A 57671-nucleotide genomic window follows, 5' to 3' on the forward strand; every position below is an offset into this window, starting at 1 on the left:
TCTTAATTGATAGAGGACGTGATATTGATGAAAAAAGTGTGTTTTTAATTGAGAATGGCATATTTAAAGGCTTTGGTTTTTTTGATTTAAACCATCAGATAAACAATAAAGAGATTCTAGAATCACTAATAACCCCAATGCAAAATAATAGAGATACGCAGCATATTATACAAAGTTATATGCGTAGAAATAAACGTTTAAAAATTATTGATTTAAATCTGAAGCCTTAATTTTCGTACTTTTAAAACATGGAACCAGAGAATAAACACAATTGGAAAACCAAGCTTCATGAAATAATTTATGAGGCAGATACTCCTAGCGGAAAATTATTCGACGTAATTCTACTAATTACAATTATAGCTAGTATTATTTTAGTAATGTTAGAGAGCATTGCTAGTTTTGATGCTAAGTATCATAACTTTTTAAATATTTCTGAATGGCTAATTACTATTTTATTTACCGTTGAGTATATTTTAAGAATTATAACGGTAAAAAAACCTTTAAAATATATTACAAGTTTTTACGGAATCATAGATTTATTATCTACAATACCAAAATACTTATCATTGATATTTGTTGGTACTCATGCACTAGTCGCCTTAAGAGCATTGCGTTTGTTACGAGTATTTAGAATTTTAAAATTAGCTAGATATTCAGGAGCATCGAACAAACTAATTGTAGCACTTAAAGCAAGTAGAATTAAAATATCTGTTTTCTTATTTGCCGTTGTTATAATATCAATAATCTTAGGTACTATAATGTATTTGGTTGAAGGAGAAGAAAATGGGTTTACCAATATTCCAAAAAGTGTGTACTGGTGTATTGTAACATTAACAACCGTAGGTTATGGTGATATTACTCCACACACAGCTTTAGGTCAATTTATAGCAACTATAGTTATGATTTTAGGTTATGGTATTATTGCAGTACCTACAGGAATAGTTACTGCAGAAATGACTAAAACCCGAGACGAAAAACCTCAAATAAACACTCAATGTTGTTCTAACTGTTTAGCGCAGAAGCATCAAGATGATGCTGAGTTTTGTCATAAATGTGGTTGTAAATTGCATTATGACAAATAACAATACTCTTATCTCTATAGTTGGACCTACAGCTATTGGTAAAACGGCTTTAAGTATAAAGTTAGCTCAATATTTTAATACTGAAATCATTTCAGCTGATTCCCGACAGTTTTATAAAGAAATGAATATCGGTACAGCTGTTCCATCTGCAGAAGAGCTTAATGCTGCTCAACATCATTTTATTCAGCATAAGTCCATAAAAGAAAATTATAATGTTGGCGATTTTGAACGTGATGCCATTTCTAAATTAAAAATATTACATCAAAAAAAACCAATAGTTATTATGGTCGGTGGCTCTGGTTTATACGTTAAAGCTGTGAGTAAAGGTTTAGATTATTTTCCAGAAGTCGATACAACAATAAGAACAAAACTTAATGCACAACTTGAAGCGAAAGGCTTAAATCCACTACAAGAACAATTAAAAACTTTAGATCATAAAGCCTATAAAACCATTGCAATAGCAAATCCACAGCGCGTGATAAGAGCTTTAGAAATATGTATTGGTACCGGCAAACCGTATACATCGTTTTTAACAAACCCTGAAAAAAGTCGAAATTTTAAAACTATTTCCATTGGCCTAAATGCAGAACGCTCTATCATTTATGATAGAATTAACCAACGTGTAGATATTATGGTTAAAAATGGATTACTAAATGAAGTTGAAGCTTTAATACCTCACAAAGACTTAAATGCTTTAAATACAGTTGGCTACAAAGAATTATTTGAATATTTTGAAGGAAATTCAACTTTAGATTTTGCAATTTCTGAAATTAAAAAAAATACCAGACGATTTGCAAAACGTCAACTCACTTGGTTTAGAAAAGATGACTCAATAAAGTGGTTCGATTATAAAACTGAAGTTAAAACCATAATTGAATTTATAGAAAACTTTTGATAAAAAATAAGACCTTTCAGGTTTTAAAAATCCTGAAAGGTCTACTATATATCTGTATTTATTTGCTTACTGATTGTTTACTACCAATCTAAACCCTTCGCCATGAATGTTTAATATTTCAACGTTAGGATCTGGTTTTAAATATTTACGCAGTTTTGCAATATAAACATCCATACTACGAGATGTAAAATAATTATCATCTCTCCAGATTTTTGTTAACGCTAATTCTCTTGGCATTAAATCATTTTCATGCAGAGCTAACAAACGTAACAATTCATTTTCTTTTGGTGATAGCTTAGAAGGTTCACCACCATCAAATTTTAAAAAGCGAAGTTTTGAGTTAAGATCAAAACGACCAATTTTAAACTCAAACTGCTTACTATCTGCAACCGTATCCGTAGCTTTACGTTGCATAATGGCTTTTATTTTCATTAATAACACCTCACTATCAAAAGGTTTGTTGAGGTAATCGTCTGCACCTACTTTGTAACCTTTTAATACATCTTCCTTCATAGCTTTAGCTGTTAAGAAAATAATAGGTACATCTGTATTTTTTTCGCGAATCTCCTTAGCTAAAGTAAACCCGTCTTTATATGGCATCATTACATCCAAAATACAAAGATCGTAATCATCCTTTTTAAACTTTTCAAAACCTTCCATTCCATTTTTGGCATGGACTACTTCGTAATCGTTCATCATTAAATAATCTTTTAAAACAGTTCCAAAATTTGGATCGTCTTCAACCAAAAGAATTTTCTTGTTTTGTTCTTCCATAATTTGTTTTTATGATATTAATGGCATCTTTATAATAAAAGTACTGCCTTTTCCTTTTTCACTTTCTACTGATATATGACCTTGATGGTCATCTACTATTCTTTTTACATAAGCTAAACCTAACCCATGACCTTTTACATTATGTACATTACCTGTATGTTCTCTATAAAACTTCTCAAACACACGCTTAGCAACTTGTTTAGACATACCGTTACCTTGGTCAGTTATTTTTAATATAACATTGTTACCAACATTTTCAGTAAACACGTCTATTTTTGGTGCATTATCTGAATATTTTATAGCATTATCTAATATATTAACGATCACATTTGTAAAATGAGTTTCGTTAGCTAAAATTGATGACTTAACAGCGTTTAAATGCGTTTTAACATACCCTTTTCTATCTTCTACTATTAGCTCTACATGAGTTATCGCATCTTCAACTAGGTCGTGTAACTTTAAACGTTCCTTACTAATATTTAGTTCATTTTTCTCTAGTTTAGAGATTCGTAATACATTTTCTACTTGTGCATGCATACGCTTATTCTCTTCCTTTATCATTCCTAAGTATCGCTTTACCTTATCTTGGTCGCCAATTATTTTAGGATTCTTTATTGAGTCTAAAGCTAAATTTATAGTTGCTATTGGTGTTTTAAACTCGTGCGTCATATTATTAATAAAATCAGTCTTTATCTGTGATATTTGACGTTGCTTTATTAATTGATATATAGCACTAGCATAGGCAATGATTATAATCCCTGTAAATATTATTGATAAAACTATCATCCATAAAATTGAGGATACTAAATATTTTTCCCTATCCGGAAAATCTACCCAAAGCGTGTAACTACTTTCATTGTTATTATCTAAAAAAATAGGAACACCATGAAAAGCATTTTCTTTTTCAAAGTTTTCTGTTTGCACTTTAGTTGCTAAATCATCGTCGTAAATAGAAAACTCAAAGTCTAAATCGATTCCTTCACCTCTTAATTGTCTTCTTAATAAAGTTTCTACTTGTACGGCAGTAATACGTTTATAAATTGGAATATCCTTTAGTAAATCCTTAAATGTATCCTCCAACATTTGCTTATCTAAAGCTGGCATTGAAGAATACTGTATCAGCCTTTTATCTGGCGTAATACTTTTTTTACCATCTATATTCGTTTTATTATATATTTCTGTGACACGTTCATTAGACAACTTACTAATATTAAAACTGTCTGCATCAATTTCAAAGAACAAAGAAGGTACTTTAAAGCGCTCTTCTAAAACCGTATTACGATGTATTATGGTTTTATCATTTATATCGTCTTCTGAGGTTATAAAAAGTTGTCTAATTCCAGAAGAATCAGCTACTGCACCTTCAACTAAATAGGGCTGAATTTTAATTGCATAATTTCTCAGCTCCATCTCTGCTATGTCTCGCGACACATAAGTTAATGCATGTTTTACATTTAATGTAAAATTTTGATCTTCATTTTCTAAACTATCATTTATAAAAAATGATTGCACAAAAATAATACCAATGAGAGATAAACTCATTAACACCACCAATAAGACGAATAGCTTTTTACCCATCAGTCAAATTTAACATTTTAACATTTAGTATAAATTAGGTTTAACCATACATTAACAAAAGAATTGTTAATCTTAGCAATTTAATAGACGAAGTAATTGCTGATGAATGTCTTTGGCTTGCGCTTTGGCTGTTTCTAAATCGTTATTAACGATAACAAAATCAGATCTTTTAACCTTTTCATCATCAGATAATTGATTATTAATAATAGATTGAATTTTTTCTTTAGACGCATTGTCGCGTTGCATAACACGTTTAATTCTTAAATCTTTATCTGCAATAACGGTTATAATGTAATCGTATTGGTTTTCAAGGTTGTTTTCAAAAATAATTGCAGCTTCCTTAATAATATATGGAGCATCTTGTTTTTTAAGCCAACGCTTAAAGTGAGATGCCACTTTAGGGTGCACAATCGCATTCATTTTAGATAGCAAAGACTTATCATTAAATATTTTAGATGCCAAATAAGGTCTATTTAACTTATCGTGTTTATAAGCAGATTCACCAAATAACTGAATAAGTTTACGTTTAATCACCTTAGAACGGTTCATTAAAGCTTTAGCTTCATCATCTGCTATGTATACAGGTATATCAAAAGCTTTAAAACATTTTAAAATTGTTGTTTTGCCACTACCTATTCCACCTGTAAGTCCTACTACTTTCATCTTATAGCTTAATAAAATCTATCCGTTTTTGTTTTATACTTACGCGCTTTATAAATTTAGGTTTTTCAACAACTTTAGGCACAAAATAAGATTGATCATTTTTTATATCGCCATAATTACATTCTATTATAAAGTCTGAAGCTTTAATAGATTTATAATTTTCTAAATCTACATAATAAGATAATGTTACTGACTTAGGAAAATAATTAATTACAACGTCACTTGGTTTGTTGGTAATTGTAATGGGCACTTCAATTGTGCCTTCTGTAAACCGAGTTACCTCAGCTCTTACATCTACTGATTTAGGAAACACTTCAATGTTTTGATATTCTGAAATATCTATATCGATGTTTTCAGATATATTACTTTTAACATCTTTGAGGATTAATTCGTTTGTTGTTAATGTATTTATCTTATCAACTTCAGAGGCTGCACCTACAATTTTCACACTATCTACGTTAAAACCAAAATTCCCTTTAACATCATATCCAATAGCATAATTTATAGTCCCAGTAAAAGTTACTGGCACTAATTTGGAAGCCCTTTTAGAATAGGCAATATTAAGTGTATCTGGCAGAAGTGATAGAACCTTATAAGATTTTCCTAATTGTTCCTCAATAAGATACTTGTGCTTTTGCACATCGAAAATATATAAATTAGGTTTTGGTGTGACGTTAGTTTTGGCATCTAATACTATTTCCGTTGATTTATTAAATAAATATGGTAATAATGTAAACCCTTTAGCTTCAATGTACGCACTTACAAAATTTGCAGAATCGTTTTGTATTACAATCTCATCTTCAGTATTTCTAAGATTTACCTTTAGCTTTATAGCTTGCTTGTAGTCATTTGAAAGTTTAGAGAAAATAAGAAATATAAATGCTATAGCAAAGAATAAGCTAAAACGTTTTACGTTTTTCTTTTTTAAATAATCCGATAGACTTATTTTCTTTTTAGAATTCATACTTAACTAAAAAAATAAATTAGGGAATACTTCCTTAGGATTTCTTCTCAATACTGCAATGTTAACTACTGATTTTAAAAACCCATAGCCATATCCAAAAAACTGGACTAAAATAGCAATTAAAGCCTGAAAGGCAACTAAAAGGCTTTTACAAGAAATTAGTGCTAATATAAAGGCTATTATTAAATAGGATAGATAAAAATATATAGGCAACGTTATATTAAATATCATCAATACAACTGATACTATTAAACCAAGACTAAATAATGTTGGAAACCAGTACACAATACTTTTTGAATCTGGATGCCATTGATTTAAAATTGGTCTTACCATTCCAAACTTATTAACCTGCTTGTAGAATTTAGACCAAGAAATACGACGCTTATGATATACAAAAGCATCTTTTATAAGTGTCGTTTTAAAACCTAATTGATGTAATCGTAAAGATAAATCTGGATCTTCACCAGGATGAATTTTTCCAAAGCCACCAGAAGCTTCAAATGCTTTTTTAGATAAACCCATATTAAAACTTCTAGGTTGAAACTCCTCTACTTGTTTTTCACCACCTCTAATTCCGCCAGTTGTTATAAAGGAAGTCATAGCAAAATTAATTGCTTTTTGAAGGCTCGTAAACGAAGGGTGCGCTGCATCTGGACCTCCAAAACAATCGTAATATGATGTACTCAAAAACTTTTTTACTGCTGTTAAATAATTAGTCGGAAGAATAACATCAGAATCTAAAATGATAAAATAATTACCCTTCGCCTGTTGCATACCAAAATTTCTAGAATCTCCAGGACCAGAATTAGGTTTAAAGTAATAAGAAATATCTAGGCAATCTATGAAAGTTTTTACTACTATTTCTGAAGTTATACTAGAGCCATCTTCAATAATAACAATTTCATAAGGAAATTGACCATCGAGTTTTGAGAAACTTTCTAAAAGTTCTCTCACCTCATCTGGTCTATTATATACAGGAATAATAAATGAAAATAAAATATCCTTCATAAGATACAAAGGTAAATAAACAAAAAGCAAAAGCCACCAAATTGGTGGCTTTTGAATTTATTATTGAGTATTAATCTTATTGTTTAATAACTCTTATTGTTTTAGTAACATTTGCAATAGTAACTTTAACAAAGTAAGTCCCTGTTTGTAAGCTAGACATGTCTAACTCACTATCAATAGCATTAGGAGTAGCTCTTAATACTTCTTGACCTAACATATTATACATTGCAACTTGCTCTATTGTATTTTGAGCATTAAGGTTTAATGTATTTTTAACTGGGTTAGGATAGTATGTAAATGCTGATGGGCTATCTAAATCGTCAATACCTAAAGAAGCACTGAATGCAGAGATTGAAAAAGGTTCAACCTCGTTACCACCATATTCCCAAACTCTAACATAGATTGTTTCTCCACCAGTTAATCCCGTAAGTTCTAATTGAGAATAGTTATCGTCAAATCCAGGAACACCATCATCATCACAACCAAGAGAAACTAAAGCTCCACAAGTACCACTAAAAGCTTCAATTACAGAATCAAATCCTGTTCCTCCTAAAGAATCATCACCAGTTTGTATAGTAATATCTCCACTAGCTGGTACAACAATAGAATACCAAACTCCTGGACCATTACTACCACAAGATGCAGTTTCTGCATCCATAGTTGCTCCATATACAGTACCATCAACTGAGTTATCTGTATATACTCCGCCTGGAGTTAAAACTGATGCATTAATACAATCATCATTCATTGGTGGAGTTGCAGGAGTTGTGTAACTTATTAATATCCAACTACCAAATGTACCACCACAATCAGAACGTACGTAAAAATCATAATCCGTTTCTGGCGTTAAACCAGTAAAAGATGCTGCTGTTATCATGGTCGAAGTACCAGATGCAGGCTCTGTTGAAGGAGAAGGTAAATTAGCATACTCCCAAGTTGTTTCAGTTCCTCCGGCTGCCCAAGTAAACTCTGAAGTCGTATCTGATAATACCGTATTCATTACAGAAGCAGGATCTGGACAAGAAGGAATTGCGCGTACTTCAAATCTTCCAACATGAAAATCATAATCTTCACTATCATCCACTGCTCCATCAGTTGCATATATTGCAAACTGAACGCTTCCTGTTATTGCTGTAAGGTCTTCTACATAAGCTAAACCTTCTACAGGTGGTTCATTAGCAGCGTTCCAAGTTGCAAGATTTGTCCAAGATGTACCTCCATCTGTACTCATTAACAACTGTACTTCGTCATCACTTCCCATAGTGTCATCTACAGTACCATTATTCCAATTGGTTACAGCTACATTTAAATCTAACTGATATGGTCCACCAGTAGATAAATCGAAAGTCGGTGATAATAACCATTCTTGATCATTGTTAAAATAAAGGTTTATAGCATTACTTGGTCCATAAGCATAAGATGTACCTTGTCTCCAATCAGATGCTCCTAAATCAGCTGGACCTGATGTTGTATCACCTGAGCCTGCTTCATCCCAACAAGAATCTGGAACGTTCACAGACATATCAGCTGCATAATCTGGTGTTATTGCATCACATAAGGTAGTAAACGTAAAAGGTCCAACCCAAGCGCTTAAATCACCACCACAGTCCGCTTGAACATAAAATTCATAATCATTATTTGACATTAAACCAGAAGCCATATATGGATTTGCAACACCTGTTGCTGTCGCAGTACCAGTCACCGTTCCTCCAGCGGTAATATCTACTATTTCAATATTCCATAAAGTAGCTGAACCGTTTTCAGTCCAACTTAAATCTGCAGAATCAGTCATTATATTAGTTGCTGATAAACCAGAAGGGTCAAAACAAGAAGGTCCTTCTACAAAAGACACATCGTCAATTGCAATATCATTATAGAAATTTGAATTGGTTGCAGTATCTACAATAAACCTAGCTTGAACATCTCCTGTAATGGTTAGAGCTGATAAATCAATTATTATGTTCTCCCATACATCTAAATCACCATTACTATCTGTATAAACTGAATTCCATGCTGCACCATCCCATACCTCAACAGTTATAGTATTAGAGGCTGTTCCACTAGAAACATAATGATAAACATAAAAATTTAAAGCAGGAGCCGCAAGTCCACTAACATCAATACTTGGTGAAGTAAGAGTAGCATCCGTAGTAGTCACACCAGTAGATGCATCTACATATGCAAAATATCCAGAACCAGTAGTATTATCTACATAAGTATTTCCGAATGTAGGTGATGTATCAAAAGCCCATTCTCTTGATGTAGAAGAAGAACTCGACCAACAATCTGGTATAGCTCCTCCGTTTTCAAAGTCTTCTGTAAATGGTGCCGTTAAAGTTGCGCAATTTGTAGAAAATGCCACTGGACCAACCCAAATACTTTCACTACCACCACAATTAGCTCTTACATACACTTCATAATCATTATTTGCTGTTAAACCTGTTAAAGCAAAAGGATTATCAGTTGTACCAACTGTAGTTGGTGTACCTGTTGCTGAACCAGCTGCTGTGATATCAACCAATTCGATATCCCATGCTGTAGCCGTTCCATTTTCTGTCCAAGAAAAATCTGCACTCACGTCCGTAATATTGCTGATCATTTCAGCTGTTGGTTCTGCACAAGAAGGAATTGCACGCACTTCAAATCTACCTACATGAAAATCATAATCTTCAGTGTCATCCACTGCCCCATCAGTTGCATATATAGCAAACTGAACGCTTCCTGTTATTGCTGTAAGGTCTTCTACATAAGCTAAACCTTCTACAGGTGGTTCATTAGCAGCGTTCCAAGTTGCAAGATTTGTCCAAGATGTACCTCCATCTGTACTCATTAACAACTGTACTTCGTCATCACTTCCCATAGTGTCATCTACAGTACCATTATTCCAATTGGTTACAGCTACATTTAAATCTAACTGATATGGTCCACCAGTAGATAAATCGAAAGTCGGTGATAATAACCATTCTTGATCATTGTTAAAATAAAGGTTTATAGCATTACTTGGTCCATAAGCATAAGATGTACCTTGTCTCCAATCAGATGCTCCTAAATCAGCTGGACCTGATGTTGTATCACCTGAGCCTGCTTCATCCCAACAAGAATCTGGAACATTTATTGACATATCAGCTGCATAATCAGGTGTTATTGCATCACATAAAGTAGTAAATGAAAAAGGCCCAACCCATTGAGAAACACCATCCGTCATTCCACAATCTGCTTGAACATAAAATTCATAATCATTATTTGCCATTAAACCAGAAGCCATATATGGATTTGCAACACCTGTTGCTGTCGCAGTACCAGTTGCAGTACCTCCAGCAGTAACATCAACTAATTCAATGTTCCATAAGGTAGCAGTTCCGTTTTCTGTCCAACTAAAATCTGCAGAATCAGTCATTATATTAGTTGCCGCTAAATCTGAAGGATCAAAACATGAAGGTGGTGCATTAACAACACTATTCATAGTAAATGTAGTCGGTCCTTCAATAAAATCAGTCAAAATAATATAGTAAACCGTACCAGCTGTCAATTCTGGTGTAGTTAATGTTAAATCGGCCATACTAGTGCCGTTTGTATCTTGAGCCACACAAGTTGGAGTTGAATCTGGGCAATTATCAATTACAAAAACACCATACCAATTACTGGTAAGATCTGAAACAGTAATATCTAATGTCTCACCATCTGCTGTAGCCGTATATTGAAACCAATATTCAAGGTCATTATAATTAGTACTACAAGGGTTGACCTCTGGTAAAGTATTAGAATCTGAGAAACTTCCTGCTTGACCAGTAGTGTCACCTGCTTGAGGTGTACCTGGTGTTAACGCTAATGCTGTTGCACAATCCGCTTGAGAAAACCCAAACGAAATACAACAAAACATTAAAATAGTTAAGAGTAATTTTTTTTTCATAAAAATGGATTAATAAGTTAGTAATCCTTAAAAATATGTTAATTATTCATAATAAAAGGACAGAATTAATGCAAATCGACTAAGCACAAAAAAGAACGATTAAAAGTTATTTGAGGTAAAGGCAATAAAGGATTAAAGAATAAGACCTAACTACTGTTCTTAAAGAGATTATCGTGTAACTACGATCATTTTAGAAGCAGCATTTACTTTTAAAATATAAAGTCCTGAGGCAGTATTATTTAGATTTATTTTAGTAGTATTATTTTGGACATTGTATGATTTACTTGCATAATCCATAATTCTTCCTTTTACATCATATATCTCTATAGATTCTGTGCCATCTGTATTACTAACAAAGATTTCACTATTTGTAGCAGGGTTTGGATAGACACTAATAGGTATTTGGTAGTCTTCAATACCTAAAGCACCATGAAAATACGGTACTGCAAAATCAAAAGTATCCTCTGCTATGGTTTGTCCTATAAATCGACCCGGTATATCATCTGCTGGTGGATGTATACCTCCCCAAATTCTACTTAGACTCGTTTGGTCCGACGCATCTCTATACGTCGCCCACTGCAAGACCACATCAACTGAAGGTCCTTCCTCAAAAACCAAAAACTCATTGGCTTTAGCCGTAAATTCACCTAGTCCCCCAGGAAAAAATTCACTACCTGTCATCATAGTAATTAATTCTGCCGCTGCCCTTGAGTAAGTTGAATGCCCAGACACATAACCTGCAAATGGTGGTGTTACAAATGTAGGTCGTTGATAAGGATACCAATCTTTTGCTAAAATCCAACCAACTCCTGCTTGATCTGTTTGTGTATCACTAATATAATCATGACCTCTCCAAGTAAATAATTTTATTTTACCAACATGCTCATTATTAATGCCTGCCAAAGGATCACCCTCCTCAACCACTTCTATATAGTTACTAATTAATGGTATACCTCCAACATGATAATTTGCTAAGGTATTATCTGTACTCTGCCCACGTTCTGCCATTGAACGAATTGCTGATACAGGTCTTATATAATCATACCAACCTTTAACGCTCCATGCTGAAATTGCTGAATCGTGCATACCTCCTCCCAGAATAAAATATGCTTTAACATCCCATTCTAGCGGATCTAAGATATCACCTTCTCCTTCAAAACGCTTTTCAAATTGAGGATGGTCGTTTACGTAATTTAAAATTGTAAACCAATGTCCTGGTGGAGTTTCGGAATCTGGTCCATCAGCCCAAAACTCTGCCAATACTCGACTATAATCACCTCTTGGTACTATATTTATCTCGTAAGAGTTTCCAGTTATTGGATTAACAGAATGTCCATTACTGTTAGCACCTCCATTAAAAAAATCATAAAAATTTGAGTACTCTGAGTAATCCGTCGGAAATGTACTAATATCTACATTACCTATAGAGTTTGGAGATATATCCCACATTACTCCATCGGTTTGGTCTAGATGCGATTGCCAAACAGAAACCATCGAAAATCCCCATTTATAAGCATCACTACTAGCATTGTCTTCTGTTAAACTAATATAAGGTGGATTAGACGGGTTGTGAAAAACATTAAATTCATTTCCTTCTCTTTCAAAAGTGACTTTATCAGCCTCATCCAAAGCAAATGGTAATACATTTCCCCATTCTGGACTTAAAAAAGCTGGTGTATTTTCATCAATAATTTGACCGCTTTGGTCTATAAAAATCTCTAAAGCTAATGGCTGCCAACGATTAGGATCGTTAATTGGCGGATTAACACCTTCATTAGCATCTAATACATAAGGATCATTAACTGGTTCATAATAGGCGTTATCGTAACCTGTTACTTCTCTTGAGCCATCCTGCAATCCATAATTTATAATGGTCTGAGCTACAAAATTTCCAAATGCAGCAGCATCACCATCTTCATACATCAAAGAGGAATTATTTATATCGTATCCTAGTTTTTCCATTAGCATATCAAATCTGGCTTGAGTCTCATCTAAACCAGGAGAATTCTGAAAACGATGAGACAACAATCGATACATAGCGTAGCTAATAGATTTACTTAAAGAAGTTTCTATATCTTCGGTTGGAGTAAAGGTTGAAAGTGAGCTCGAGAATCCATGAACTGTATTACCTACTAAATAAGGCGATGCAATAGCATCATAAATCGCCCAAATATCGTACATAGCAATACTAGAATGAAATAAATTTCGTGCATGAACTGTTGGTCTGGCAAAATCATCTCTTATTGCCTCTAATAATGCTTCGTTCCATAACCTTGCAATAGAAATATTTTCTGGTAGATTATCAACACCTAACACCACATCAATAGATTCTTCCATGCTAGAACAGAGATTATCTGACTCTCTAACAGATACGCGACCATTAGCTTCTAAATGCCACCTAACCATTATGGTGTCTGTTCCTTGACCATTTAAAATTTCACCACCACTTACCTGCCAAACTATAGTAGAACTAGGTGCGATAGCATAAGTATAGGTTTCTGTATTTAAAAAAGAAGAACTTGTACTACCAATTATTTGATGTGAAGGTAAATAATTACATGATCCATCATTTAATACAGCATCTGAATCATAATTACAAGACAGTGGGTCTGTACAACCATTCACTTTTTGACTTGGCTGAATATTTAAGATTTCGTAACCATCACCTTCTATTGCCTTAATCGTTATATTAGAACTTAGATTGTTAAAAGTTTCTATTATACCAGAAGGCCATTTAATTTCTATTGATTCTATTGTGGTTGAATTTCCTAATCCAAAATGTACTGATTGTAAATTTTGACTTAAAAAGCCTACACCAGAATAATAACGTTTATAGGTTTCTGTATTAGTCACAACAGTTAGCGTAGTACCAATTGCATCACGATTAGAGACGGTACCTTCTAAATGAACTTTCAACCAATTTGAGGTTGTTACTTCATCATCAAAATTTAATAGTTTATTCTCGTAAAAAAAACATTCTCTGTTACTATTGGTAACTAACAAATCCATATCACCATCATTATCATAATCAAAATCATTTGCCTCTACACTTACACCTAACTCATTAAGACCTAATTGACTGGATTCATCTATAAAACCTGTTCCACTTTCTACAGCTGTATTCTTAAAATAAAAATTAGTTTCTTCGCCTCTATTATTAAAAACAAAACCATTTGCAATGAATACATCTTCGTCTCCATCTAAATCAAAATCAGAAAAACGTGTTCCCCAAGACCATAATGTATTACCTAATCCCATAGCATCAGCTATATCTGAAAATGTATTATCACCATTATTAGAAAACAAAAAATTATTGTCAGTTGCGGTTATAAATATGTCGAACTCCCCATCTAAATTAAAATCTGTTAAAATTAAAGCCTTATCGTCTCCTTGAGAGTTAAGATTATAATTAGATGCGTTTTCAACAAAATTGGAGTTATTTTGATTTACAAATAATTCATTTGAATTATTTAAATCATTAGTAACATATAAATCAAATAAGCCATCTGCATTAAAATCAAAAGGAAATCCAACAAAGCTAGCAAATATGTGCGCATTTGATATTCCTGTTGCTTGACTAACATCTGAAAAGGTTTCATCTCCATTATTAATATATAATGAGTTATTATTACATCTTCTCCAATCAGCAATAAAAAGATCTAATAGTCCATCGTTATTATAATCAAACCAGGTTGCTCCAGTATTACCACACCCATTAGTTCCAGTTATTCCAGATGCTTCAGTGACGTTGGCAAATGCCCCATTACCTAGATTTCTCCATAACTGTACGCTGTCTAGAAAAGTCATAAATAAATCTGGGTAACCATCATTATTATAATCTCCCCAAAACGCTCCATACTTATAGCCTGCTAAACCTGTAAAATCTTCTGGTTCATCTTCTTCGGAATATAAATCAGTAAAACCAGCTAATTCTGTTACATCGGTGAAAGTACCATTGTTATTGTTTCTAAATAAACGACTGAGAGATTTGGCACTATTTGGATTATCTTTTCCTTTAGCCACCACAAAAATATCAAGATCATTATCTCCGTCATAATCTGCGACGGCAACCCCGTTATTTTCTTCTAAAATCTCTAAACCAATAATATCTTCAACCCTTTCAAAATTTTGCCCTTCGGAAATATAAGCATGCAAAACAAAACATAACAGCGTAAAATATTTATACTCTGACTTTAAAATTTTATTCATATTCTGGTTTTTGAGCAAAACTGAGTGATTCTATACAAGTGTTGTTTGCAATATAAAAAAAAGCCGTTATACAACTTGTATAACGACTTTTAAATCATTTTTTAATCGATTATATTATTGGTTTTCTACAAAAGCATCCATTACGGCATCACTAACTCCCATATTACTAAAGCCACCATCGTTATAAAGATTTTGCAAGGTAACACGTTTTGTTAAATCACTAAATAATGATACTATATAGTTAGCACAATCCATAGCTGTTGCATTACCTAATGGCGACATTTTATCTGCATATGCAATAAAACCATCGAAACCCTTTACTCCACTACCAGCTGTAGTTGGTGTTGGTGACTGAGAAATTGTATTTACTCTTACTTTTTTATCTCTTCCGAAGAAATATCCGAAACTACGCGCAATACTTTCTAAGTAAGCTTTATTATCAGCCATGTCGTTATAATCTGGAAAAACACGTTGTGCAGCCATATAAGTTAAAGCTACGATACTTCCCCATTCGTTCATTGCGTCTGCTTTATACAAAGTTTGCATTGTTTTATGAAATGACATAGCAGAAACGTCTGTTCCTTTTTGTGTCCATGCATAATTTTGGTCTGTATAATGCTTTCCTTTTCTAACATTTATAGACATACCGATTGAGTGTAAAACAAAATCTATTTTACCACCTAAGATTTCCATTGATTTCTCAACTAGGTTTTGTAAATCTTCTTCGGAAGTGGCATCAGCAGGGATAATTTGAGAACCTGTTTTTTCAGCTAGTTCATTTATCTGTCCCATTCTCATAGCTACAGGTGCATTAGTTAAAACAAATGTTCCACCTTCTTCATGAACACGTTCTGCAGTTTTCCAGGCGATAGAATTTTCATCTAAGGCTCCAAAAATAATACCCTTCTTTCCTTTTAGTAAATTGTATGACATATTTTGGTTGTTAAGTTAATTATATTGTTGAATTTCAAATTTAGTTTAAGTTCTAAAATTTTAATTAAGCAGCTGTTTAGCATGAGCTAAAGCAGAATCAGTAACATTTACACCTCCGAGCATTTGAGCAATTTCAACAATACGCTCATCTTCATTTAATTTTTTAAGCTGTGTATGTGTTACATCTTCTATATCGGTTTTAAACACTTTAAAATGTGTATTCCCTTTAGCTGCAATTTGTGGTAAATGTGTAATGGTAAAAACTTGCATTTTACTACTCATTTGCTTCATAATTTCACCCATTTTATTAGAAATTTCACCAGAAACACCAGTGTCAATTTCATCAAACATTATCGATGGTAATTGAATATACTCTGCCAAAATAGATTTAATAGCTAACATAATACGAGATAATTCACCGCCTGAAGCAGACTTCTTAAGTTCATTAAAGCTTGAGCCTTTATTGGCCATAAACAAAAACTGTAAACTGTCTTTTCCGTTTAAAACAAAATAATCTAGTTGATTAAGTTCAATCTTAAATTTGGCATTTGGCATTCCTAAATCTGTAAGTATACTTTCTAATTTTGAAACAAATAAAGGAATAACTTTTGTTCTGTTTTTGTGAATTTTTAAGGCTATTTGGTTTAAACTATCCTTTAGCTTTGCAATCTCCTTTTCTTTATTAGCGATGGTATTATCTAGGCTTTCTGTATTATCAATCTTAGATTGTAGTTGATTTTTAATTTCAATTAATTCTTCAATTGTTAAAACGGAATGTTTTTGAAATAAGTTATTTATAGCCTGAAGCTGACCATTTACACGTTCTAATTCTTGTGGGTCTGTTGATAGATTATCTTCTAAATTATCTAATTCTATTAAGATATCATCTAACTCAATTTCTACACTAGCAATACGCTCTCTTAAAGTTTCATAAACTTTGCCAAAACTAGAAATTTTAGACAGTTCTTGTTTTACAGTATTAAGTTGATTTATGGCGCCTAAGTCTTCTGCATTTAAAATTGCCTTTGCATTACCTAGCTTCTCTCCTATTACTTCAACATTATTTAGCTCTTCGTATTGAGTTTCTAAATCTTCAAGATTAATTGTTTCTAAATTTATGTCACTTAACTCTTTGTGTAAAAACAGATTATAATCGTACTCTTTAATCATTTCTGCTTTAGAAGTGTTTAATTTTTCTAAAGATTTTTGAAGGGACTTAAAGACATTCAACTCTTTTGAAAACTTATCTAAGTATGTTCTATTCTCTGCCAAAGCATCAATCACCATAAACTGATAATTATCTTGTGTGAGCTGCTGTGTCTGGTGTTGTGAATGGATATCAATAAGATATTGGCTAAGAGCTGTTAAACTTTCTAAGTTAACAGGTGTATCATTAATGAAAGCTCTAGATTTACCTGATGGTAAGATTTCGCGCCTTATAATAGTATGTACATCGTAATCTATATCTAATGATTTAAATAATGCTTTTAAATCATAATTTGCAATATCGAAAACAGCTTCAATAATACATTTTTCGTTGGTGTGCTTTACTTGACTTAAATCTGCACGCTTTCCTAAAACGAGAGCTAAGCCGCCTAATAAGATAGATTTACCAGCACCAGTTTCTCCAGTAATAATAGTAAGACCATTATTAAACGTAACGTCTAACTCATCTATTAGCGCGTAATTTTTTATGTGTAAAGATGTAAGCAAAAATCTGTGATTAGTTTATACAAAAGTAAAGATTCAGGATTACTGAAACAAGTTCAGCACAAGCAAGTTCAGAATGAAAATAAATAAATTACCGATTAAATCTTAAAACTTAATTTTTCGCCACTTTTGAGAATGAAGTGGTGCAATTCTATTGAGAATATCAACGGCATTAGTAATATTTACACTTGGTCCACCAGATAATATATCTAAAACTTCATTTGCCTTAGCATCAAAAAAGATTCGCATTAAAAATGAGTTTGGACGCTTTCTATGTACTTTTTGTAACTCATCTAATGCTGAAATAATTTTAGCTTTACCGTTCTTAGGACTTTCGTGCATAAGATCTAAGCCTTCCATATGATATTTATACATAGCTGTTCTCATCTCCTTAAAGGTTGGAGACATATAATTATCTATTAGTGCAAACCGCGACTGCAAACCATCTTCTAATTTCCAGCCTTGTCCATTAAGTTGCTGAGAATAATTAGCTATAGTTTGCGCTTGCTTAAAATAATCATCACCTCCATTTAGTTTAAAAGAATCTGCATCCATAGCCAAAATCATGTAGACATGAAATGTTAGCACTGAGATTAAATTAGACTCAAACTGCTGAGGGTTATAGACTAAATTTTGAAATTCTAAATATTGAAAATTAAACTTCTTATCGTTAAAATTATATATAGGAGAACTGTATGTTGAATTAAAAACTGGACGTGTTGACGACACTTGTATTGATGCAGAAAACCTATCATTGTCATAACCACTTACATTGATTACCATGCTACAATTTATACGCTCTTGTTGCCCAAAGCTTTTATCTGTCCATTTTGTATTGTTTATAAACTCGCTTAATTGTTTCTCTAGTGTTTTAAAAACAACATTATTTTCGTTACCAGTTTGTTGTGCTACAACATTAACAGTGCAGTTTAACTCTTGAGAAAAAGCAAATGAGGTAAATAAAAAAGTGATTAAGACTAATACGTTACGCATCTAATTGTTTTAAAATTTGTTGCATTAAATCTTTAGCAACTTCTGCTTTAGATTTTAGCTTGTTTTCTATGACTTCGTTAGAAGATGTTATAAATGTAACTTTATTTGTGGATACACCAAAACCTGCACCCTTATCTTGTAAAGAGTTAAGAACTATTAGATCTAAATTTTTAGATACTAACTTACCCTTAGCGTGTTCTAACTCGTTATTTGTTTCGAGGGCAAAGCCCACTAAAAACTGTTTGGTTTTAATCTGTCCTAAAGATTTTAAAATATCTTTTGTTTTTTCTAACTCTATACTAAACGTTGTATCTTTCTTTTTTATTTTCTGATTGGCAACTGTTTTTGGTCTATAATCTGCAACAGCTGCAGAAAGTATAGCAATGTTTGAGGCCTTAAAGTGTTTATGCACTTCATTATACATATCTTCTGCACTAATTACAGGCTTTACTACTACCAAATTATGGTTAATCTTTTGATGAGTAGGCCCCGTAACTAAAACCACCTCAGCACCAAGATTTGCAGCAGCATTTGCAATTTCAAATCCCATTTTACCACTAGAATGATTTCCTATAAAACGTACAGGATCTAAAGCTTCATAAGTAGGACCTGCTGTAATTAATATTTTTTTGCCATTTAATGGCAACTGAATTAAAATATCTTTTTCAACAAAATCGATAATTTCTTCTGGCTCTGCCATACGACCTTCACCTACTAATCCGCTAGCTAATTCACCTGTTCCGGCAGGAATGAGCTTATTACCAAATGACGTTAATTTTTCGAACGAGGCTTTTGTGGATTGATGCTTATACATGTCTAAGTCCATTGCAGGTGCGAAATACACAGGACATTTTGCTGAAAGATATGTTGCTAAAAGAATATTATCACATACACCATTTGCCATTTTTGCCATGGTATTTGCTGTGGCTGGCGCAATTATAAAATAATCTGCCCATAGGCCTAAATCTACATGATTATTCCAAACTTCCCCTTCAATTTCTTCATCAACAAAAGAAGAATATACTGGGTTTTTAGATAAGGTAGAAAGTGTAAGTGGAGTAATAAAATCTTTAGAAGCAGGCGTCATAACAACTTTTACGTTAGCGCCTGCTTTAATGAATAATCGGACCAAACTAGCCGATTTATATGCGGCAATACCTGCAGTAATGCCCAATAAAATGTTTTTGTCCTTTAGAATAGACATCTAAGGTTTTGGAATTATTCCTGAGTATCCTCAGTATTTCTGTGATAAATCTTATCATCTAACCACTCTTTCACTGCTAAAGCATGTGGCTTTGGTAATTTTTCGTAAAACTTAGACACTTCAATTTGTTCTTTGTTTTCAAAAATTTCTTCTAAACTATCATTGTAAGTAGCAAACTCTTCAAGTTTGTCAATTAACTCACGTCTAATATCTGTATTAATTTGTTCTGCACGCTTAGCAATTACAGAAATTGCTTCATAGATATTATCGGTTGGAGCATCGATTTCGTTTCTATTATAAGTTATTGAACTTACTGGTGCGTCTGTCTTTTTTAAATCCATTGTTATAATGATTAACTTTTTGTGTTAACTATATTTTTTTGTTCTTCTTCTAATTTTTCTTTTAAAACTGTAGCGTCTCCTAATAATTCTGAATTTGGATATGCCTTTTTAAATGCCTCAAAATAACCTAAGGCCTGTTCTATACGTTCCTTTTTTAAATAATTTACACTATTGATTGCAAGGTTATAAGCAGCATCAAATCTATAGAACATGGCTTCTTTTCTTAGTGTAGCTCCAGGGAAATCAAATAAAAAGTTATTAAATGATTTAATAGAAGCTTTATAATCTCTAATTATATCGTATTGTTTAGCTATTTCAAAAGCTTTTTTCTCTAGTTTAAAATCTAATTCTTTTATAATAGCATTTGCCTCTTCTAAATATTGAGATTCTGGATGTGCATTTACAAATAATTGCATTTTCTCTATAGCATCGACAGTTTCTTTCTGTTCTTTAGAATACACAGGAGAATTGTAATAGTAACCCTTTGCAGCTAAAAAAGCGGCTTCTTCCATCTTTTCACTCTGTGGATATAAACCAACAAACTTATCAAAATGATAACTAGAAATATAATAGTCCTTCATTTTATAAGAACACATCGCATGTAAAAAAGTTAACTTTTCTGCCTGTGGCTTCCCTCTATACTTTGGAAGTATTTGTTCTAAAAGTCTATATGATTTACTCCATTTTTCAGCTTCAAAAAGTTCAGTAGCCATTGTATACTTAGCAGAAATATCTTCAGATTTTAAAGTTTTCTGAAAATCACTACAAGAAATAAATAGAATACTGATAAGTAGTATGTAAAGTCCTCGCTTCATAAATTTTAAACAGGATGCAAAAGTACGCATTATTAACGGATTTTAAAAACAAATATTATACGCTAAAATAAAGGTTGTTTTGTAGGCAAAAACTAATTTAGATTAAGTTTAACTTTTACCCAATAAATTTAACTCATTCTTAATAATATTTTTAAGCTTATCTGTTGCTTCTACAAGGGGTAAACGCACATGTGATTTAGAAATATTTAATCCTTCTAAAACTGCTTTTATCCCAGAAGGATTATTCTCAGAAAAAATCATGCCTGTTATTGGCATTAATTTATAGTGTATGTCGTAAGCTTCTTTGGCTTTTCCGGCAATACCTAAACGTATCATTTCAGAAAATTCTTTTGGTAAAGCCTGCCCGATTACCGAAATAACACCAGATCCACCAGCCAATGCTACACCAAGTGCTAAATCGTCATCACCAGATAATACTAGGAAATCTTTAGGTTTAGTTCTTAATAATTCTAAATACTGATGCACATTATTACCAGCTTCTTTAACCGCTACGATATTATCAAAATCTTTAGCTAATCTAAAAGTGGTTTCAGGAGACATATTAGAAGAAGTTCTTCCTGGTACATTGTACAAAATTATTGGCTTTGGAGCCACTTTTGCAATAGCCTTAAAATGCTGATAAATTCCTTCTTGCGTTGGTTTACTATAATATGGTGACACAGATAAAATTCCATCTATTTCTGAAAAATCTGTTGCCTTAATCTCAGCTATAATATTTGCCGTATTGTTACCTCCAATACCAACAACTATTGGTAATCTGCCTTTATTTATATTACAAATAAATTTAATTAACTGCTTCTTCTCTTCTGCAGTTACCGTAACACTTTCTCCGGTTGTGCCACTAATTACTAAGTAATCTGTACCGTTGGCAATGTTATATTCAACTAATTGCTCTAAAGCATTAAAATCGATGCTTAAATCTGCATTAAAAGGTGTTATTAAAGCCACACCTGTGCCAATAAATTTGGTCATTATAATTTATTTAAAATCGTTAAATATTTTTTTAATTCTTGTTTAAAAATGTTGATGTCTTTTAGATCCACATCGATTATTAAATCATATAACCGCTCATCGTTTTTAGATATGCCTACTTTTAGGTTAGCTTTTGAAGCCGCAGCAATAAGGTCTAATTGTAGTACTTCTTTTTTGTAATAGCAAATAAGCAAATCGTACGGCTCATTAATAAAAGACTCTAATTCTATATTTTTTATTTTTCCATTCCAGCCAAAATCTTTTGGACTATAATGGGTATTCCATTTATTATGTTCTAATTTATCATCAACTGTAAATGCTATAATATTATTCTTAGGTGATATTAATCCCAATTCTTTATAATATACTCTAAACACTTCAAACTCATGAAACTCATTAGCATTTAATAAAACTGCTACAGTCTTAACCTTATTATTGTTAACAGCCGCATTTTGTGTAGCCAACAATTTGTTAACATATTTTTGAATTGATTTTTCTTTAAATGCTTTTAAAATCATTTATCTTTAGCCTTTGTGCAAATTTAATAAAAGCACTCACATTTTATTATAAACTATATATAAGTTATTCAATGACTATTAAACATATTTTAAAACTTTGTCTACTTCTGCTTATTTTTTCTTGCAATAATGATTCTCATCTTACTAAAATTGAGGGAAAACGCTTGGATATAGACGAAAATATAGCGACTAATCAAACTATAGAAGATTTTATAAAACCTTATCGAGAAAGTGTTAATAAAAACCTGGACAGTGTTATTTCATATGCGCCAGATACATATTCAAAATCTGATGGTGAACTTAATACAGCCATAGGAAACCTCATGGCAGATGCCGTTTACGATGAAGGTAATATTGTATTTAATAAACGTACAGGTAAAAACATTGATTTTGTATTGCTAAATCATGGCGGTATTAGGGCTATAATTTCTAAAGGAAATATAACTCCAAGAACCGCGTACGAAGTGATGCCATTTGAAAACTCAGTAGTAGTTGTTGCTCTAAAAGGTGAACAAGTTTTGCAAATGATGACATATTTATCTAAAGCAAAGCGCGCGCATCCTGTATCTAGGCAATTACAACTTACGCTTAACAAAAATGGTGATGTTAGTTCTGCAACTGTTAATGGCGAACCAATAAATAAGGAAAAGGCTTATTATGTTGCCTCTAATGATTACCTCTATAATGGTGGTGATAGAATGACATTTTTTCATCCAAACGACAGTTTATACGTTTTAGATTATAAAATTAGAAATGTCTTAATTGATTATTTTAAAAAGAAAGACACTTTAAACCCAAAACGCGATAACCGCTTTATTCAACTTAATAATTAAGCTATGAAAAGAAGACAATTTATACAGCAATCTACAGCTGCGACAGCATTAGTTGGTTTAGGCGGATTAGGTTTACAATCATTCAGTGCTACTGCAAAAAAAATAACTATTTTACATACTAATGATGTTCATAGCCATATAGATCCTTTTGGACCAGACGACGGCAGAAATGCTAATAAAGGAGGTGTTGCAAGACGTGCCACTTTAGTTGACTCTATTAGAAAAGAAAATCCTAATACCTTGTTGTTAGATGCCGGAGATATTTTTCAAGGAACACCATATTTTAACTATTATGGTGGTGAGTTGGAGTTTAAACTAATGAGTATGCTTAAATACGATTTAGCAACTATTGGTAATCATGATTTTGATAATGGTATTGATGGACTTTATGCCCAATTACCGCACGCAGATTTTGAATTTGTCTCTGCTAATTATGACTTTTCAAATACTGTAATGGACACACATGTAAAACCCTATAAAATATTTGTAAAAGACGGAATTAAAATCGGGATTTTTGGTTTAGGTATTCAGCTTGAAGGCTTGGTAGATAAAAACATGTATAAAGAAACTGTTTATAATAGTCCTATTGAAATAGCTCAAGATATGTCTCGCATCCTAAAAGAAGAGCAATCTTGTGATTTAGTAATATGTTTATCTCATATTGGTTATAATTATAAAAAATATCCAGATAGAGTAAGTGATCTAAATTTGGCAAGAGCTACAAAAGATATTGACCTCATCATAGGTGGACATACACACACGTTTTTACCAAAACCAACTATTGAAAAAAATAGTGCAGGTAAAAATGTTCTTGTAAACCAGGTTGGTGCCTACGGATTATATCTTGGCAAAATTGACTTTTATTTTGAGCCAGGTAAGGATGTAAAAGCTGATGGTGCTTCCATTATAGTGTAGCGTTTTTGTAAGTTACTGTATATAAATCGTCTAAGATTTCATCTCAACCTCTGAAATATGAAATCTAACAAAATTATTTTGGTGCTTCGTATTACTGTCGCCATTATTTTAATACAAACACTTCGATTTAAATTTACAGCACATCCTGATAGTGTTTTTATTTTTGAAGCTTTAGATTTAGAACCATATGGCAGAATAGGCATTGGAATATTAGAACTTATAGCTGGTATTCTCTTAATAATACCAAAAACTGTTTGGGCTGGTGCTGTTTTAACGCTTGGGTTAATTGGTGGAGCAATTATAATGCACTTAACCCATTTAGGAATAGTAGTTAATGATGATGGAGGTATCCTGTTTTATACCGCAATTATTACGTTTATTCTTAGCGGAATTATACTATTCTCTCAGAGAAAAAGACTACCAATAATAGGAAAGAAACTAAACTTCTAAAGTTTCATCATTAAACTCTGGCTCTGGTCCAGTAAACTGTAATTGAGATTGTAAATAAAAGAATAGAAAGGCTACGACCAAGAAAAAAGAATATATAAAACCTAGATTGTTATCTTCTAATAAAATATAATAGTAAGCCAATTGAATGGTTTCTGAAAAGAAAATAAATATAGACCCTATTAAAAAAAGCATAGACTTATTATCATTTCTATACATATAGTTAATTAACGCTACAGACAACAATACCATTATTACTGTATTATATGTAAATTCTAAATAGTTCTCATAAACTGAAAGTACATTTTCTGTTGTTGCAGATACCACAGAAACACAAAATACACCTAATACAACTAATATTAAGACAGGAACAGAATGCTCTTTAAATACTTTTCTTAAATCTAAACCTTTAATTATTTTAACTATGAGCATGGCATAAGCTAACATATAAAGAATATTTGAGCCATAGTAATAATAATTTACCTCTCCTTCTGGTATTTCTGAAACATGGTAAGAAATACCACCTATTACTTCAGCCACAGTGAACACAACCAGAAACCAAAAAAATAAATTCGATTTATTTTTTGTCCATCTGCAATACAGAACCGTGAGTAAAATTAGCATTAATGAGCTTACGGTAGAACCTTCAACTTCATAAGCAAAACTTTGAAGTGTAATAAAGGTACCTCCCAAAAGCAATAATACAACTTTTAAGATTTTATTTACTAACATTAATTAATCCCATAATTAGGTAGCAAATATAATCATTTTTTTAACACTTTAACGTTAAAATTATGCATTTCATCGAATAAACAGTTGTTTTTTTGTAAGAATTTACTTCAAAATGTCTAAAAACGCTTGTTCAGTGATGATTGAAATATTAAGATTTTCAGCTTTTGTTCGCTTACTTGGTCCCATTTTATCACCCGCTACAAGATAACTCGTTTTAGATGAAATAGATGAAGACACTTTACCTCCATTGTCTTCAATAAGCTTTTTGAGTTCATTTCTAGATATTTTTTCAAAAACTCCAGATACCACAATTGACAATCCTTTTAACTTTTCGGTCTGATTAGCTAATTTCTCAGCAGAAATTTCAAGTTGCACGCCAAAAGTCTTCAATCGTTCTACAATTCTTCTATTTTCTTCAGAACCAAAAAACTCAACCACACTTTCTGCAATTCGCTCACCTATTTCATCTACAGAAACCAAATCTTCAATTGAAGCATTCATTAAGGCGTCAATAGATTTATAGTGTTTTGCTAACTTCTTTGCTACAGTTTCACCTACATAACGAATTCCTAACGCAAATAGTACACGCTCAAAAGGAATTTTCTTAGAAGCTTCTACTCCACTAATTAGGTTTTCTGCACTTTTTTCTGCCATCCGCTCTAATGGTATAACTTGGTCAACCGTTAAGTCATACAAATCAGAATAATCATTTATTAAGCCTTCTTTAACTAATAATGCAACTGTCTCACCTCCCAAACCTTCAATATCCATGGCTTTTCTAGATATATAGTGTTGAATCCTACCTATAACCTGTGGTGGACAACCATTATAATTAGGACAATAATGTTTAGCTTCACCTTCGATACGATGTAATTCGGTATCACATTCTGGACATGTAGTTATATATTTAGTAGGCCTTAAATCTACTGGTCGTTTACTTAAATCTACAGCAATAATCTTAGGAATGATTTCACCTCCTTTTTCTACAAACACCTCGTCGCCTTCTCTAATATCTAGTTTTTCAATCTGATCAGCATTATGAAGAGACGCACGTTTTACAATAGTACCAGCTAACTGCACTGGTTCAAGATTTGCAACTGGTGTTATTGCGCCGGTTCTACCAACTTGGTAAGTAATTTCATTAAGTCGTGTTGAAACTTGCTCAGCTTTAAACTTGTATGCCATTGCCCAACGTGGCGCTTTTGCCGTAAAACCTAATTCATCTTGTTGATGCAGATTATTTACCTTTACTACTACTCCATCAATCTCATAAGGCAGTTCATGACGATGCTTATCCCAATATTCTACATAGTCTAAAACAGCATCAATAGAATTAACTAATTTAGCTTCATTAGGCACTTTAAAACCCCATTCTCTGGCTTTATCTAAACCTTCATATTGTGTCTGTATGTTTAAATCATTCCCTTTTATACTATAAAGTAAGAATTCTAATGGTCGTTTTGCTACCTCTGCACTGTCTTGTAATTTTAAACTTCCCGATGCAGTGTTTCTTGGATTTCTATAAGGTTCTTCTTCATTAGCAATACGTTCTTCGTTCATTTTTAAGAAGCCTTCTATCGGCAGAATAATTTCTCCTCTAATATCAAAACGGTCGGGATAATCACCTTTTAATTGAAGCGGAACTGTATTTATCGTTTTTACATTAGCTGTAACTTCATCACCTTGCACACCATCTCCTCTGGTTACAGCACGCAATAGCTTTCCGTTTTCGTAAGTAAGGTTCATAGAAGCACCATCGTACTTTAGCTCACATGTATATTGCACATCTCCATCCACCATTTTCTTAATTCTAGTTTCCCAATCGAGCAAATCTTCTTTTGAATATGAATTATCTAAAGAATACATCCTAAAATCATGCACTGTAGTAGCAAAATTTTTAGTCACTGCTCCGCCAACACGTTGTGTTGGTGAATTAGCATCAAAAAACTCTGGATGCGCTTCTTCTAGGGCTTGCAGCTCCTTTAATTTTATATCAAACTCGTAATCACTAATTGTTGCATTATCTAAAACATAGTAATTGTAGTTGTGTTGACGAAGTTCGTCTCGTAGAGCTTCTATTTGATCTTTAGTATTCATTCTTCTATAAACCTTCTTTATTCAACCATTTAGGAGCAGGCAATGGTTTGTAATTATTCATTTTTTCTAGTAAGCCATCAATTGTAACATCTACAACCACAGCATCTAAATTTTCTTGTTTCAAAAACCCACGACTTACCATCATTTTACATTGTGCAATTAAAGCATCGTAATAGCCATTGGTGTTTAAAATTCCTATTGGCTTTGTGTGTAATCCTAATTGTCCCCAAGTGGTGATTTCGAAAAACTCATCCATTGTACCAAATCCACCAGGAATAATAATAAAACCATCACTTTTCTCGTACATAATAACTTTACGATCGTGCATATTGTCTGTGATAATTAACTCTGTTAGTTCTGTATGTACAATTTCTTTAGTTTTTAAAAATATTGGAATTATCCCAATGGTTTTACCTTGGTTATCAATGGCACCTTGAGCTACTTTGCCCATAATACCAATCTTAGCAGCACCATACACTAAGGTAATTTCTTTTTGGGCTAAAGTCTTTCCTAATGTATAAGATGCATCAATAATTTCCTTATCGTTACCTTCACTACTACCGCAAAATACTGCTATACTTTTCATATTATTTTTTTCTTCCTTTAAGCATTCTATCATTACCATTTAAGTCTTTCAGTAATTCTATAGCTTCAAAATTAGCATCAACTAATAATTGTTTGGTGTCGTTTCCAAGATACTGGTTAATTTCAAAAAAAAGTTCTCCTTTTAGTTTCAAATTATTAACAGCAAAATTTGTTATCGCTTTATAAAATTGTAATGGATTATCGTCTTCTACAAATAACGCTAAATGCGGTTCATTGTCTAAAACGTTTGGTTTTATTTCTGCTTTTTCTAGATTTCTTACATATGGTGGATTGGAAACTATCGTGTTAAATTCTAAATATTCAAAAACTAAATCCAGAGAAGTTTTATTTAATATGTCTGCCTCAATAAATGTAACTTCTACCTTGTTGAGTTTGGCATTTTGTTTGGCTACCTCTAAAGCTTTATCGCTTACATCTAAAGCATAAACTTTTGCATCTGGAATATATTTAGCCAATGAAATAGCTACACATCCAGAACCTGTGCCAATGTCCAGGATTTTTGGTTGAGATTCTTCGCTTAGTTCTGAATGACTTCTGATAATTAAATCAACCAATTCTTCTGTTTCGGGTCGAGGGATAAGCACGCTTTCGTTCACTTTAAATGGCAAGCCATAAAATTCTGTTTCACCTAATATATATTGAATTGGTTTTTGTTGCGTTAAATCTTCTAGGACTTTAAAAAAAGTGTTTGTTTCGGATTTATTCAACGTGAATTCTGGTTGCAATGTTAATTGAAAACGTGGTAAATCTAAATAATGCTCAGTGCAGATAAAAAAGAAACTATCAACTTCTTCTTTTCCGTAGACCGCATCTAATTCCTTGTGAAATATATGTTGAAGATCTTTTAACAGCACAATTACAAGTCTTTAATCATCCATTCGGTACAAGAGTAATGTCCTGTATTTCCTAAAGGCTTATCTAAACTCTCAAACCCTACTTTTCTATAAAGTTTTCTAGCTTCCACCATATAAGGTAGTGTTTCTAAATAACACTGCTCAAAACCAGATTGCTTTGCAAATTCTAAACATTTAGCCATCATTTGGCTGCCTAAACCTTTACCTCTTGCTTCAGACATAAAATACATTTTCTGTAATTCGCAGACATTACCTTCATAATTATCTAAAGGAGAAATACCTGCACCTCCAAGTATATCATCGCCTTTTGCAACTACAAAATATGTCATCTTGTCTTGGTCATACGTTTCCGTCATACAATCTAATGCCTTATCCTCGTATGCTGTACCAACTTTTGGCACACCATATTCAATTAAAACAGAACGAATCGCTTGTGCAATTTTGGGATTGTCTTTAAGTTCTATTTCTCGAATAACAATAGTATCTTTACGCACTAATTTTTTGATTTTTATACTGAATTTATTTAGGTATGAAAGATAACCATAATTACCATTTTATGTTTAAAAGATTTTTATTCATTTCCATATTTTTTACACTACTTTTCAACTGTACTGTAACAGAACAACCAGAATTTATAGGTCTTGAAAACATTAAAGTGGTTAATTCTAATATTCAGTCTATTACACTAAAAGCTGACGCCTTATTTATTAACCCTAACGACGTTGGTGGTTCGTTAAAAACTGATGATTTAAAGGTTTATATAAATGAAACTGAAGTTGCTACTGTTGTTTCTGACGAGTTTGATGTGCCTTCTAAAAAGAATTTTACAATTCCGCTTATCGTTTCTGTAGCAACAGATAGTATTATAGACAAGAAAAGTCTTGGTGGCTTATTGGGTAGTTTAATTTCTCAAAAATTAAAAGTACAATATAAAGGAGATATTAAATATAAAGTTTTAGGTTACTCTTCTACGTATTCAGTAGATGAAACTCAAGAACTAAAAGTTAAACTATAGATTGAAAAATCACGAATTATACATTAAACGCTGTTTACAAATTGCCAAAAATGGTTTGGGTTCTACACGACCAAACCCAATGGTTGGAGCTGTTGTGGTTTTTGAAAACAAAATTATTGGTGAAGGTTTTACAAGTGCTTATGGAGGCAACCATGCCGAAGTCAATGCTATAAATTCAGTAAAAGATAAATCATTATTAATAAAAAGCACACTGTATGTTACGTTAGAACCTTGTAGCCATTTTGGTAAAACACCACCTTGTAGCGATCTCATTATTAAGCACAAAATACCAGAAGTTGTAATTGGTTGTATAGATGATAATCCTGCAGTAGCTGGTAAAGGTATTGCTAAACTAAAAGCTGCAGGCTGTAAAGTAATTGTTGGTGTTTTAGAAGATGCATGTAGAATACATCACAAACGATTCTTTACTTTTCATAACAAAAAACGTCCTTATATTATATTAAAGTGGGCAGAAACAAAAGATGGTTTTATTGCACCAAAAACTAAAAATGAGCAGAAACCGGTTTGGATTACTAACACCTATTCTCGCCAGTTAGTTCATAAATGGAGAGCAGAAGAACAAGCCATATTAGTTGGCACCAATACTGTTTTAGAAGACAACCCGAGTTTAACGGTAAGAGATTGGGAAGGGAACAATCCTACTCGCGTTGTACTTGATAGAACTTCAAAATTGAATCTTGCTTATAATGTTTTTAATGCTGAAGCTAACACAATTGTAATTGGTTCTGAGAATACTAATCATAAAACTCCAAAAGATAATTGGGCTATATATCCTCCGGAAAACGCACAAATCCTCATAAATGAATCAACTTTTTTAGCACCAATAAATTGGAGTGAAAGTAAAATCATTGCTCAACAAGTGTGTGATACTCTATATAGAAATAATATAAATTCAATTATAGTTGAAGGAGGTGCAAAAACACTTCAAACGTTTATAGATGAAAACCTTTGGGACGAAGCTAGAATTTTTACTGGTGCTATTGAGTTTAAAGATGGTATAAAAGCACCAAAATTACAAGGTAAGTTAATTAAAGAGGATGTAATTTTAAATGATAGACTCAAAACAATCTACAATAAATAATGAAAGCCTGAAACAAGCTAAGGACTACAACATATGATTAAAACTTTAATTTTCGATTTTGGTGATGTTTTCATTAATCTAGACAAACAAGGTGCTATGCAAAATGCTTTAAACTTGTTTAATCTAGAATTTTTTGAAGCAGATATGGTTGAAACTAACATGCAATATGAAATTGGAAGGATATCAACTTCAGAATTTATTGCCTTTTATAAATCCATGTTTCAAAATTTGAATGAAACCGATATTGTTAATGCTTGGAATTATATAATTAAAGATTTTCCCGAATATCGCTTAGACTTTATTAAAAATCTAGCTCAAGAAAAAGAATTTAAACTAATTCTACTGAGCAATACCAATGACCTTCACATTGACTTCATAAAACATAACGTACCGTTTTATGATGATTTCAAAAACTGCTTTGATGTCTTTTACTTATCCCAAGAAATACATCTAAGAAAACCTAATGCAGATATTTTTGAGTTTGTTTTAAAAGAAAACAATCTTATAGCCAATGATTGTCTTTTTATTGATGACACCAAAGAGAATACTGATACAGCTGATAGATTAGGTTTGCATACGTGGAATATCGATGAGACTAGTGAAGATGTTATTGATTTATTCAAAATTAAAAAAGAGCGCTTTTGATTTATTTACTTCTTAGCATCTTATCTTCTACTGCAATTTTTGTGCTTTTTAAATTATTTGATAAGTACAAAATTAATACTTTACAAGCTATCGTTGTCAATTACGCTACAGCCTTTATTTGCGGTTTACTTCTTTTTGAAGAACAGATTATACCTTCAGAAATTATTCATACCAATTGGTTTAAAATTGCGATTGGTTTAGGCTTTCTATTTATTGCCATATTTAATGTTATGGCACTAACCGCACAAAAAAATGGACTTACCGTAGTTTCTGTAGCTAGTAAAATGAGTGTAATCATTCCAATAGTATTTGGAATCTATGTTTATAACGAAAGTGCCGGATTTCAAAAAATAACAGGTATTGTCTTAGCCTTAATTGCTGTTTATTTAACTTCTGTGAAACAAAAAGATGAAGCCGTTTTATCAAAGGCCTTGTATTTACCTATAATTTTGTTCTTTGGTTCTGGAGTTATTGATACTTCCGTCAATCATTTTGCACCAAAAGGTAACATGCAACTTTTCTTAGCAGTCATTTTTGGAATGGCTGGTTGTATTGGTCTTATTATTTTGAGTTATAAATCCATTGTTTTAAAAGAACAATTTAAAATAAAAAGTGTGCCTTTTGGTATAATGCTGGGTATTGCAAATTATTGTTCTATGTATTTTTTGCTAAAAGCCTTACGAGTAGATGGATTTGAAAGCTCTTCGGTATTTACCATTAATAATGTTACTATTGTTGCTGTATCCACACTAATAGGATTATTACTATTTAAAGAGCATATTTCTAAAACCAATTGGATTGGCATTATCATAGCTATTGTTTCCATTATGTTGGTTACACTAACATAATGGAAACATTAACCGTAATATTACTTTAATTTTTAACGATTTTTACTGTTTGTAAATTTTCACCAGATGTTAACTCAACAAGATATAATCCATTTGCTAAGCTTTCTATATTAATAGATTCAGAATTTGTTTTGCTTAGTAAAACTTTACCCGCCAAATCATAGACTTGAATTCTATCTATATTATCTAAATTAAAATTCAGTATACCTGTTGTAGGATTAGGATATACCTGCAAATTGGAAAAATATACACCATCAACAGATAAGCTATTCACACAATTCACTGAAATAGCATTTACATCTTCAATAATTCCTGTATTATTAAAAGTAACATTATCAAAACCTGGATAACTTTCTGGGTAACGATGTGCTCTAAAAGACCCATTACCATCTGGTTCATCAAATTGAGCAAAATTAGAATTGTTACCAATCGGAATTTCATATACCCAAACCACATTTCCTAAGTTATCTACTTCAGTAAGTCTTCCTTTACCAGTTTCATTAATTAGTGCATTTCCATTAGACATTATTTGCACACCACTTCTTGATGGCTCCATTACAATTTCCCCTAATACAGTTCCATCATAAGACCAAAAATAATCTTCAGGTAAAAATTTACCAGAATCTAGGCTATAAACGCCATTAGTGTCATTTGGATCAATTATATGAATAGATGAAGCTGTTAAATCAGATCCATAACCATCATTACTAAAAACGGACAATTTACCTTCATGAGGTCCATCTGTTATCCATTTAATATCATGTTGTCTTCCAAGTTTATGATCAGCTTCAGTTCCTTGGTCATACACTTGAGGATTTCCCCATCTCCAAAGAAAATCTCCACCTTTTCCATAATTTCCACCAGAGTGCGAAGCTGCTTGTGCAGTGGTTGTACTATGATCTATAATAAATACTTCGCTTAAATGTCTTGATGAAATCGCAATTTGATCTAGCTCTGGGTTATAATCTATAGCGTTAGCATGTATAGGATTAGAACCGTTACCATTATCAAAATTCATATTATATAATTGAGGGTTACTTGCCACGACCCCAAAATTTGGTTTAGAGCCATCAAAATCTTGAACCATATGATCAAACAATTTCCATTCCCAGACAATATTAGCTGAATTTGTTCCTACTGGCTGAACTTCTACAATTCTCTCTAATACAAAGGTATCTGCTGGAAAAGACGTATCCTTACCTTCTGCAAACATTTCAACATCCGTATAAGGATCTCTTATTAAAACTAAAAAATTGCCATTAGGTAAAGGTTCAATATCATGGTGAATTCTAAAACCTAGAACATCCATGTAATTAATACTCCAAAGTATATTGTTATTCCAATCTCTTATATCAACGTTGTTTGGACTACCCTGTAGCAAATTTCCGTTTTCTAATAAATAAGCCTGTCTACTTTGCTGACCTGAAAAATCCCATTGATTAACAGCTTCTCCACAATTGTTTATGAGGTAAACTCTATCATCGGACAAAGCATTAAACAATGTGTATCCTTCCGATTTTTCAGCATTAGTGTCTTCATAAACCAAACCAATAGTCTCTTGTGCAATTGAAAGGTTGAATATGAATAATAAAATTAAAAATGTAGTTTTTTTCATTTGTTCTAAATTTTTCTTTTTTTATTTCAAATATAAGTAAAATCAAGTCTAGCAATAATACAAACCTTAATAATTAACACAAATAGAATTGCAAGCAGTGAACATATTTCAATTAAATAATTTATTCTGATTTGCATCTTTTTAGTTTCTATTATATTCGTCAAATAAAATATGATAGAAAGCGACATATATAAGACTATTGTTAAACCCGCTAAAGGTGAACTGTTTAAAGACAAGAATAGCAAATTCTATGGCTTTGCCTTTCCTGTATCAAACGAAGAACAAGTTAAATCTCATATCGAGAATTTAAAAAAAGAGCATTATTCCGCAAGACATTGGTGCTATGCTTACCAGTTAGGTACAGAAAACATACAATATAGAACTAATGATGATGGAGAACCTAACAACTCTGCAGGTATGCCTATTTATGGCCAAATTCAATCTTTTGAAGTCACAAACATTCTAATAATTGTTATAAGATATTATGGAGGTGTAAAACTTGGAGTTGGTGGTTTAATAAATGCCTATAGAACCGGAGCGCAATTAGCATTAGAAGCTGTAGATATTGTTGAAAAAACAATTAATAAAGAATTTCAGCTAAATTTTGAGTATAAAAATATGAGTAAAGTGATGAGAATACTCAAAGAAAATCAGATTGAAATCACAAATCAGAGGTTAGAACTAAATTGTTTGTTAGAAATATCTGTCAGAAAAAGAGACAGTTCTAAAATTTTTGAGCTTTTTGACGCTTTTTTTGGTGTTACAATAGATGAATTATAACGAATAATTTTGCAGTTTATCTAAAAGATATTTCGGGCATCTCGTTGGCCTATTTTTTTCCATATCAATAAAAGCAAGAATTGTATGACCTGTAGCTAGCAAGACATCTAATTGATTATGTATTTCGTAGTGAAACTCAATAGATGCTGTTGGCATTTTTTTTAGTGTAGTTTTTACTTTAAGCACGTCATCGTAACGTGCTGAATTTTTGTAATTTATAGACAATGAAACTACAGGTAACATTATCCCACCTTCTTCCATACCACTGTAACTCAGCCCATATTGACGTAACCATTCGGTTCTACCAACCTCAAAATACACTGCATAATTAGCGTGATACACAACACCCATTTGATCTGTCTCACCATATCTTACCCTAATTTTTGTTTCGTTAATTTTCATTTTAATGGATTTGTTTGAGAAAAAATTTGTAATTTCAACAAGTTTTAAACATGAGAAAAAAAATCTGAAAATTCAACAAAAATTGATTTTTTTATTAAGAATTTTGTTCACATATTTGTCATGTTCAAAACAACAAGAGAATCCTAATTCTCTTTTTTTTTGCTAATCTAACTAACAACATAAAATTTAACTTAACGAATGGAGATCACAGCGCAATCTGTATGGAGTAATTGTCTCGCTTTTATTAAAGATAATATACAACCCCAAGCCTACAAAACCTGGTTTGAACCTATAGATGCTGTTAAACTTTCCGGTAATGCTTTAAGTATTCAAGTTCCAAGTAAATTTTTCTACGAATGGTTAGAAGAACATTACGTTAAAATTTTAAAAGTTGCACTAAATAAAGAGTTAGGTGAAGATGCTAAGTTGGTTTACGTTATTAAAATGGAAAACACCTATGGCAATAAACAACCTTTTACAGAGAAAATTCCAAGTTCTAATAGATCTGCAGTAAAGTCTCAAGATGTAGATGTTCCTTTTAATAATAAAAGCCCTGAATTAAAAAATCCTTTTGTAATTCCGGGAATAAGAAATGTAAAGATTGAGTCTCAACTTAATCCTAGCTATAGTTTTGAAAATTTCTTAGAAGGTGATTCTAACAGATTAGCAAGAAATGCTGGTATTGCAGTTGCAAATAAACCTGGAGGCACATCATTTAATCCGCTTTTAATATTCGGTGGTGTTGGTTTAGGAAAAACACATTTGGCACATGCAATAGGTGTAGATATTAAAGATAAATACCCTGAGAAAACTGTTTTATACATTTCTGCAGAGAAATTTACTCAACAGTATATTGATTCTGTAAAAAAGAACAACAGAAATGATTTTATTCACTTCTATCAAATCATAGACGTACTCATTATTGACGATGTACAATTCTTATCTGGTAAAACAGGTACGCAAGATGTATTCTTTCATATTTTCAATCATTTGCACCAAAACGGCAAGCAAGTTATTTTAACAAGTGATAAAGCACCTGTTGATATGCAAGACATTGAGCAACGTTTATTATCACGTTTTAAATGGGGACTTTCTGCGGAATTGCAAACACCAGATTTTGAAACTAGAGTTTCAATCTTAAAGAATAAACTCTACAGAGATGGTGTAGAAATGCCAGAAGAAATTGTAGAATATGTTGCCAAACATATAAAAACAAATGTTAGAGAATTAGAAGGAGCTATTATTTCTTTAATTGCGCAATCATCTTTCAATAAAAAAGAAATTACAATAAACTTAGCTAAAGATATTGTAGAGAAGTTTGTTAAAAACACAAAGCGTGAAGTTTCTATTGACTACATTCAAAAAGTAGTTTCAGATTACTTTCAGATGGATGTTAACACACTTCAATCTAAGACTCGTAAACGTCACATTGTACAAGCACGTCAATTAGCAATGTTTTTTGCCAAAAAATACACGAAAGCTTCTTTGGCTAGTATTGGCTCTCAAATAGGGCAACGTGACCATGCAACAGTATTACACGCATGTAAAACGGTAGATAATTTGTCTTCAACTGATAAACAATTCAGAAAATATGTTGAAGATTTATCTAAAAAATTAGCACTTTAAATCTTAAATCATGACTCGTATTTTAATGGTGTGTTTAGGTAATATATGCCGTTCACCATTAGCTCATGGTATTTTACAATCTAAACTTTCTAAAGAACATTTTCATATAGATTCTGCTGGTACAGCGGCATACCATGTTGGCGAAAAACCAGATTACCGTTCAATTGAGGTTGCTAAAAAATACGGTTTAGATATTAGCAAACAAAAGGCCAGACAATTTAAAGTTGTGGATTTTGACACATTTGATTATATCTATGCCATGGATCAATCTAACTATTCTAACATTATAAGTTTAGCCAGAAATAATGAAGATATAGCCAAAGTGAAATTATTTCTTGAAGAAAACGATTCCGTTGTAAATAAAAATGTTCCTGATCCATATTATGGTAACGAAGATGGTTTTGAAAATGTTTATCAACTAATAGAAACCACTTCTCAGTTGATAGCTAATAAATTAATGTAGGCCACATATTAGCTTATCTCTAGTTTGTTTTTTTGTATTTTAGTAGCTCTAGTCTAAAAAAATGTGCCATGAAAACTTCAATTACGTTAGTGCTAACACTAAGTTTTATATTTTCTTTTGCTCAAGATCTAGAATTAAATTTATTTGCTTCTGGCTTAAATCGTCCTGTAAATATTAAACATGCTGGTGATACTAGACTATTTGTTGCAGAACAACAAGGCATCATAAAAATTATTAATTCTGATGGTTCTATAGAAAGCACACCTTTTCTAGATATTACCAATCTTGTATATGACACAGGAAGTGAGCAAGGTTTATTGGGTTTAGCCTTTCATCCAGATTATGCTACTAATGGTTACTTTTTTGTAAATTACATTAACAACTTAGAAGATACTGTTATTTCTAGATTTACTAGAAATGAATCTAATCCTTCAATAGCTGACCCTTCCTCTGAATTAGAAATTCTTACTTTCGCTCAACCTTATGTCAATCATAATGGAGGTGAATTACAATTTGGTTCTGATGGTTTTTTGTATATCTCCAGCGGAGATGGTGGAGATGGTGGTGACCCACAAAACAATTCTCAAAACCTCACAAATTTATTAGGTACAATACTACGAATTGATGTTAATAATTCTACAATTGCAAATCCTTACGACATACCAACAGATAATCCTTTTGTAAGCAATTCTGTGGCAAGAGATGAAATTTGGGCGTATGGATTACGAAACCCGTGGAAATTTTCTTTTGATAGTAGTAATAATGATATGTGGATTGCAGATGTAGGTCAGAGTGCTAAAGAAGAAATAAACCAAGCCACCTCTTCAGCATCTGGACTAAATTATGGCTGGAGATGTTATGAAGGAAATAATGCATTTAACACAATTGGATGTCCAAATAGTAGCACATTAACATTTCCCGTTTCAGAGTATGCCCATGTTGGTGGCCGTTGTTCTATAACTGGTGGATATGTTTACAGAGGTTCTATGTATCCCAATTTTGATGGTTTATACTTTTTTGCAGATGTCTGTACACAAGAAATTGGCTATCTTAAATTTGAAAACGAAAACTGGAATTCTACTTTTGAAAGTTTTTCTGGAAGCTTTGTTGCTTTTGGTGAAGATATAAATGGAGAACTATATGTTTCTACTTTAAGTGGCAATATATTTAAGCTAGTAGACAATGCACTAAGCACACAAGACAATCTCTTAAACTCTATTTCAATTTATCCAAATCCAACAAAAAATGAATTAAACATTAACTTTGAAAATACTAATACGTCTGTAAATTCTACAAAACTAATTATCTATAATATACATGGCGAAGTCATAAAAACCATAAATAGAACTGCAGAGACAATTCAAAAAGTTAATACATCAGATCTCTCTGCAGGAATATATATTTTAAAGATTAGTACAGAAAACCATAAACAAAGTATCCATAAAATCGTTATAAATTAATGAGTAGTTCCAAAGGAAAACTATACCTTATACCAACCCGATTAGGTGATAATCCACCTTTAGAAGTTTTACCTATTTCAATTAAAAAAATTATAGAAGATATAGATTACTATATTGTTGAAAACGAAAAAACGGCGCGTCGTTTTATAAAAAGGATTTCACCCGGAAAATCTCAACCTTCATTAAAACTTCAAGTATTAAATAAATATACAACTGAAAGCGAGCGTAATACTTATTTAAACTCATGTTTAGACGGTATTTCTGTAGGCTTATTGTCTGAAGCTGGTTGCCCAGCTATAGCCGATCCAGGTGCAGATATTGTAAGTTTAGCGCATGAAATGGATATAAAAGTAGTACCACTTGTCGGTCCATCTTCAATACTGTTAGCATTAATGGGTTCTGGTATGAATGGACAAAGCTTTACTTTTAATGGGTATTTACCTATTGATAAAAGCGAACGTAAATCTAAATTAAAAGTTTTAGAACGCTTATCTTCTGAGCATAATCAGGCTCAAATTTTTATTGAAACACCCTATAGAAATATGAAAATGTTAGAAGATTTAGCTAACACATTACAACCTAACACAAAAGTCTGTGTGGCATGCGACCTAACCTTACCAACAGAATATATAAAAACAAAGTCTGCTAAAGATTGGAAACATAATAAAGAAGATTTTCATAAAAGACCTTCAATATTTATTATTCAGAAGGATTAAGGTGTAACTCTTGCTTTCTTATCTGCTACTATAACAGATGTATCGTAGCCCGAAAACTTTTTCATATAATGTTTTACAGTAGAACCGTAAGCATCAGATGAATTATTATTTCCATAACTACGTAAAAATTTCTTAACACTACCTGGACCAGCCAAATGAGCAGCTGCTAAAATGCCAGATTCTGTGACTTTAATTCCACTGATTTGTTTACCCTCAAAGCGCTTTATATCTTTTCTTAGCACCCATTTATTACGTTCTGCATTCGCTATAAATGCTTTTTCTTGTAACTCAGGATTATATAAAAACTGATTTGGTTTATAAATTCCGATTAATTTCAATGTCTCAGAACCAAACTGATACTTCCCTAAATACCCTAAAGTATTAACAGTAAAATAATTACCTCTAGATTCTTTAAAAGCTAAAGCCTCTTTAAAACCTTCAAAAGATTTTCCTAAATGAGGTGTAAACATATTTTGCTTCGTGGTATGCTCCTCAGCAACCATGGCCATGTCTTTAGATATGTTATAATTTAGTTCTAGTCCTTCTGTAGAATATGTTTCAGGATCTAATGTAGAATTTGGGTATAAAGCCAATGCAATTAAAAAGCAAAATACAAATGGCAAAACCACATTTTTTGTTCTATTTTTTATCATTACAGCTAACCTTTTTATAGTAAAATATTTTCCCCAAAATGATCTTACTAAATTCGCGTGCAAATATACGACATATTTTTAATTACTGAAAAACAGCCGTTTAAGTGTTAAAATTTTAACTTAAAAGTAGATATAATGCCATTTTATCCGACCATTGCTATTCAATTCTATAGCAGGAAAAGGCACTTTAATAACGTTAAAAACGTCGAATATGGTTTTTAGAAGGTTAGAATTTGTCTTTATTCGGCTTAAATCAATATCTAAGCTTAAGTAGTATTGACGGGTTCTATTCTGGTTTAAAAATAGAACATCATTTGGGTCGCCAGTAAGCATTCCTTCTGCTCCATAACCAAAAGCAAGATTTAACCAATTAGGTATTCCATTTGTTTTTAGAAACGAATTAAAATTAGCACTTAACCAATAGGTTTGACCATTATAATCTTTTAAAAATTCTTCTGACAAACCATTTCCAAGCTTATTTGGTCGCTGCTGAGCATATTTAGTACGATGAAACGAATATTTTAAAAGAATTCGTTGCTCTTGCCATAACAATTCTTGGCCAACATGTAATCCAGTTCCAGCAACATTAGCTGCCATATCTGTCCATGAAAACCCCCATTCTTCAGAAAAACCATCCATCACCTCGACTGCAGTTAAAAACCCTAAGCCTAATGTAGATCCATAAAGTAATTGGTCTTTTTTACTTACACCAGACCAGCTTAAGGTATTTGCTCCTATCCTACCCAATTGATAAGAAGAAAATACGTGCCCCATTTTATCCATTTGTAACCACTCACCACTATCATTAATGGTTTTAAATTTAGAACGAGGGTAATCGGCATACCACAACTGATTAAGACCAACTAGAGTTAATGTTGCTAATGAAGCTTCTGTAAGAACAACTATATTTCTTCTCGGCTTATTTAAGGTATCACTCGATTTTAGAAACTGGTTGAGTTTAGATTGCGAATAAAGAGAATGGCTTACTACCAAAAAAAAGGCTATGCAGTAGACAAATAATTTCAAAATTTACTTGTTTATACCTTGTGATGATAAATAGCTTTGATACTCACGTGCATTATTATTATGCTGTCCTAAGGTCTTAGCAAACTTATGATACCCAATACGTTTAGCATCTGCTGCGAAATAAAGGTAATTATGCTTTTCCGGATTTAAAACTGCTTTAATAGCAGATAAATCTGGCATAGCGATAAGTCCTGGTGGTAAACCAGAATTTTTATATGTATTGTAAGGAGAATTTATTTCTTTATGAACATTTAATACACGTCTAATAATTGTATTCTTATACTTTGGCAATTGGTATGCTGCAAATTTTAAGGTAGGATCTGCTTGTAATGGCATTCCTATTTTAAGCCTGTTTAAATATACACCTGCTACTCTTGGCTGTTCATCTGCTTGTTTAGATTCTTCATGTACAATTGAAGCTAGTGTAATCACCTCATTTGGCGAAAGATTTAGTTGCTTGGCTTTAGCTTTTCTGGAGTCTGTCCAAAAACGATTATATTCTTTCAACATTCTATCTCTAAAAGTTTCGGCAGATGTATTCCAGAAAAATTCATAACTATTTGGTAGATACATACCCAAAGCTGTAGCTTTTGAAAACCCATTTTTGCTCAAAAACGCTTCATCTATCATTGCATTATACAATTCTATACTATCTGCTTCTATTTGAGTGCTTATTCTTCCGGCTAGATCAGTTAAATTATTCTGATTATTAAATGCAATTTTAATAGGCAAGTTTTTACTTCTAATAGAATTTATAATATCATTATTATTCATCCCTTTAGTAATTGCAAAACGACCTGCTTTAATATTTGTCGTATATTTTTTTTGATTAGCTAAAGCATCAAACTTATCAATATCTTCTAAAAGCGGAATTAGTTGCGCTCGCACATCATTATAAGTTGCATTACTTGGCACATATATATATTCTGTTTTTGTATTAAATTTTGTATTGGGCTGAAACATAGCACCATAAATATAATAGGCAATAACACCAAAGATGACCAAACCAATTAGAGCAATTGCCCAAAGAATTTTTTTAATATACATAGTTAATCGTTAATCCGTTGTAAAATATATTCGTTTGCAAACTGGTCGCCATCAAAACTCCAGTCCTTTTTTAATCCTATTTTCTTAAAACCGTTAGCTTCAAACAATTTTAAACTCGCTAAATTAGATTCAGAAATATTTGCGTAAACCTGATGCAAATGCAATGTACTAAAACAATAGTTTGTTAAGAGTTGTAAAGCTTCTTTCCCATAGCCTTTATTTCTATTGTTTTCATTCTGAATTAAAATACCAATACCAGCACGTTTATTTTTAATATCAAAATCGAAAACATCTATTAAACCTATAGTTTTATTTTCTAAATTACAAATAGCTAATCGTAATTGTTTGGCTTCGAAAATATCTTGCTGAGCATTTTCTAAATATTGCTTTATTAAAAAACGAGAATAAGGAGTTTGCGTATCACTTAAGTGCCATAAAGAGGTGTCATTTTCAATGGCATAAACAAAATCTAAATCTTCGGGCTCTAGAGCACGTAAATAAATATGTTCACCTTTAAGTGTTACCATTCTATTTCTCCTTTAAATACCTGTATTGCAGGACCAATTAACCAAATGTCTTCATAACCATCACCTATAGCATTAAAAGTAATTTTAAGAGTGCCGCCTGGTGTATTAAGTTTAACAGTATTACTTTCGGTTTTGCCAATTTTGTGCATAGCCAAAGCCACAGCAGTAACACCTGTACCGCAAGATAAGGTTTCGTCCTCTACTCCGCGTTCATAAGTTCTTACTGAAAAAGTATCCTTAGAAACTTGCTCAACAAAATTTACATTACTACCATCTTCGTTATAAGGTTGTCCGTATCTAATTTTAGCACCATTCGCTTTTACTTCAAAATCTTTTAAACCCGTAACGAGTTCTACATGATGAGGCGAACCTGTATCTAAAAACAAATGCTTTTTAAACGCTTCAATTTTTGAAACCTTTTGCATTTGTAATTGCACAATTTGGTCTTCAATTTTAGCTTTATGTAATCCATCAATAGCTATAAACTCTGTTGTGTTTTCAATAACACCTAAAAATTTAGCAAACGCTACAATACATCGTCCACCATTACCACACATACTACTTTCATTACCATCAGAGTTATAATAAACCATTCTAAAATCTGAAGAATTGTCATTTTCTAACAGTATAAACCCGTCTGCTCCAATGCCAAAACGTCGGTCGCATAATTCAGCAATACGTTTGGTATTATTCTTGTCTATAGTTTGTAAACGGTTATCTATTATAATAAAGTCGTTTCCTGTACCTTGATATTTGTAAAAAGTGATATTCATACGCTAGGCAAATATAAGCATATTCAGTTGCAAAATGGCTTGTTAAAGCGTCGTTAAATTTGGCGTTAAAAAGTAGTTAAATTGAAATTTAAAATCAATAAATTTCTAATTTTAATCGTTAGTTAAAAAAAATAGTTAAACTTAAATTCTGAAAATTTATGAAGAAGATTCTAACATTAGTATGCGTTTCGGCATTAGGTGGTCTATTAACTTTAGGTGGTTATAAACTTTTTGTCGAAAAAAACAATGAACAGTTGGCTGTAGAACAATCCTCAGACTTCCCTGTTTTTGTTCCTACAAATAATACTGTTAATGCTATTAATGATAACTCTATAATAGCACCAAATTTTGTTACTGCTGTAGAAAAATCATTAGATGCTGTTGTTCATGTAAAAAATACATCTATCGTTAGTGCACCTATGTCTATGCGCGATCTATTTTATGGACAACAATCACAGCGAGCACAAGTAGGTACAGGAAGTGGAGTAATTATTTCGCCAACTGGCTATATTGTAACTAACAACCATGTTATTAAAAACGCTAACGAGATTAGCATTACCTTAAACAACAATAAAGAATATATGGCAGAATTGATTGGCTCTGACGAATCCACTGATATTGCCTTATTAAAAATAGAAACTGAAGATGAAGACTTACCATTTATGGCCTTTGGAGACTCAGACAATGCTAAAATTGGTGAGTGGGTTTTAGCCGTTGGTAATCCTTTTAACTTAAACTCTACAGTTACAGCAGGAATTATTAGTGCTAAATCTAGAGATTTATCTGGCCAAAATACACAATCGTTTATACAAACAGATGCTGCTGTTAATCCAGGTAATTCGGGTGGAGCTTTGGTAAATACTAATGGAGATTTAATTGGTATTAATACCGCCATCTCATCCCGTACAGGATCCTATATTGGGTATTCATTTGCTGTACCGAGTAACATTGCGCGCAAAATTGTGAATGATATTATGGAATATGGCAATGTGCAAAATGGTATTCTTGGTGTTGTTGGTGGAGCTTTAAATAGTAAGTTCGCTGAAGAAAAAGGTTTAGACATCGCTGAAGGTTTTTACGTTAGCGATATACAAGAAGATACTGGAGCTGAGAAAGCTGGCATTAAATCTGGTGACATTATTAAGAAAATTGATAATGTAGAAATTAATAAATTTTCAGACCTATCTGGTTATTTAAAAACGAAAAGTCCAGATGATGTTGTTAATGTAACATTATTAAGAGATGGTGATGAAAAGATATTACCAGTAACATTATTAAAAAATTCGTCATATGAAATCCCAACTATCGGAATAGTTAAAAATACTTCAGTAAAAGAATTAAAGAATTTTAAATTAGATTACGGGTTAAAAATATCTAGCCTAACAAATCACCCAAAGCTGGAATCTTATTGGAGAAATAATGGTGTTGAAGAAGGTAGCATTATTACTCGTTTAAATGGTAAAAAACTATATTCTGTAGATGATGCAAAAAACGCAATAAAAAATAAAAGTTATGATGAACCCTTACAAATAGAAATACTTAATAAAGAAGGAGAAAAAGTCGTCTACAACTTTAGATAAAACATTAGAAAAAATAAACAAAATCACCCTTCAAAGTATTATTCTTTGAAGGGTTTTTATTTTCGTTAAAAAGTGCTACGAAAACGTTTGAAATATGTATTTTTGCGCAAATTTTAAACCACTAAACCAAAACAAATGGGTTTTAACGACACTTACGAAAAAGAGTTAGCGTTTCAAGCAGATCGTCGCAGAGCAACGGTCGAATTTATTAAAATTGTAAGCGACTTATGGTACGATAAGTCTATTGAGCTTGTTCTATTTAGAAATCAATTAATTGATAGAAATGTGAGCGAAATTTTAAACTTGCACGAGTATGCAGGTGAATTTGTTCAAAAGCCAATTTCTATCTTCGATTCAGTTGAAATTGCTCAAGCCATTAATGCTTTAGATTTACCACCAGCAAAGTTAGACATTGGTAAACTTACGTATGAGTTTCATCTAGAAGATCAGAAGTACAGTAATGCTACAGCTTTTGTAGCATCTAAACTAGGTGATGCTAAAGAAAACAAAGGTATTGAGCCAAAAGATGTTGTACTCTATGGTTTCGGTAGAATCGGTAGATTAGTAGCGCGTGAGTTAATGACGCGTACTGGTAAAGGTAATCAGTTAAGATTACGAGCTATTGTTACTCGTGGTGAAATTAATGAGACCGTTTTAGAAAAACGTGCATCACTACTTAGAAATGATTCCGTACATGGAGATTTTTCTGGTATGGTAAGCACAGATGTAAAAAATAGTGCTTTAATAATTAATGGTACCACTGTAAAAATTATTTCAGCAAATGCTCCAGAAGATATTGACTATACTAAATATGGTATTAACAATGCTTTAGTTATAGATAATACAGGTGCATTTAGAGATGATGAAGCTTTAGGAAGACACTTAAAGTCTAATGGCGTTGCTAAAGTATTATTAACCGCACCAGGTAAAGGTGTGCCAAATATTGTACATGGTGTTAATCACCTAGAACATAATCCAGACAAGGTAGATATCTTTTCTGCTGCGTCTTGCACTACTAATGCCATTACACCTATCTTAAAAGCAATCGAAGATTCTTTTGGTGTAAAATCTGGACATCTAGAAACCATTCATGCTTATACTAACGACCAAAACTTAGTAGATAATTTCCACAAAAAATACAGACGTGGACGTGCTGCTGGTTTAAACATGGTAATTACGGAAACTGGTGCAGGTAAGGCAGTAAGCAAAGCATTACCATCTTTAGAAGGTAAACTAACTTCTAATGCTATTAGAGTACCAGTACCAAATGGTTCTTTAGCTATTCTTAGCCTAGAATTAGAAAATGAAACTTCTGTTGAGAGCATGAATACCATCATGAAAAAGTATGCATTAGAAGGTGATTTAGTAGAGCAAATTAAATACGAAATGAGCGATGAATTAGTATCTAGCGATATCGTTGGTAGCTCTGCACCTTCAATTTACGATAGTAAAGCTACTATAGTTAGAAAAGACGGAAAAAATGCAATACTATATATATGGTACGATAACGAATATGGTTACAGCCACCAAGTAATTCGTTTAGCAAAGTATATTTCTAAAGTAAGACGCTATGCTTACTATTAGAATTCTTTGAAAAAGAAAAAGAAAAAATCTTGTCTTACGGCAAGATTTTTTTGTTTTTAAAACAGTTTAATAACCTAAGAATTTTAAAATTCTCAATTTTATAAATTTCTAACATCCAAAATAATAGATATACCGTATATAAATTAGCCTCTCAAAATTGTGAGGCTATTTGTTTAGTAATTTATGTAGCATATCCTCATAAAATTATTATTTTTACGACCTAATTAATCTAACAATACCAAAAATTACTTCTAAGATGAAATTCTTAACCAAAGTATCTGTAATTCTTTTAGTTACACTTAGTTTACAAACTGTAAATGCCCAAGCTGAAGATAAAGAAGAAGAAAAATTATCCCTCAATAGTGGAACCATAGATAATCAGTTTGAATATGTTATTCAAAAATCTGGACGTTACCAAGAATATAAAGTGGTAAAAAGAACATGGTTATATGCATTAAAAGCTCATACTATAGATACCTTAAAAGCATTTCATAAAGATTTAGCAGATACTAGAGCTGTAGTTACTAAGCAAGAAGAAGAAATAGCTAGCCTAAAATCTAGTTTATCTAATACAGAATCTACCCTTAATGCTACAAACGAAGAAAAAGATAATATTTCCTTATTTGGCGCTCAAATGAGTAAAGCTAGTTATAAGGTGTTAATGTGGAGTATCATTGCAGGATTAATGGCATTTCTCTTATTCTTTATCTATAAATTTAAAGGTAGTAACTCTGCCACCAGAGAAGCTAAACATAAGTTAGATGAAGTAGAAACAGAGTTTGAAGAACACAGACGTACAGCTTTAGAGCGCGAGCAAAAAGTAAGACGTCAATTGCAAGATGAGCTAAATAAGCAAAAAAGTTAATAAATGTTATTCTTAACATAGTAAAGAATCTCAATGAAATCCGTAATTTTAATTACGGATTTTTTTATGACCATTATAAAAGCACATATAGACCACTTAGAAGATTTAGTCCTATTATTTGATGGTTATAGACAATTCTACAAACAACCAACAAACAAGGATGGAGCACGTCAATTTTTAATAGAGCGCTTTAAAAATAAAGATGCTGTAATCTATATGGCTTATATAGAGGATAAGGCTGTTGGTTTTACACAACTTTATCCACTACTCTCTTCTGTTTCTATGCAACCTATGTATTTATTAAACGATCTGTTTATAGACTCTAATTATAGAGAGCAAGGCATCGGAGAAGCCTTAATAATAAAGGCCAAACAACTTTGTATAAAAGAAAACAATAAAGGCTTGGCTATACAAACCGCATTTGATAATCCTGCGCAACATTTGTATCAACGATTAGATTTTGTAAAAGATCCTGACATGCATTTTTTTTGGACAACAACTTAAAAACTAATGCTTTACTACAACTTGACTTTGTCAAAATTTTCGTCTAACTTCGTTTAACGTCTGTTATATAAAACTAGTACTGAGCGTAGTTAAAGTATTGAAACAGACTCATATCACTTAAGTTGGCTATAAGCTAAACACAAAGATAAATTTAATAACCATAAGCAACCTTTTGGTATATATTTCATCTTAAAATAAAAAACATTATGAAATTTTTCAATTTAATTAAGGCATATATATTATTCATTATTATTGTAGTAAGTGGTTGTAGCAAAAATAGCGATGATAATATTATCATTGAACCAGCAGGTTCAGCAGAGTATTTTATAAACAATGAAACAAATAAAGATATTATAATAATTTATCAGAAATCGGAAGAATTAGGATATGAAATAGATACAACTGACGTTATAGAAAAAAACACTTCGTACAAAATTTTTGAAGATGGAATAATAGGTGTAAATCCAGTCCCTAAAGATTCATTTGGTGAAATTAAATTTTATGAATCGCAAGATTTGATTAATCCTTTTTTAATCTTATCACCAGTTGAGAATGAAGATTGGACAGTCATCAATCAAGATTTAGGAAGTTCAGGGTATGGTTTAACAACTTATGAAATTGAATTGACTGATTAAAATTATTATAAAATCTAGTTGCCAACACCGTAAACAATTAATTGCTTTGATAATTGCTTATTTATTAAATTCCTTCCGAATTTTATCGCGTTCGTTTTTGTTTACTAAATTAGTTGTTGAACCTTGCAACTAATCTTACACAAAACCGTAAAACGAACTTCAATAATATCATCCAAAAAATTCTCTTAATTAAACATATCTTTGCAGTCTATTAAAAATTACCATGCGCATAGATATTATAACCGTATTACCAGAACTTTTAAAAAGTCCATTTGATGCTTCAATTCTTAAACGTGCTATAGAAGCAGGTTTGGTAGAAGTTTACTTTCATAATTTAAGAGATTTTGCAACGGGTGGCTACAAAGCTATAGACGATACACAATTTGGTGGTGGAGCTGGCATGGTTATGCTTATAGAACCTATAGACAAATGTATTTCCAAATTACAAGCAGAGCGCAACTACGATGACATTATATATATGACGCCAGATGGTGAGCAGCTCAACCAAGGTATTGCCAATCATCTTTCATTAAAAGAAAATATTATTATTCTATGTGGTCATTATAAAGGGGTCGATCAGCGTGTACGTGATAAATTTATCACCAAAGAAATATCAATAGGAGATTACGTCTTATCGGGTGGAGAATTAGGTGCTGCGGTTTTATGTGATGCTGTTATTAGATTAATACCAGGAGTTTTAGGAAATGAAACCTCTGCGCTAACCGACTCGTTTCAAGATGGTTTGTTGGCACCACCAATATATACAAGACCAAGAGAATACAAAGGCATGAAGGTACCAGAAGTCTTATTTAGCGGTAATTTTCCTAAAATAGAAAAATGGCGCGAAGAGCAAGCCTTTAAAAGAACACAAGAAAGACGACCAGACCTTTTGGACGAATAGTTCCAAAAGAAATTTCAAACTTCAAAAACTAAATTCCAAAACTTGATTAACGGCATAACGAATAATAGTAAAAGTAACTTAAAAACTTTTCACTTTACACTTCTTACTTTATACTTTTTAACTATATTTGCACCCAATTTTGAATTAACCTCTGGCGAGAATCGTGAATGTTGATTTGAAACAACCATTATAAATAAAACAAAATGAATTCTTTAGTAAAATTTGTACAAGACGAATTTGTAACACGTAAAGACTTTCCAGAATTTAGTGCTGGTGATACCATTACAGTTTACTATGAAATTAGAGAAGGTGAAAAAGTACGTACGCAGTTCTTTAGAGGTGTAGTATTACAACGCAAAGGCACCGGAACTTCAGAAACTTTTACAATCCGTAAAATGTCAGGAACAATTGGTGTAGAACGTATCTTCCCAGTTAACTTACCTGCTTTACAAAAAATTGAAGTTAACAAGCGTGGTAAAGTACGTAGAGCTAGAATTTTCTACTTTAGAGGTCTTACTGGTAAAAAAGCAAGAATTAAAGAAGTTAGAAGATAATTCAATCTTACATAACACATTAAAAAAGCCTTCAATTAAGAAGGCTTTTTTAGTTTATTAACTTTTGTTAATAAGTGTGGTTTATAAGATGTTTATATCTAAACTGTTAAAAAATTTGTCTATTCGCAATTGTAATGTAAATTAGCTAAACAATTAACAACAAACCTAGTTTGGTTTTAAAATATATTTTAAATTAATGTTAGTTGCAGATAAAGAGACGTTCTTTATTTATTGAGATTGTTTTTTGAGGTTGTGGAGCTGCTTGTGTAGATAAGTGAAGTGAAAGAACCATGATGCTTAAAATATGTATAGTATGTTTTGCAGATTATATTTATTAAGCTGAAAGCTTTGAAGAAGTAATGGAATCGAAAGTGAACATGAAAAGGATGAGCAATGTTTTTTGGACGTATTGAACGCGCAAGCGAACAATAAAGGAAAAAACATCAAAAGAAACAAATCTTGCGAAGCTTAGTATTATCAGATCAATACATTTTGAAAGGTATGAAAAGTTTCTCCGAAACAGCAACGCTTGAACCGAAAAGGATGATGGTGTAAGCCATACAGCCGATTTAGTGAATACTAAATAAGTCACGTACGTACTGTTTCAATGAAAGCCATGTTAGCGCAGATTTATCTGTATTGATATGGCTTTTTGATTTTATAAACTTATTCCGTTTTACAATTTTATCCTCGTTAGAAATTCACCTTAATTTTAATCTAATCTTTTGTATTCTTACATAATGAATCAACACTCCGTAGAAAACAAACATTTTAAAAACGAAAATTTCACTAAAAACATTCTACCAAAAGCAGAATACTTAGATTGTTCGTTTGCTAACTGCAATTTTGAAAATTCTGATATTTCAAATAATATTTTTCTAGAATGTGAATTTGTAGAATGTAATTTTAGTAATGTAAATGTTACAAATACTACGTTCAATGAAGTAGAATTTTATAATTGCAAACTAGTTGGAGTATTGTTTCAAAACTGTAATGATTTTTTACTAGGCTTCAACTTTAAGGATTGTATGCTTAACTTAAGTTCATTTTACAAATTAAAAATTAGCGCCACAAAATTTTTAAATTGTAAAATGCACAATGTAGAATTCTCGGAAAGTGTAGCAAAAAACACATCGTTTTTAGACTGCGACTTAAAAGGATCTACATTCAGAAATACCAACCTAGAAAATGCCGATTTCTTAACGGCTTATAATTTTGTTATAGACCCTTCCGATAATCAAATTAAAAACGCGGTGTTTTCAAAAGAAAATTGTTTAGGACTTCTCATTGCCTTTAATATTAGAATAAAGTAAATTTTTAATATAATTGAATTTTTATTGTCATTTCTACAAAATATTAAGCTGTTTACTATTAATCTAACACTAAGAAAACGTTATCGTTTTCGTATATTTGCCAAGCTAAAAAACTAGCTATTACACAATCAAAATATTTTAACTAATTATGACCAAAACAGCAAAGATTGTTTATACAAAAACAGATGAAGCTCCGGCTTTAGCAACACGTTCATTTTTACCAATTGTTCAATCGTTTACCAAATCTTCTGGTATTACCATTGAAACTAAAGATATATCATTAGCAGCTAGAATATTAGCTGTATTTCCAGACTTTTTAACTGAAGACCAAAAAGTAAATGATGCTTTAGCAGAATTAGGTGAATTAGCTAAAAAACCTGAAGCAAACATCATAAAATTACCAAATATTAGTGCTTCTATTCCTCAGCTTACGGATGCTATAGAAGAGCTACAGGCTAAAGGATACAAAATACCTAACTATCCAGACGAGCCAAAAAATGATGTTGAGAAAGACATAAAATCGCGTTACGATAAAATAAAAGGTAGTGCCGTAAACCCAGTACTTAGAGAAGGAAACTCAGACAGACGTGCACCAAAAGCTGTTAAAAATTATGCTAAGAAAAACCCACATCGTATGGGAGCATGGTCACCAGATTCTAAAACACATGTAGCAACAATGTCTAAAGGAGATTTTGCTCATAACGAAAAATCGGTAACAGTTGCTGATGCAACAAGCGTAAAAATAGTTCATACTGATACAGACGGTAATAAAACAGTTTTAAAAGATAATTTAGATTTACTTAAAGGTGAAATTATTGATGCCACCGTAATGAGCAAGAAAGCTTTAATTGAATTTTTAGAGCATCATGTAGAAGACGCTTTAGATAAAGGCGTTTTGTTTTCATTACACATGAAAGCAACTATGATGAAAGTCAGTGACCCAATTATATTTGGTCATGCAGTTCGTGTTTTCTTTAAAGATTTGTTTGAAAAGCATGGAAAAACTTTCGATAAAATTGGTGTTGATGTTAATAATGGATTTGGAAATTTACTAGAGAAATTAGGTGAATTACCAGAAGATAAACGCGATGAAATTAGAGAGGATATTAGATTTGCTTTAGATCATAGCGCAGATTTAGCTATGGTAAACTCTGATAGAGGTATTACTAATTTACATGTACCAAGTGATGTTATTATTGATGCATCAATGCCAGCAATGATTAGAACATCTGGGCAAATGTGGAATGCAGAAGGTAAACAACAAGACACCAAAGCAGTTATTCCAGATAGCAGCTATGCAGGAGTATATATTGCGACTATAGATTTTTGTAAAAAACATGGAGCGTTCGATCCAACAACTATGGGAACAGTTCCTAACGTTGGTCTTATGGCTCAAAAGGCTGAGGAATATGGTTCGCATGATAAAACTTTTGAAATTCCTTCTAAAGGAAAAGTTGAAGTTATTGATACTTCTGGCGAAGTTTTAACGAATCATAAAGTTGAAACTGGAGATATCTGGAGAATGTGTCAGGTTAAAGATGCACCAATTCAAGACTGGGTAAAATTAGCTGTTACAAGAGCAAGAGCGTCTCAAACGCCTGCTGTATTTTGGTTAGATAAAAATAGAGCTCATGATGCAGAATTGATAAAGAAGGTAGAACAATATCTTCCAAATCATGATACTTCTGGTTTAGATATTAGAATTTTATCTCCTATTAAAGCGACTAATTTTACATTAGAGCGTATTAAGAATGGTGAGGATACAATTTCAGTAACAGGAAATGTATTACGTGATTATTTAACGGATTTATTTCCAATTTTAGAAGTTGGTACAAGTGCGAAAATGTTATCTATTGTTCCATTAATGAATGGTGGAGGTTTATTTGAAACTGGTGCTGGTGGATCTGCTCCTAAGCACGTTCAACAATTTGTAGAAGAAAATCATTTACGTTGGGATTCTCTAGGTGAATTTTTAGCGTTAGCAGTATCTCTTGAGCATTATGCCGAAGTAAATAATAACGAAAAGGCAAGAGTTTTAGGTGAAGCATTAGATGATGCTTCAGATAAATTGCTAGAAAACAGAAAAGGACCTTCTAGAAAAGTTAACGAACTAGACAACAGAGGAAGTCATTTTTATTTGGCTTTATACTGGGCTGAAGCATTAGCAAATCAAGATAAAGATGCAGAGTTAAAATCTGAATTTATAAGTATCTATAATGCTCTATCTTCTAACGAAGATGCTATTATAAAAGAACTTATTGATTGCCAAGGTGAATCGGTAAACATTGATGGCTATTATTATCCTAATGAAGATTTAGTTACAAAAGCGATGCGACCAAGTAATGCGCTAAATTCTATTTTAAATAAATAGCTGTAAATAGTTTAAGGTAATGTTAAAAGCTTCTTTTATAGAAGCTTTTTTTTTCTTTTAACTTAATTTTACAGTAACAATGTCTTAAGTAATTCGTCTAGATATAAATACTTAATCAGACCAACCTTTTTTTACGCGTATATGGTATTATCTCTTAGAAGAATTTTATTCCTTTTTTTGCTTTTTCCTTTATTTCTTTTATCCCAAGAAAAATTTACATTCAGCGGAACAATTACTGATAATCAAAGTAACGAAACACTTATTGGTGTTAACATAATATTTCCAGACATACAATCTGGAACTATGACGAATGAGTATGGTTTTTACTCAATCACTTTACCATCTGGCACTTATAGCGTTCAAATTAGTTATTTAGGTTTTAAAACAATTTCTGAAACCATAGTTTTAAATTCGGATTTATCTAAAAATTTTAAACTTATTGAAGCAGCCGAAAGCCTTGATGAAGTTGTAATTACCGAAGATGTTGAAAAACTAAACATTAAAAAACCGCAAATGAGCGTTAATTCTTTATCTATAAAAACGATAAAGAATATGCCAGTAATTTTAGGAGAGGTAGACGTTATAAAATCAATAACACTTCTTCCTGGTGTTACAAATGCTGGTGAAGGATCTTCTGGTTTTAATGTTAGAGGTGGTGCTGCAGATCAAAATTTAATTTTATTAGATGAGGCGACAATTTTTAACTCGTCACATTTATTTGGTTTCTTTTCTGTATTTAATCCAGATGCTATTAAAGATATAAAATTATATAAAGGAGGAATTCCTGCTAAATACGGTGGTAGAGTTTCATCGGTGTTAGACATTTATCAAAAAGAAGGCAACAGCAGTGAATTTCATATGAATGGTGGTATTGGATTAATATCTAGCAGACTTTTAGCCGAAGGTCCTATAAAAAAAGATAAAGGATCATTTTTATTAGGCGGACGAAGTAGTTACGCACATTTATTTTTACCACTTTTTGATATTGATAATATTGCCTATTTCTACGATCTTAATACAAAACTTAGTTATAGATTAAATGAAAAAAATAGCATTTTCTTATCTGGTTATTTTGGAAGGGACGTCTTTGAATTAGCAGATAGCTTTGAAAACACATATGGAAATACTGTTGTTAATTTTAGATGGAATCATTTATTTTCTGATAAGCTCTTCTCAAACTTATCTTTGATATATTCAGATTATTACTATGGGTTAAAATTAGACTTTGTAGAGTTTGATTGGGAATCTGGAATTAGAAATTTTAATCTTAAGTACGATTTTAAACACTACATAAACAATAATTTTAAATTAGAATACGGCCTAAATAGTATTTATTACAAATTTAACCCTGGAGAAATTAATCCAACAACTGAAGATTCTGGGATTAACCCATTTAAACTTATTGATAAATATGCTTTTGAAAATGCAATCTATATTGATGCGGAGCATAAACTTAGCAATAAACTTTCAGTGAGTTATGGTGCTCGGTTTAGTACTTTTCATCGTTTAGGACAAGATGAATTAAACGTATATGAGAATGATAACCCTGTACTTTTTAATGAAGATCTTGGTATTTATGAAAAAGCAGATCCAATTGGTACAGATAATTTTAGTCGTAGTGATGTTATAGAATCCTTTGCTAATATTGAGCCAAGACTTGCAATAGCATATCAACTTAATGATAAATCTTCAATAAAAGCAAGTTATAATAGAATGAGTCAGTATTTACATTTATTATCAAACACAAGCTCACCTACTCCGCTAGATGTTTGGACTCCGAGTGGAAAATATGTAAAACCTCAATTATTAGATCAGATTGCGTTAGGCTATTTTAAAAACTTTAATGATGATATATTTTCGTTAGAGATTGAAAGTTTCTACAAAAAAATTAAAAATCGAATAGATTATATAGACGGTGCCGATTTAATTGCAAATAATGCTATTGAACAAGTAATATTAAATGGAGAAGCAAGAGCTTATGGATTAGAAGTTCTTTTCAGAAAAAATGAAGGAAAACTTAAAGGCTGGTTAGCATACACGTTGTCAAAATCTGAACAAAGAACACCAGGTAGAACAACTGCTGAAACAGGAATTAACGATGGAAATTGGTATAATACTGCATTTGATAAAACACACGATATTTCTCTAACAGGAAGTTATGAATTAAATAAAAAGTGGTCATTTAGTTCCAATTTTATTTTTCAAACAGGACAACCTGCAACGTTACCAAATGGACAATATCAGTATAATGGCATTGTAATACCTAGTTTTGAAGCACGCAACTCGAGTAGATTATCTTCTTATCATCGGTTAGATTTAGCCGTAAACTATAACCCAAAACCAAACAGTGATAAAAAGTTAAAAGGCGAATGGGTTTTTGGTATTTATAATTTATACAACAGAAGAAATGCTGCAAGTTTAACTTTTAGAGAAAATAGAAATTCTGGAAATAATGAAGCTGTTAGATTGGCAATTTTTGGTATTGTACCTTCCGTATCATATAATTTTAAATTTTAAATCATGAAAAAACTTATATTAATAACAGTTATTTTTTCATTATTTTATAATTGTGAAGATGTTATAGATGTAGATTTAAATGAAGCTGAACCAAGATTGGTTATTGAAGCTTCAATTAACTGGTTTAAGAATACTCCTGGTAATGAACAAAGCATAAAACTGTCTTTATCTGCACCATTCTTTAATGATCTAATTCCACCAGCAAATGGAGCAATAATCCAAATTACAGATTCAAATAGTAATGAATTTAACTTTATTGAAGAAGGAACTACTGGTGTTTACAGAAATAATAATTTTATTCCAGTAGTTGACGAGACTTATACGTTGACTATCAATTATAATGGTGAACAATATTCCGCTGCAGAAACATTAAAATCAGTGGTCCCTATTGACTATATAGAGCAAAATAATGAAGGTGGTTTTACTGGTGAAGATATCGAATTGAAAGCGTACTATACAGATCCAGTTTTAACAGAAAATTACTATTTTTTTGAATTTATAAGCGATATTCCGGTTATCCCAACTCTAGAAGTGTATGATGATGAATTTACTGATGGAAATCAAATTTTTGGGTTTTACACTGAAGAAGATTTAGAATCTGGAGATGTAGTAACTATTAGAAATTATGGTGTGTCTGAGCGTTTTTACGAATTTATGTTCATTCTTTTACAACAAGGAAGTGATGAAAGTGGTGGACCTTTTGAAACGCAGCCTGCAACAGTTAGAGGCAATTGCATAAATGAAACTAATCCCAATAATTATCCTTTTGGCTATTTTAGATTATCTGAAGTAGATGAAGTCATTTACACCGTTGAATAGTATATACTAATATTTATTATCTTTAAGCATGGCATTTATTAAAACTACAGAGCAAGATTCTTTATATAATAATCTCGAAGAAATGTCTATCAATGAGATTATCACTAATATTAATAATGAAGATAAAACAGTGCCACTAGCTGTTGAAAAAGCACTTCCACAAATAGAATTATTAATCGAACAAATAGTTTATAAATTAAAAAATGGAGGTCGTTTATTTTATATAGGTGCAGGAACTAGTGGTCGATTAGGAATA

At 31.9% G+C, this 57671-nt stretch carries 54 protein-coding genes (2 of these 54 cut by a window edge); 27 read left to right on the top strand and 27 right to left on the bottom strand.

Features of this window, described 5'->3' with window-relative positions:
• The 3 genes in view from H8K90_RS16585 to miaA are tightly spaced (at most 18 nt apart) and all read left to right on the top strand, a layout consistent with a single transcriptional unit that may run on beyond the window.
• Positions 1-230, top strand: the final stretch of a protein-coding gene (locus H8K90_RS16585) for an exonuclease domain-containing protein (RefSeq protein WP_186847168.1). It extends 1144 nt beyond the left edge of the window; the window shows 230 of its 1374 coding nt (coding positions 1145-1374); the start codon falls outside the window, past its left edge; its stop codon occupies positions 228-230.
• Positions 231-248: 18 nt separating this feature from the next.
• The gene (locus H8K90_RS16590; protein WP_186847115.1) at positions 249-1082 is read left to right on the top strand and encodes an ion transporter; all 834 of its coding nucleotides are present in this window, start codon (positions 249-251) and stop codon (positions 1080-1082) included.
• Positions 1072-1977, top strand: coding sequence for a tRNA (adenosine(37)-N6)-dimethylallyltransferase MiaA (gene miaA / locus H8K90_RS16595; RefSeq protein ID WP_246457872.1), 906 nt, complete (start codon positions 1072-1074; stop codon positions 1975-1977). The genes H8K90_RS16590 and miaA overlap by 11 nt, the downstream gene beginning before the upstream one ends.
• Before the next feature lie 66 nt (positions 1978-2043).
• On the opposite strand, the gene H8K90_RS16600 is transcribed toward miaA, so the two are convergent.
• The 15 genes from H8K90_RS16600 to H8K90_RS16670 form a co-directional block, all read right to left on the bottom strand.
• Positions 2044-2751, bottom strand: a complete 708-nt coding sequence (locus H8K90_RS16600) for a response regulator transcription factor (protein WP_186847117.1) — start codon at positions 2749-2751, stop codon at positions 2044-2046.
• Between the two features lie 9 nt (positions 2752-2760).
• Positions 2761-4329, bottom strand: a complete 1569-nt coding sequence (locus H8K90_RS16605; RefSeq protein ID WP_246457876.1) for a sensor histidine kinase — start codon at positions 4327-4329, stop codon at positions 2761-2763.
• A 72-nt stretch (positions 4330-4401) separates the two neighbouring features.
• Positions 4402-4992: a dephospho-CoA kinase gene (gene coaE / locus H8K90_RS16610; RefSeq protein WP_186847118.1), complete on the bottom strand. Its 591-nt coding sequence runs from the start codon at positions 4990-4992 to the stop codon at positions 4402-4404.
• 1 nt (position 4993) lies between these two features.
• Entirely contained in the window at positions 4994-5956 is a 963-nt protein-coding gene (locus H8K90_RS16615) for a YbbR-like domain-containing protein (protein WP_186847119.1), read from the bottom strand.
• 6 nt (positions 5957-5962) lie between these two features.
• Positions 5963-6964, bottom strand: coding sequence for a glycosyltransferase (locus H8K90_RS16620; protein WP_186847120.1), 1002 nt, complete (start codon positions 6962-6964; stop codon positions 5963-5965).
• 76 nt (positions 6965-7040) lie between these two features.
• A complete protein-coding gene (locus H8K90_RS16625) occupies positions 7041-10874 on the bottom strand; it encodes a fibronectin type III domain-containing protein (protein WP_186847121.1) in 3834 nt (1277 codons plus the stop codon).
• Between the two features lie 168 nt (positions 10875-11042).
• Positions 11043-15083, bottom strand: coding sequence for an FG-GAP-like repeat-containing protein (locus H8K90_RS16630; RefSeq protein ID WP_186847122.1), 4041 nt, complete (start codon positions 15081-15083; stop codon positions 11043-11045).
• 114 nt (positions 15084-15197) lie between these two features.
• Positions 15198-16016, bottom strand: a complete 819-nt coding sequence (locus tag H8K90_RS16635; protein ID WP_186847123.1) for an enoyl-ACP reductase FabI — start codon at positions 16014-16016, stop codon at positions 15198-15200.
• 60 nt (positions 16017-16076) lie between these two features.
• The gene (gene recN / locus H8K90_RS16640; protein ID WP_186847124.1) at positions 16077-17729 is read right to left on the bottom strand and encodes a DNA repair protein RecN; all 1653 of its coding nucleotides are present in this window, start codon (positions 17727-17729) and stop codon (positions 16077-16079) included.
• Positions 17730-17831: 102 nt separating this feature from the next.
• Positions 17832-18719 (bottom strand): type IX secretion system protein PorD, encoded by an 888-nt coding sequence (gene porD, locus H8K90_RS16645; protein ID WP_186847125.1) that lies wholly within the window; start codon positions 18717-18719, stop codon positions 17832-17834.
• On the bottom strand, positions 18712-19923 hold the full coding sequence (gene coaBC, locus H8K90_RS16650; RefSeq protein ID WP_186847126.1) for a bifunctional phosphopantothenoylcysteine decarboxylase/phosphopantothenate--cysteine ligase CoaBC: 1212 nt from the start codon (positions 19921-19923) through the stop codon (positions 18712-18714). The genes porD and coaBC overlap by 8 nt, the downstream gene beginning before the upstream one ends.
• 14 nt (positions 19924-19937) lie before the next feature.
• Entirely contained in the window at positions 19938-20264 is a 327-nt protein-coding gene (locus H8K90_RS16655) for a DNA-directed RNA polymerase subunit omega (RefSeq protein WP_186847127.1), read from the bottom strand.
• 11 nt (positions 20265-20275) lie between these two features.
• The gene (locus H8K90_RS16660; RefSeq protein ID WP_246457879.1) at positions 20276-21079 is read right to left on the bottom strand and encodes an outer membrane protein assembly factor BamD; all 804 of its coding nucleotides are present in this window, start codon (positions 21077-21079) and stop codon (positions 20276-20278) included.
• Positions 21080-21187: 108 nt separating this feature from the next.
• A complete protein-coding gene (gene dapA / locus H8K90_RS16665) occupies positions 21188-22072 on the bottom strand; it encodes a 4-hydroxy-tetrahydrodipicolinate synthase (protein ID WP_186847129.1) in 885 nt (294 codons plus the stop codon).
• Positions 22072-22590 (bottom strand): DUF6913 domain-containing protein, encoded by a 519-nt coding sequence (locus tag H8K90_RS16670; protein WP_186847130.1) that lies wholly within the window; start codon positions 22588-22590, stop codon positions 22072-22074. The genes dapA and H8K90_RS16670 overlap by 1 nt, the downstream gene beginning before the upstream one ends.
• A gap of 71 nt (positions 22591-22661) precedes the next feature.
• Between H8K90_RS16670 and H8K90_RS16675 the strand changes: the two genes are divergently transcribed.
• From H8K90_RS16675 to H8K90_RS16685, 3 genes are read left to right on the top strand one after another with little or no spacing between them, the layout of a single operon-like run.
• The gene (locus tag H8K90_RS16675) at positions 22662-23423 is read left to right on the top strand and encodes a 5'-nucleotidase C-terminal domain-containing protein (RefSeq protein ID WP_186847131.1); all 762 of its coding nucleotides are present in this window, start codon (positions 22662-22664) and stop codon (positions 23421-23423) included.
• A gap of 3 nt (positions 23424-23426) precedes the next feature.
• Entirely contained in the window at positions 23427-24338 is a 912-nt protein-coding gene (locus tag H8K90_RS16680) for a bifunctional metallophosphatase/5'-nucleotidase (RefSeq protein WP_186847132.1), read from the top strand.
• A gap of 57 nt (positions 24339-24395) precedes the next feature.
• Positions 24396-24788, top strand: a complete 393-nt coding sequence (locus H8K90_RS16685; RefSeq protein ID WP_186847133.1) for a DoxX family protein — start codon at positions 24396-24398, stop codon at positions 24786-24788.
• Here H8K90_RS16685 and H8K90_RS16690 read toward each other — a convergent pair.
• The 5 genes from H8K90_RS16690 to H8K90_RS16710 form a co-directional block, all read right to left on the bottom strand.
• Positions 24777-25517: a hypothetical protein gene (locus H8K90_RS16690; RefSeq protein ID WP_186847134.1), complete on the bottom strand. Its 741-nt coding sequence runs from the start codon at positions 25515-25517 to the stop codon at positions 24777-24779. The two genes, H8K90_RS16685 and H8K90_RS16690, sit on opposite strands and share 12 nt — an antisense overlap.
• Before the next feature lie 102 nt (positions 25518-25619).
• A complete protein-coding gene (gene ligA, locus H8K90_RS16695; RefSeq protein WP_186847135.1) occupies positions 25620-27614 on the bottom strand; it encodes an NAD-dependent DNA ligase LigA in 1995 nt (664 codons plus the stop codon).
• Between the two features lie 4 nt (positions 27615-27618).
• Entirely contained in the window at positions 27619-28200 is a 582-nt protein-coding gene (locus H8K90_RS16700) for an LOG family protein (protein ID WP_186847136.1), read from the bottom strand.
• A 1-nt stretch (position 28201) separates the two neighbouring features.
• The gene (prmC, locus tag H8K90_RS16705; protein ID WP_186847137.1) at positions 28202-29074 is read right to left on the bottom strand and encodes a peptide chain release factor N(5)-glutamine methyltransferase; all 873 of its coding nucleotides are present in this window, start codon (positions 29072-29074) and stop codon (positions 28202-28204) included.
• A 2-nt stretch (positions 29075-29076) separates the two neighbouring features.
• Positions 29077-29568, bottom strand: coding sequence for a GNAT family N-acetyltransferase (locus H8K90_RS16710; protein WP_186847138.1), 492 nt, complete (start codon positions 29566-29568; stop codon positions 29077-29079).
• 62 nt (positions 29569-29630) lie between these two features.
• Here H8K90_RS16710 and H8K90_RS16715 point away from each other — a divergent pair, with 62 nt between their 5' ends.
• Genes H8K90_RS16715 through H8K90_RS16730 form a run of 4 tightly spaced genes read left to right on the top strand, consistent with a single transcriptional unit; the run spans position 29631 to position 32684 of the window.
• Complete coding sequence (locus H8K90_RS16715; protein ID WP_186847139.1) at positions 29631-30089, top strand: LEA type 2 family protein; 459 nt, start codon at positions 29631-29633, stop codon at positions 30087-30089.
• Between the two features lies 1 nt (position 30090).
• The gene (gene ribD / locus H8K90_RS16720) at positions 30091-31191 is read left to right on the top strand and encodes a bifunctional diaminohydroxyphosphoribosylaminopyrimidine deaminase/5-amino-6-(5-phosphoribosylamino)uracil reductase RibD (RefSeq protein WP_186847140.1); all 1101 of its coding nucleotides are present in this window, start codon (positions 30091-30093) and stop codon (positions 31189-31191) included.
• A 33-nt stretch (positions 31192-31224) separates the two neighbouring features.
• Positions 31225-31836: an HAD family hydrolase gene (locus H8K90_RS16725; RefSeq protein WP_186847141.1), complete on the top strand. Its 612-nt coding sequence runs from the start codon at positions 31225-31227 to the stop codon at positions 31834-31836.
• The gene (locus H8K90_RS16730) at positions 31833-32684 is read left to right on the top strand and encodes an EamA family transporter (RefSeq protein WP_186847142.1); all 852 of its coding nucleotides are present in this window, start codon (positions 31833-31835) and stop codon (positions 32682-32684) included. The genes H8K90_RS16725 and H8K90_RS16730 overlap by 4 nt, the downstream gene beginning before the upstream one ends.
• Before the next feature lie 25 nt (positions 32685-32709).
• Here the strand turns inward: H8K90_RS16730 and H8K90_RS16735 are convergent, their stop codons facing one another.
• A complete protein-coding gene (locus H8K90_RS16735) occupies positions 32710-34299 on the bottom strand; it encodes an aryl-sulfate sulfotransferase (RefSeq protein WP_186847143.1) in 1590 nt (529 codons plus the stop codon).
• A 171-nt stretch (positions 34300-34470) separates the two neighbouring features.
• Here H8K90_RS16735 and H8K90_RS16740 point away from each other — a divergent pair, with 171 nt between their 5' ends.
• Complete coding sequence (locus H8K90_RS16740; protein ID WP_186847144.1) at positions 34471-35079, top strand: IMPACT family protein; 609 nt, start codon at positions 34471-34473, stop codon at positions 35077-35079.
• Here the strand turns inward: H8K90_RS16740 and H8K90_RS16745 are convergent.
• The gene (locus tag H8K90_RS16745) at positions 35074-35481 is read right to left on the bottom strand and encodes an acyl-CoA thioesterase (RefSeq protein ID WP_186847145.1); all 408 of its coding nucleotides are present in this window, start codon (positions 35479-35481) and stop codon (positions 35074-35076) included. The two genes, H8K90_RS16740 and H8K90_RS16745, sit on opposite strands and share 6 nt — an antisense overlap.
• Positions 35482-35679: 198 nt before the next feature.
• Between H8K90_RS16745 and dnaA the strand changes: the two genes are divergently transcribed.
• The 4 genes from dnaA (at position 35680) to H8K90_RS16765 (ending at position 39746) form a co-directional block, all read left to right on the top strand.
• The gene (gene dnaA, locus H8K90_RS16750; RefSeq protein ID WP_186847146.1) at positions 35680-37107 is read left to right on the top strand and encodes a chromosomal replication initiator protein DnaA; all 1428 of its coding nucleotides are present in this window, start codon (positions 35680-35682) and stop codon (positions 37105-37107) included.
• A 10-nt stretch (positions 37108-37117) separates the two neighbouring features.
• Entirely contained in the window at positions 37118-37570 is a 453-nt protein-coding gene (locus H8K90_RS16755; RefSeq protein ID WP_186847147.1) for a low molecular weight protein-tyrosine-phosphatase, read from the top strand.
• A 68-nt stretch (positions 37571-37638) separates the two neighbouring features.
• A complete protein-coding gene (locus H8K90_RS16760) occupies positions 37639-39030 on the top strand; it encodes a PQQ-dependent sugar dehydrogenase (protein ID WP_186847148.1) in 1392 nt (463 codons plus the stop codon).
• Positions 39030-39746, top strand: coding sequence for an SAM-dependent methyltransferase (locus H8K90_RS16765; protein ID WP_186847149.1), 717 nt, complete (start codon positions 39030-39032; stop codon positions 39744-39746). The genes H8K90_RS16760 and H8K90_RS16765 overlap by 1 nt, the downstream gene beginning before the upstream one ends.
• Here the strand turns inward: H8K90_RS16765 and H8K90_RS16770 are convergent.
• The 5 genes from H8K90_RS16770 to dapF all read right to left on the bottom strand — a co-directional run bounded on the left by H8K90_RS16770 (position 39743) and on the right by dapF (position 43772).
• Entirely contained in the window at positions 39743-40399 is a 657-nt protein-coding gene (locus tag H8K90_RS16770; RefSeq protein WP_186847150.1) for a peptidoglycan-binding protein LysM, read from the bottom strand. The two genes, H8K90_RS16765 and H8K90_RS16770, sit on opposite strands and share 4 nt — an antisense overlap.
• Before the next feature lie 120 nt (positions 40400-40519).
• Positions 40520-41425: a DUF2279 domain-containing protein gene (locus H8K90_RS16775; RefSeq protein WP_222611379.1), complete on the bottom strand. Its 906-nt coding sequence runs from the start codon at positions 41423-41425 to the stop codon at positions 40520-40522.
• 3 nt (positions 41426-41428) lie between these two features.
• Positions 41429-42472, bottom strand: a complete 1044-nt coding sequence (mltG, locus tag H8K90_RS16780; protein ID WP_186847151.1) for an endolytic transglycosylase MltG — start codon at positions 42470-42472, stop codon at positions 41429-41431.
• Positions 42473-42474: 2 nt separating this feature from the next.
• Positions 42475-42999: a GNAT family N-acetyltransferase gene (locus H8K90_RS16785; RefSeq protein ID WP_186847152.1), complete on the bottom strand. Its 525-nt coding sequence runs from the start codon at positions 42997-42999 to the stop codon at positions 42475-42477.
• Positions 42993-43772 carry a diaminopimelate epimerase gene (dapF, locus tag H8K90_RS16790; RefSeq protein WP_186847153.1) on the bottom strand — a complete coding sequence of 260 codons (780 nt, stop codon included), beginning with the start codon at positions 43770-43772 and terminating at the stop codon, positions 42993-42995. Before dapF ends, H8K90_RS16785 begins: the two co-directional genes overlap by 7 nt.
• A 158-nt stretch (positions 43773-43930) precedes the next feature.
• Here dapF and H8K90_RS16795 point away from each other — a divergent pair, with 158 nt between their 5' ends.
• The 12 genes from H8K90_RS16795 to murQ all read left to right on the top strand — a co-directional run.
• Positions 43931-45352 (top strand): S1C family serine protease, encoded by a 1422-nt coding sequence (locus H8K90_RS16795; RefSeq protein WP_186847154.1) that lies wholly within the window; start codon positions 43931-43933, stop codon positions 45350-45352.
• Between the two features lie 135 nt (positions 45353-45487).
• On the top strand, positions 45488-46936 hold the full coding sequence (locus H8K90_RS16800; RefSeq protein ID WP_186847155.1) for a glyceraldehyde-3-phosphate dehydrogenase: 1449 nt from the start codon (positions 45488-45490) through the stop codon (positions 46934-46936).
• Positions 46937-47192: 256 nt separating this feature from the next.
• Positions 47193-47801, top strand: coding sequence for a tRNA (guanine-N1)-methyltransferase (locus H8K90_RS16805; RefSeq protein WP_186847156.1), 609 nt, complete (start codon positions 47193-47195; stop codon positions 47799-47801).
• 33 nt (positions 47802-47834) lie between these two features.
• A complete protein-coding gene (locus H8K90_RS16810; RefSeq protein WP_246457882.1) occupies positions 47835-48305 on the top strand; it encodes a GNAT family N-acetyltransferase in 471 nt (156 codons plus the stop codon).
• A 206-nt stretch (positions 48306-48511) separates the two neighbouring features.
• Complete coding sequence (locus tag H8K90_RS16815) at positions 48512-48940, top strand: hypothetical protein (RefSeq protein ID WP_186847157.1); 429 nt, start codon at positions 48512-48514, stop codon at positions 48938-48940.
• 223 nt (positions 48941-49163) lie between these two features.
• Entirely contained in the window at positions 49164-49841 is a 678-nt protein-coding gene (gene trmD / locus H8K90_RS16820) for a tRNA (guanosine(37)-N1)-methyltransferase TrmD (protein ID WP_186847158.1), read from the top strand.
• A gap of 203 nt (positions 49842-50044) precedes the next feature.
• Complete coding sequence (gene rplS / locus H8K90_RS16825; protein WP_186847159.1) at positions 50045-50395, top strand: 50S ribosomal protein L19; 351 nt, start codon at positions 50045-50047, stop codon at positions 50393-50395.
• 740 nt (positions 50396-51135) lie between these two features.
• Entirely contained in the window at positions 51136-51708 is a 573-nt protein-coding gene (locus tag H8K90_RS16830) for a pentapeptide repeat-containing protein (RefSeq protein ID WP_186847160.1), read from the top strand.
• A 148-nt stretch (positions 51709-51856) separates the two neighbouring features.
• On the top strand, positions 51857-54079 hold the full coding sequence (locus H8K90_RS16835) for an NADP-dependent isocitrate dehydrogenase (RefSeq protein WP_186847161.1): 2223 nt from the start codon (positions 51857-51859) through the stop codon (positions 54077-54079).
• 141 nt (positions 54080-54220) lie between these two features.
• Positions 54221-56596, top strand: a complete 2376-nt coding sequence (locus tag H8K90_RS16840) for a TonB-dependent receptor (RefSeq protein ID WP_186847162.1) — start codon at positions 54221-54223, stop codon at positions 56594-56596.
• A gap of 3 nt (positions 56597-56599) precedes the next feature.
• On the top strand, positions 56600-57415 hold the full coding sequence (locus tag H8K90_RS16845) for a DUF4249 domain-containing protein (RefSeq protein WP_186847163.1): 816 nt from the start codon (positions 56600-56602) through the stop codon (positions 57413-57415).
• Between the two features lie 28 nt (positions 57416-57443).
• A protein-coding gene (murQ, locus tag H8K90_RS16850) for an N-acetylmuramic acid 6-phosphate etherase (protein ID WP_186847164.1) crosses the window boundary here: on the top strand, positions 57444-57671 show its start. 588 nt of this gene lie beyond the right edge of the window; only the first 228 of its 816 coding nucleotides appear in the window; its start codon is at positions 57444-57446; the stop codon falls past the right edge of the window.

It is taken from the genome of Winogradskyella echinorum (genome assembly GCF_014297365.1).
Classification (GTDB): domain Bacteria; phylum Bacteroidota; class Bacteroidia; order Flavobacteriales; family Flavobacteriaceae; genus Winogradskyella; species Winogradskyella echinorum.

What these genes read in the sequence shown, in the direction of transcription:
- H8K90_RS16590 (WP_186847115.1), top strand. Translation starts at nt 249, where the DNA reads ATGGAACCAGAGAATAAACACAATTGGAAAACCAAGCTTCATGAAATA.
- miaA (WP_246457872.1), top strand. Translation starts at nt 1,072, where the DNA reads ATGACAAATAACAATACTCTTATCTCTATAGTTGGACCTACAGCTATT.
- H8K90_RS16600 (WP_186847117.1), bottom strand. Translation starts at nt 2,751, where the DNA reads ATGGAAGAACAAAACAAGAAAATTCTTTTGGTTGAAGACGATCCAAAT.
- H8K90_RS16605 (WP_246457876.1), bottom strand. Translation starts at nt 4,329, where the DNA reads ATGGGTAAAAAGCTATTCGTCTTATTGGTGGTGTTAATGAGTTTATCT.
- coaE (WP_186847118.1), bottom strand. Translation starts at nt 4,992, where the DNA reads ATGAAAGTAGTAGGACTTACAGGTGGAATAGGTAGTGGCAAAACAACA.
- H8K90_RS16615 (WP_186847119.1), bottom strand. Translation starts at nt 5,956, where the DNA reads ATGAATTCTAAAAAGAAAATAAGTCTATCGGATTATTTAAAAAAGAAA.
- H8K90_RS16620 (WP_186847120.1), bottom strand. Translation starts at nt 6,964, where the DNA reads ATGAAGGATATTTTATTTTCATTTATTATTCCTGTATATAATAGACCA.
- H8K90_RS16625 (WP_186847121.1), bottom strand. Translation starts at nt 10,874, where the DNA reads ATGAAAAAAAAATTACTCTTAACTATTTTAATGTTTTGTTGTATTTCG.
- H8K90_RS16630 (WP_186847122.1), bottom strand. Translation starts at nt 15,083, where the DNA reads ATGAATAAAATTTTAAAGTCAGAGTATAAATATTTTACGCTGTTATGT.
- H8K90_RS16635 (WP_186847123.1), bottom strand. Translation starts at nt 16,016, where the DNA reads ATGTCATACAATTTACTAAAAGGAAAGAAGGGTATTATTTTTGGAGCC.
- porD (WP_186847125.1), bottom strand. Translation starts at nt 18,719, where the DNA reads ATGCGTAACGTATTAGTCTTAATCACTTTTTTATTTACCTCATTTGCT.
- coaBC (WP_186847126.1), bottom strand. Translation starts at nt 19,923, where the DNA reads ATGTCTATTCTAAAGGACAAAAACATTTTATTGGGCATTACTGCAGGT.
- H8K90_RS16655 (WP_186847127.1), bottom strand. Translation starts at nt 20,264, where the DNA reads ATGGATTTAAAAAAGACAGACGCACCAGTAAGTTCAATAACTTATAAT.
- H8K90_RS16660 (WP_246457879.1), bottom strand. Translation starts at nt 21,079, where the DNA reads ATGAAGCGAGGACTTTACATACTACTTATCAGTATTCTATTTATTTCT.
- dapA (WP_186847129.1), bottom strand. Translation starts at nt 22,072, where the DNA reads ATGACCAAATTTATTGGCACAGGTGTGGCTTTAATAACACCTTTTAAT.
- H8K90_RS16670 (WP_186847130.1), bottom strand. Translation starts at nt 22,590, where the DNA reads ATGATTTTAAAAGCATTTAAAGAAAAATCAATTCAAAAATATGTTAAC.
- H8K90_RS16675 (WP_186847131.1), top strand. Translation starts at nt 22,662, where the DNA reads ATGACTATTAAACATATTTTAAAACTTTGTCTACTTCTGCTTATTTTT.
- H8K90_RS16680 (WP_186847132.1), top strand. Translation starts at nt 23,427, where the DNA reads ATGAAAAGAAGACAATTTATACAGCAATCTACAGCTGCGACAGCATTA.
- H8K90_RS16685 (WP_186847133.1), top strand. Translation starts at nt 24,396, where the DNA reads ATGAAATCTAACAAAATTATTTTGGTGCTTCGTATTACTGTCGCCATT.
- H8K90_RS16690 (WP_186847134.1), bottom strand. Translation starts at nt 25,517, where the DNA reads ATGTTAGTAAATAAAATCTTAAAAGTTGTATTATTGCTTTTGGGAGGT.
- ligA (WP_186847135.1), bottom strand. Translation starts at nt 27,614, where the DNA reads ATGAATACTAAAGATCAAATAGAAGCTCTACGAGACGAACTTCGTCAA.
- H8K90_RS16700 (WP_186847136.1), bottom strand. Translation starts at nt 28,200, where the DNA reads ATGAAAAGTATAGCAGTATTTTGCGGTAGTAGTGAAGGTAACGATAAG.
- H8K90_RS16715 (WP_186847139.1), top strand. Translation starts at nt 29,631, where the DNA reads ATGTTTAAAAGATTTTTATTCATTTCCATATTTTTTACACTACTTTTC.
- H8K90_RS16725 (WP_186847141.1), top strand. Translation starts at nt 31,225, where the DNA reads ATGATTAAAACTTTAATTTTCGATTTTGGTGATGTTTTCATTAATCTA.
- H8K90_RS16735 (WP_186847143.1), bottom strand. Translation starts at nt 34,299, where the DNA reads ATGAAAAAAACTACATTTTTAATTTTATTATTCATATTCAACCTTTCA.
- H8K90_RS16740 (WP_186847144.1), top strand. Translation starts at nt 34,471, where the DNA reads ATGATAGAAAGCGACATATATAAGACTATTGTTAAACCCGCTAAAGGT.
- H8K90_RS16745 (WP_186847145.1), bottom strand. Translation starts at nt 35,481, where the DNA reads ATGAAAATTAACGAAACAAAAATTAGGGTAAGATATGGTGAGACAGAT.
- dnaA (WP_186847146.1), top strand. Translation starts at nt 35,680, where the DNA reads ATGGAGATCACAGCGCAATCTGTATGGAGTAATTGTCTCGCTTTTATT.
- H8K90_RS16755 (WP_186847147.1), top strand. Translation starts at nt 37,118, where the DNA reads ATGACTCGTATTTTAATGGTGTGTTTAGGTAATATATGCCGTTCACCA.
- H8K90_RS16760 (WP_186847148.1), top strand. Translation starts at nt 37,639, where the DNA reads ATGAAAACTTCAATTACGTTAGTGCTAACACTAAGTTTTATATTTTCT.
- H8K90_RS16765 (WP_186847149.1), top strand. Translation starts at nt 39,030, where the DNA reads ATGAGTAGTTCCAAAGGAAAACTATACCTTATACCAACCCGATTAGGT.
- H8K90_RS16770 (WP_186847150.1), bottom strand. Translation starts at nt 40,399, where the DNA reads ATGATAAAAAATAGAACAAAAAATGTGGTTTTGCCATTTGTATTTTGC.
- mltG (WP_186847151.1), bottom strand. Translation starts at nt 42,472, where the DNA reads ATGTATATTAAAAAAATTCTTTGGGCAATTGCTCTAATTGGTTTGGTC.
- H8K90_RS16785 (WP_186847152.1), bottom strand. Translation starts at nt 42,999, where the DNA reads ATGGTAACACTTAAAGGTGAACATATTTATTTACGTGCTCTAGAGCCC.
- dapF (WP_186847153.1), bottom strand. Translation starts at nt 43,772, where the DNA reads ATGAATATCACTTTTTACAAATATCAAGGTACAGGAAACGACTTTATT.
- H8K90_RS16795 (WP_186847154.1), top strand. Translation starts at nt 43,931, where the DNA reads ATGAAGAAGATTCTAACATTAGTATGCGTTTCGGCATTAGGTGGTCTA.
- H8K90_RS16800 (WP_186847155.1), top strand. Translation starts at nt 45,488, where the DNA reads ATGGGTTTTAACGACACTTACGAAAAAGAGTTAGCGTTTCAAGCAGAT.
- H8K90_RS16805 (WP_186847156.1), top strand. Translation starts at nt 47,193, where the DNA reads ATGAAATTCTTAACCAAAGTATCTGTAATTCTTTTAGTTACACTTAGT.
- H8K90_RS16810 (WP_246457882.1), top strand. Translation starts at nt 47,835, where the DNA reads ATGAAATCCGTAATTTTAATTACGGATTTTTTTATGACCATTATAAAA.
- H8K90_RS16815 (WP_186847157.1), top strand. Translation starts at nt 48,512, where the DNA reads ATGAAATTTTTCAATTTAATTAAGGCATATATATTATTCATTATTATT.
- trmD (WP_186847158.1), top strand. Translation starts at nt 49,164, where the DNA reads ATGCGCATAGATATTATAACCGTATTACCAGAACTTTTAAAAAGTCCA.
- rplS (WP_186847159.1), top strand. Translation starts at nt 50,045, where the DNA reads ATGAATTCTTTAGTAAAATTTGTACAAGACGAATTTGTAACACGTAAA.
- H8K90_RS16830 (WP_186847160.1), top strand. Translation starts at nt 51,136, where the DNA reads ATGAATCAACACTCCGTAGAAAACAAACATTTTAAAAACGAAAATTTC.
- H8K90_RS16835 (WP_186847161.1), top strand. Translation starts at nt 51,857, where the DNA reads ATGACCAAAACAGCAAAGATTGTTTATACAAAAACAGATGAAGCTCCG.
- H8K90_RS16840 (WP_186847162.1), top strand. Translation starts at nt 54,221, where the DNA reads ATGGTATTATCTCTTAGAAGAATTTTATTCCTTTTTTTGCTTTTTCCT.
- H8K90_RS16845 (WP_186847163.1), top strand. Translation starts at nt 56,600, where the DNA reads ATGAAAAAACTTATATTAATAACAGTTATTTTTTCATTATTTTATAAT.